Origin of the sequence: Streptococcus suis, from assembly GCA_002831545.1 — a bacterium.
Classification (GTDB): Bacteria; Bacillota; Bacilli; order Lactobacillales; family Streptococcaceae; genus Streptococcus; species Streptococcus suis_P.
Genome location: CP025095.1, coordinates 1,730,142 through 1,787,812, shown reverse-complemented (window position 1 = coordinate 1,787,812; position 57,671 = coordinate 1,730,142). Strand labels below are relative to the sequence as shown.

The 57,671-nt window shown below is 42.0% G+C and carries 46 protein-coding genes and 2 pseudogenes (2 of these 48 cut by a window edge); 40 read left to right on the top strand and 8 right to left on the bottom strand.

Annotation, left to right across the window (positions count from 1 at the left end; translation table 11 throughout):
- The 5 genes from CWM22_08655 to CWM22_08635 form a co-directional block, all read left to right on the top strand.
- Positions 1-1,098, top strand: partial view of a branched-chain amino acid ABC transporter substrate-binding protein gene (locus tag CWM22_08655; protein ID AUC91958.1) — the 3' portion only. The gene continues 72 nt to the left of window position 1, outside the view; 1,098 of the gene's 1,170 nt are visible here — the last part of the coding sequence; its start codon lies beyond the left edge, outside the window; its stop codon occupies positions 1,096-1,098.
- A 200-nt stretch (positions 1,099-1,298) separates the two neighbouring features.
- Positions 1,299-2,186 (top strand): branched-chain amino acid ABC transporter permease, encoded by an 888-nt coding sequence (locus tag CWM22_08650; protein AUC91957.1) that lies wholly within the window; start codon positions 1,299-1,301, stop codon positions 2,184-2,186.
- Between the two features lie 2 nt (positions 2,187-2,188).
- On the top strand, positions 2,189-3,136 hold the full coding sequence (locus CWM22_08645) for a branched-chain amino acid ABC transporter permease (GenBank protein AUC91956.1): 948 nt from the start codon (positions 2,189-2,191) through the stop codon (positions 3,134-3,136).
- Entirely contained in the window at positions 3,136-3,900 is a 765-nt protein-coding gene (locus tag CWM22_08640) for an ABC transporter ATP-binding protein (protein ID AUC91955.1), read from the top strand. Before CWM22_08645 ends, CWM22_08640 begins: the two co-directional genes overlap by 1 nt.
- Positions 3,900-4,610: an ABC transporter ATP-binding protein gene (locus CWM22_08635; GenBank protein AUC91954.1), complete on the top strand. Its 711-nt coding sequence runs from the start codon at positions 3,900-3,902 to the stop codon at positions 4,608-4,610. The genes CWM22_08640 and CWM22_08635 overlap by 1 nt, the downstream gene beginning before the upstream one ends.
- A 280-nt stretch (positions 4,611-4,890) precedes the next feature.
- Here CWM22_08635 and CWM22_08630 read toward each other — a convergent pair whose 3' ends face one another.
- Complete coding sequence (locus CWM22_08630) at positions 4,891-4,998, bottom strand: hypothetical protein (GenBank protein ID AUC91953.1); 108 nt, start codon at positions 4,996-4,998, stop codon at positions 4,891-4,893.
- 290 nt (positions 4,999-5,288) lie between these two features.
- Between CWM22_08630 and CWM22_08625 the strand changes: the two genes are divergently transcribed.
- Positions 5,289-6,044 (top strand): DNA integration/recombination/inversion protein, encoded by a 756-nt coding sequence (locus CWM22_08625; GenBank protein AUC91952.1) that lies wholly within the window; start codon positions 5,289-5,291, stop codon positions 6,042-6,044.
- A gap of 129 nt (positions 6,045-6,173) precedes the next feature.
- Here the strand turns inward: CWM22_08625 and CWM22_08620 are convergent, their stop codons facing one another.
- The gene (locus CWM22_08620; protein AUC91951.1) at positions 6,174-7,895 is read right to left on the bottom strand and encodes an IS1634 family transposase; all 1,722 of its coding nucleotides are present in this window, start codon (positions 7,893-7,895) and stop codon (positions 6,174-6,176) included.
- Positions 7,896-8,117: 222 nt separating this feature from the next.
- Between CWM22_08620 and CWM22_08615 the strand changes: the two genes are divergently transcribed.
- Positions 8,118-8,774 (top strand): CBS domain-containing protein, encoded by a 657-nt coding sequence (locus CWM22_08615; protein AUC91950.1) that lies wholly within the window; start codon positions 8,118-8,120, stop codon positions 8,772-8,774.
- A 295-nt stretch (positions 8,775-9,069) separates the two neighbouring features.
- Here the strand turns inward: CWM22_08615 and CWM22_08610 are convergent.
- A pseudogene (locus CWM22_08610) lies at positions 9,070-9,168 on the bottom strand (hypothetical protein).
- 126 nt (positions 9,169-9,294) lie between these two features.
- On the opposite strand from CWM22_08610, the gene CWM22_08605 reads away from it, so the two are divergent.
- On the top strand, positions 9,295-10,122 hold the full coding sequence (locus CWM22_08605; protein ID AUC91949.1) for a hypothetical protein: 828 nt from the start codon (positions 9,295-9,297) through the stop codon (positions 10,120-10,122).
- A 1-nt stretch (position 10,123) separates the two neighbouring features.
- Positions 10,124-11,395: a toxic anion resistance protein gene (locus CWM22_08600; protein AUC91948.1), complete on the top strand. Its 1,272-nt coding sequence runs from the start codon at positions 10,124-10,126 to the stop codon at positions 11,393-11,395.
- Between the two features lie 36 nt (positions 11,396-11,431).
- Here CWM22_08600 and CWM22_08595 read toward each other — a convergent pair whose 3' ends face one another.
- Complete coding sequence (locus CWM22_08595; protein AUC91947.1) at positions 11,432-12,298, bottom strand: YitT family protein; 867 nt, start codon at positions 12,296-12,298, stop codon at positions 11,432-11,434.
- Between the two features lie 174 nt (positions 12,299-12,472).
- Here CWM22_08595 and CWM22_08590 point away from each other — a divergent pair, with 174 nt between their 5' ends.
- From CWM22_08590 to CWM22_08505, 18 genes are all read left to right on the top strand, one after another.
- Positions 12,473-13,111: a dTMP kinase gene (locus tag CWM22_08590; protein AUC91946.1), complete on the top strand. Its 639-nt coding sequence runs from the start codon at positions 12,473-12,475 to the stop codon at positions 13,109-13,111.
- Positions 13,108-13,992 carry a DNA polymerase III subunit delta' gene (locus tag CWM22_08585; protein AUC91945.1) on the top strand — a complete coding sequence of 295 codons (885 nt, stop codon included), beginning with the start codon at positions 13,108-13,110 and terminating at the stop codon, positions 13,990-13,992. The genes CWM22_08590 and CWM22_08585 overlap by 4 nt, the downstream gene beginning before the upstream one ends.
- 19 nt (positions 13,993-14,011) lie before the next feature.
- Positions 14,012-14,329, top strand: a complete 318-nt coding sequence (locus CWM22_08580) for a DNA replication initiation control protein YabA (protein ID AUC91944.1) — start codon at positions 14,012-14,014, stop codon at positions 14,327-14,329.
- 1 nt (position 14,330) lies between these two features.
- On the top strand, positions 14,331-15,197 hold the full coding sequence (gene rsmI, locus CWM22_08575) for a 16S rRNA (cytidine(1402)-2'-O)-methyltransferase (protein AUC91943.1): 867 nt from the start codon (positions 14,331-14,333) through the stop codon (positions 15,195-15,197).
- A gap of 119 nt (positions 15,198-15,316) precedes the next feature.
- A complete protein-coding gene (locus CWM22_08570; GenBank protein ID AUC91942.1) occupies positions 15,317-16,408 on the top strand; it encodes a 3-phosphoserine/phosphohydroxythreonine aminotransferase in 1,092 nt (363 codons plus the stop codon).
- Entirely contained in the window at positions 16,408-16,965 is a 558-nt protein-coding gene (locus CWM22_08565) for a GNAT family N-acetyltransferase (protein ID AUC91941.1), read from the top strand. The genes CWM22_08570 and CWM22_08565 overlap by 1 nt, the downstream gene beginning before the upstream one ends.
- Positions 16,966-17,017: 52 nt before the next feature.
- A complete protein-coding gene (locus CWM22_08560; GenBank protein ID AUC91940.1) occupies positions 17,018-18,199 on the top strand; it encodes a phosphoglycerate dehydrogenase in 1,182 nt (393 codons plus the stop codon).
- A 2-nt stretch (positions 18,200-18,201) separates the two neighbouring features.
- Entirely contained in the window at positions 18,202-18,696 is a 495-nt protein-coding gene (locus CWM22_08555) for a cysteine methyltransferase (GenBank protein ID AUC91939.1), read from the top strand.
- Complete coding sequence (locus CWM22_08550; protein AUC91938.1) at positions 18,693-19,046, top strand: arsenate reductase family protein; 354 nt, start codon at positions 18,693-18,695, stop codon at positions 19,044-19,046. The genes CWM22_08555 and CWM22_08550 overlap by 4 nt, the downstream gene beginning before the upstream one ends.
- A 54-nt stretch (positions 19,047-19,100) precedes the next feature.
- Positions 19,101-19,220, top strand: coding sequence for a hypothetical protein (locus CWM22_08545; GenBank protein ID AUC91937.1), 120 nt, complete (start codon positions 19,101-19,103; stop codon positions 19,218-19,220).
- Between the two features lie 268 nt (positions 19,221-19,488).
- Positions 19,489-30,516: a hypothetical protein gene (locus CWM22_08540; GenBank protein AUC91936.1), complete on the top strand. Its 11,028-nt coding sequence runs from the start codon at positions 19,489-19,491 to the stop codon at positions 30,514-30,516.
- Positions 30,517-30,693: 177 nt separating this feature from the next.
- Positions 30,694-32,712, top strand: coding sequence for a hypothetical protein (locus CWM22_08535; protein AUC91935.1), 2,019 nt, complete (start codon positions 30,694-30,696; stop codon positions 32,710-32,712).
- 24 nt (positions 32,713-32,736) lie between these two features.
- Positions 32,737-33,600 carry a hypothetical protein gene (locus CWM22_08530; protein AUC91934.1) on the top strand — a complete coding sequence of 288 codons (864 nt, stop codon included), beginning with the start codon at positions 32,737-32,739 and terminating at the stop codon, positions 33,598-33,600.
- A gap of 183 nt (positions 33,601-33,783) precedes the next feature.
- Positions 33,784-34,701 carry a hypothetical protein gene (locus tag CWM22_08525; protein AUC91933.1) on the top strand — a complete coding sequence of 306 codons (918 nt, stop codon included), beginning with the start codon at positions 33,784-33,786 and terminating at the stop codon, positions 34,699-34,701.
- Entirely contained in the window at positions 34,698-34,976 is a 279-nt protein-coding gene (locus tag CWM22_08520) for a hypothetical protein (protein AUC91932.1), read from the top strand. Before CWM22_08525 ends, CWM22_08520 begins: the two co-directional genes overlap by 4 nt.
- Entirely contained in the window at positions 34,973-35,227 is a 255-nt protein-coding gene (locus CWM22_08515; protein ID AUC91931.1) for a hypothetical protein, read from the top strand. The genes CWM22_08520 and CWM22_08515 overlap by 4 nt, the downstream gene beginning before the upstream one ends.
- A complete protein-coding gene (locus CWM22_08510) occupies positions 35,224-35,475 on the top strand; it encodes a hypothetical protein (GenBank protein AUC91930.1) in 252 nt (83 codons plus the stop codon). Before CWM22_08515 ends, CWM22_08510 begins: the two co-directional genes overlap by 4 nt.
- A 43-nt stretch (positions 35,476-35,518) precedes the next feature.
- Complete coding sequence (locus CWM22_08505) at positions 35,519-36,367, top strand: class C sortase (GenBank protein AUC91929.1); 849 nt, start codon at positions 35,519-35,521, stop codon at positions 36,365-36,367.
- Between the two features lie 93 nt (positions 36,368-36,460).
- Here CWM22_08505 and xth read toward each other — a convergent pair whose 3' ends face one another.
- Positions 36,461-37,288, bottom strand: coding sequence for an exodeoxyribonuclease III (gene xth, locus CWM22_08500; protein AUC91928.1), 828 nt, complete (start codon positions 37,286-37,288; stop codon positions 36,461-36,463).
- Positions 37,289-37,443: 155 nt separating this feature from the next.
- Here xth and CWM22_08495 point away from each other — a divergent pair, with 155 nt between their 5' ends.
- The 3 genes from CWM22_08495 to CWM22_08485 all read left to right on the top strand — a co-directional run bounded on the left by CWM22_08495 (position 37,444) and on the right by CWM22_08485 (position 41,646).
- Positions 37,444-39,105, top strand: a complete 1,662-nt coding sequence (locus tag CWM22_08495; protein ID AUC91927.1) for a hypothetical protein — start codon at positions 37,444-37,446, stop codon at positions 39,103-39,105.
- A 159-nt stretch (positions 39,106-39,264) separates the two neighbouring features.
- A complete protein-coding gene (locus CWM22_08490) occupies positions 39,265-40,653 on the top strand; it encodes an amino acid permease (GenBank protein ID AUC91926.1) in 1,389 nt (462 codons plus the stop codon).
- Positions 40,654-40,764: 111 nt separating this feature from the next.
- Positions 40,765-41,646 carry a DUF975 domain-containing protein gene (locus CWM22_08485; GenBank protein AUC91925.1) on the top strand — a complete coding sequence of 294 codons (882 nt, stop codon included), beginning with the start codon at positions 40,765-40,767 and terminating at the stop codon, positions 41,644-41,646.
- Positions 41,647-41,744: 98 nt separating this feature from the next.
- Here CWM22_08485 and CWM22_08480 read toward each other — a convergent pair whose 3' ends face one another.
- Positions 41,745-42,626: a CPBP family intramembrane metalloprotease domain-containing protein gene (locus tag CWM22_08480; GenBank protein ID AUC91924.1), complete on the bottom strand. Its 882-nt coding sequence runs from the start codon at positions 42,624-42,626 to the stop codon at positions 41,745-41,747.
- Between the two features lie 113 nt (positions 42,627-42,739).
- Between CWM22_08480 and CWM22_08475 the strand changes: the two genes are divergently transcribed.
- The gene (locus CWM22_08475; GenBank protein AUC91923.1) at positions 42,740-43,339 is read left to right on the top strand and encodes a hypothetical protein; all 600 of its coding nucleotides are present in this window, start codon (positions 42,740-42,742) and stop codon (positions 43,337-43,339) included.
- 326 nt (positions 43,340-43,665) lie between these two features.
- On the top strand, positions 43,666-43,764 hold the full coding sequence (locus CWM22_08470) for a putative holin-like toxin (protein AUC91922.1): 99 nt from the start codon (positions 43,666-43,668) through the stop codon (positions 43,762-43,764).
- Positions 43,765-44,206: 442 nt separating this feature from the next.
- On the opposite strand, the pseudogene CWM22_08465 reads toward CWM22_08470, so the two are convergent.
- Positions 44,207-44,400, bottom strand: a pseudogene (locus CWM22_08465) (hypothetical protein).
- A gap of 481 nt (positions 44,401-44,881) precedes the next feature.
- Here CWM22_08465 and CWM22_08460 point away from each other — a divergent pair.
- The 5 genes from CWM22_08460 to CWM22_08440 all read left to right on the top strand — a co-directional run bounded on the left by CWM22_08460 (position 44,882) and on the right by CWM22_08440 (position 53,696).
- The gene (locus CWM22_08460) at positions 44,882-46,396 is read left to right on the top strand and encodes a restriction endonuclease subunit M (protein AUC92872.1); all 1,515 of its coding nucleotides are present in this window, start codon (positions 44,882-44,884) and stop codon (positions 46,394-46,396) included.
- A gap of 4 nt (positions 46,397-46,400) precedes the next feature.
- Positions 46,401-47,318, top strand: coding sequence for a hypothetical protein (locus tag CWM22_08455; protein ID AUC91921.1), 918 nt, complete (start codon positions 46,401-46,403; stop codon positions 47,316-47,318).
- Positions 47,302-50,400: a DEAD/DEAH box helicase gene (locus tag CWM22_08450; protein AUC91920.1), complete on the top strand. Its 3,099-nt coding sequence runs from the start codon at positions 47,302-47,304 to the stop codon at positions 50,398-50,400. The genes CWM22_08455 and CWM22_08450 overlap by 17 nt, the downstream gene beginning before the upstream one ends.
- A 335-nt stretch (positions 50,401-50,735) precedes the next feature.
- Positions 50,736-51,485: a hypothetical protein gene (locus tag CWM22_08445; protein AUC91919.1), complete on the top strand. Its 750-nt coding sequence runs from the start codon at positions 50,736-50,738 to the stop codon at positions 51,483-51,485.
- Positions 51,486-51,692: 207 nt separating this feature from the next.
- Positions 51,693-53,696: a methionine--tRNA ligase gene (locus tag CWM22_08440; GenBank protein AUC91918.1), complete on the top strand. Its 2,004-nt coding sequence runs from the start codon at positions 51,693-51,695 to the stop codon at positions 53,694-53,696.
- Positions 53,697-53,726: 30 nt separating this feature from the next.
- Here CWM22_08440 and CWM22_08435 read toward each other — a convergent pair whose 3' ends face one another.
- Positions 53,727-54,293 carry an N-acetyltransferase gene (locus CWM22_08435; protein ID AUC91917.1) on the bottom strand — a complete coding sequence of 189 codons (567 nt, stop codon included), beginning with the start codon at positions 54,291-54,293 and terminating at the stop codon, positions 53,727-53,729.
- Between the two features lie 140 nt (positions 54,294-54,433).
- Here CWM22_08435 and CWM22_08430 point away from each other — a divergent pair, with 140 nt between their 5' ends.
- The 3 genes from CWM22_08430 to CWM22_08420 form a co-directional block, all read left to right on the top strand.
- A complete protein-coding gene (locus CWM22_08430; protein AUC91916.1) occupies positions 54,434-55,378 on the top strand; it encodes a competence protein CoiA in 945 nt (314 codons plus the stop codon).
- 228 nt (positions 55,379-55,606) lie between these two features.
- On the top strand, positions 55,607-57,409 hold the full coding sequence (gene pepF / locus CWM22_08425; protein ID AUC91915.1) for an oligoendopeptidase F: 1,803 nt from the start codon (positions 55,607-55,609) through the stop codon (positions 57,407-57,409).
- Position 57,410: 1 nt separating this feature from the next.
- Positions 57,411-57,671, top strand: partial view of a hypothetical protein gene (locus CWM22_08420; GenBank protein AUC91914.1) — the 5' portion only. The gene runs 183 nt beyond the window's last position; only the first 261 of its 444 coding nucleotides appear in the window; the start codon lies at positions 57,411-57,413; its stop codon lies off the right edge, out of view.

Genomic DNA, 57,671 nt, shown 5'->3' with positions numbered 1-57,671 from the left:
GTTTCGACAACCAATACTTCAGCCGCAGTTTCTTCTGTAGGTGATACATTTAAAATCGGCTACAACTTGGAGTTGTCAGGTGCTGTCTCATCTTATGGTCAAACAGAGGAAAAAGGTGCCAACCTTGCCGTGAAAGAAATCAATGCTGCGGGTGGTATTGACGGCAAAAAAATCGAAGTTATCACAAAAGACAACAAGTCTGAAACAGCAGAGGCAGCTACTGTCGCAACAAGCTTGGCAAGTGAAGGGGCAAACGTTGTGATTGGCCCAGCTACATCAGGAGCTTCAGCAGCCTCTATTCCAGCATTGACATCTGCTGGTGTTCCTATGATTACTCCTTCAGGAACTCAAACAAACTTGGTTGTGAACGATAAAGGTGAGGTCCAAGAATACTTCTTCCGTGCAACCTTTACAGATGGATACCAAGGTCAAATCATGGCTAAATACGCTACTGAAAACTTGTCAGCTAAGAAAGTTGTGCTTTACTTTGACAACTCTTCTGATTATGGTAAGGGTGTAGCAGAGGCGTTCAAGAAAGCATACACAGGAGAAATCGTTTCAGAAATCACATTTGCTTCTGGCGATAAAGATTTCCAAGCTGCTTTGACAAAATTGAAAGATAAGGAATTTGATGCTATCATCATGCCTGGTTACTACAATGAAACAGGTACAATTGTGAAGCAAGCTCGTGGACTTGGCTTGAATCAACCAATTCTTGGTTCAGATGGTTTTGACTCACCACAATTTACTGAATTGGCAACTGCATCAGCAGCATCAAATGTTTACTACCTTTCTGCATTTGTAACATCAGCAAGTGAAAAAGCCAAAGCATTCTATGATGCATATAAGAAAGAATACAATGAAGAGCCATCAATGTTCTCAGCTCTAGCTTACGACTCAGTTTACATGGCAGCAGAAGCAGCAAAAGGTACAGCTGATTCAGCAGCAGTGAAGGCTAATCTTGCAGCTCTGAAAGACTTTGAAGGTGTGACTGGTACAATGTCTGTTGACAAAGAGCACAATGTCGTTAAATCAGTTTATGTTGTTGGTTTAACAAACGGAGAAGAATCATCTGTAGATACTATCTCTATTGACTAATAGTGGATGAAAAGAGGGAATTCCCTCTTTTTCACTTGTCAGAATGTATAGAATAGTATACATGCGGATATAAAATTTGGTTAAAATTTCTGTAATATTAATGATTAGACTCCCTATCTAACTTGCTTATTTTCAGAAAATTTTGTATAATGTAACAATGCTATTGAGCTCGAAAAATATTTAGAAAGATTGGTGAACCTATGCTTCAACAACTTGTCAATGGTTTGATTCTTGGTTCTGTTTATGCCCTTTTGGCCCTTGGTTATACCATGGTGTACGGAATTATCAAACTCATTAACTTCGCCCATGGTGATTTGTATATGATGGGTGCTTTTATGGGGTACTTCCTATTAAACAATTTAACTTTTATTGCAGATGGTGGAACGCGTTTCTTTGTTGCTCTCATTCTAGCGATGGTAGGGACGGCTATTCTCGGTGTCGTTATAGAGTTTTTAGCCTATCGTCCTTTGCGTAATTCAACGCGTATAGCAGCTTTGATTACGGCTATCGGTGTATCCTTCTTCTTGGAATACACTATGGTCAAATTTTTTACAGCAGACGTAAAAGCCTTTCCACAAGCCATCGAGGCTGTGACCTTTAACCTTGGCCCAGTTTCTGTAACCAATATACAGTTGATTATTCTTGGTGTATCGCTTGTGTTGATGGTCGCTCTTCAATTAATTGTCAAACGTACAAAAATGGGGAAAGCCATGCGTGCGGTCTCTGTAGATAGCGATGCAGCTCAGTTGATGGGGATTAACGTAAACCGTACAATCAGCTTTACTTTTGCTCTTGGGTCGGCTCTTGCGGGTGCTGCGGGTGTTCTCCTAGGTCTCTACTACAACCAGATTGAACCTTTGATGGGGATGACCCCAGGTCTGAAAGCCTTTGTAGCGGCAGTATTGGGCGGTATCGGTATTATTCCAGGTGCAGCACTTGGTGGATTTGTTATCGGTATTATTGAAACATTTACATATGTAATCGGTTTGGATACTTTCCGTGATGCGATTGTTTATGCTGTATTAATCATCATACTCCTTGTTCGTCCAAGTGGTATTCTTGGTAAAAATGTGAAAGAGAAGGTGTAACCATGAAGCAAAATTTAAAAGTTAATGCAATTTGGTTGGCTATCTTATTGGCTGGTTTTGGACTTATTCAAGGTCTTGTATCAGCAGGGATTCTGAATTTTTACTACATCCAGATTGTTCAGCAAATCGGAATTCAGATAATCTTGGCAGTTGGTTTAAACTTGATTGTTGGTTTCTCAGGTCAATTTTCACTTGGTCATGCTGGTTTTATGGCTATTGGTGCTTATGCAGTAGGTATTCTTGGGAAAATGATGCCATCTTATGGTGGTTTTGCTATTGCCTTGCTTGTTGGTATGTTAATCTCAGGTGCAGTAGCCCTCTTAGTAGGTCTTCCAACATTGCGTTTGAAAGGTGACTACCTTGCAATTGCGACCCTTGGTGTTGCAGAGATTATTCGTATTTTAATTATCAATGGTGGTAGTGTAACGAATGGTGCAGCAGGTATTATGTCTATTCCACTCTTTACAAGCTGGCCTTTAGTTTATATTTTTGTAATCATCACAACCTTGGTGACAGTTAACTTCCTACGTAGTCCAATGGGACGTGCTACAATTTCTGTTCGTGAGGATGAAATTGCGGCAGAATCTGTAGGTGTCAATCCGACTTTCATGAAAGTTTCAGCTTTCGTATTTGGTGCTATGACAGCGGCCATTGCAGGTGGTCTCCATGCAGGATACGTTGGGACAATTGTTCCGAAAGACTTTGCCTTTATGACTTCCGTTAACGTTTTGATTATCATTGTATTGGGTGGTTTGGGCTCTATCACAGGTACCTTTGTAGCAGCCATTGTACTTGGTATTTTGAACGTATTCCTCAAGAGTTATTCTGATATTTCAATGATTATCTATTCATTAGCTCTTATTCTCTTGATGATTTTCCGTCCTGGAGGTCTTTTGGGAACTAAGGAATTCAGCGTAGCGGCTCTACTCAAGAAGAAGGAGGTTAAGTAATGGCATTACTTGAAGTAAAAGATTTAACCAAGAACTTCGGTGGCCTGACTGCCGTTGGTGACGTGACCATGGAACTTCATGAAGGGGAATTGGTTGGTCTTATCGGTCCAAACGGTGCTGGTAAAACGACTCTTTTCAACCTCTTAACAGGTGTTTATGAGCCAAGCGAGGGGACAATTTCTCTTGCAGGGACTATTTTGAACGGTAAAGCACCATCAAAAATTGCTTCGCTTGGTCTTGGTCGTACTTTCCAGAACATTCGTTTGTTCAAAAATATGACCGTTTTGGAAAATGTCTTGATTGGTCTTGGCAACCATGGTAAATCAGAAGTATTTGCAAGTTTCTTCCGTCTTCCAGCATTCTATAAGAATGAAGAAGCGTTGAAAACAAAAGCGATTGAACTTTTGAAAATCTTCGATTTGAATGGAGATGCAGATACATTAGCTAAAAATCTTCCTTACGGCCAACAACGACGTTTGGAAATCGTTCGTGCCCTTGCGACTGAACCAAAAATTCTTTTCTTGGATGAGCCAGCGGCTGGTATGAACCCACAAGAAACGGCAGAATTGACCCAACTCATCCGTAAAATCAAAGAAGAATTTGGCATTACTATCATCTTGATCGAACACGATATGAGCTTGGTTATGGAAGTAACGGAGCGGATATACGTATTGGAGTACGGTCGTTTGATTGCCCATGGTACACCAGAAGAAATTCGTAATAATAAGCGTGTAATTGAAGCCTACCTTGGAGGTGAAGCTTAATGGCAATGTTAGAAGTAAAAAATCTTTCCGTTAACTACGGTGTTATCGAAGCTGTTAAAGATGTTAGCTTTGAGGTTAATGAAGGTGAAGTTGTAACCCTTATCGGTGCTAATGGTGCTGGTAAAACCTCTATCCTTCGTACTATTTCAGGACTTGTCCGTCCATCAGCTGGAACCATTTCCTTCCTTGGAAATGAGATTCAAAAAGTTCCTGCTCGTAAAATCGTTGCGGACGGTTTGGCGCAAGTTCCAGAAGGTCGACATGTCTTTGCAGGCTTGACTGTTATGGAAAACTTGGAAATGGGTGCCTTCCTTCGTAACAATCGTGAAGAAAACCAAGCAAACTTGAAAAAGATCTTTGCGCGCTTCCCACGTTTGGAGGAGCGTAAGAACCAAGATGCCGCTACCCTTTCAGGTGGTGAGCAACAGATGTTGGCCATGGGACGTGCCCTAATGAGTCAACCAAAGCTCTTGCTCCTTGATGAACCATCAATGGGCTTGGCTCCGATCTTTATCCAAGAAATTTTTGATATCATCCAAGATATTCAAAAACAAGGAACAACTGTCCTCTTGATTGAGCAAAATGCCAACAAAGCCCTTGCTATCGCAGATCGTGGCTACGTCCTAGAAACAGGAAAAGTCGTCCTCTCAGGAACAGGAAAAGAACTCCTCGCCTCAGAAGAAGTCAAAAAAGCATATCTGGGTGGCTAAAAAGGTCCGAGGGACCTTTTTAGGTTGGAAATGAGAACCGCTGGTAAGCGGTTTTCTTTATAAATGGGTTACCCCACGTTTTAAGTTGGAGATGAGAAACGCCGGCAGGCGTTTTTCTTTATATCAAGGTCCGGGGGACCTTTTTAGGTTGGAAATGGGAGCGGGAAAGAACTCGACTGGTCAAAAAAAGAGTTCGTCAACAAGTCTTTATTTCTAGTTGTTGAGCTGAAACAGTCACTACTCTGACTGTTTTACTCCCACCCCCGCATAGCTCCAACAGTCAGAGTAGTGACTGTTGGAGGTTGGAAATGAAGCGAACTCTGTTCGCATCAGTCGTAATGGTCAGATTTGGAGTGTAAAACACGAACTGCTGAGATTTGCTTCGCAAATCTTATCTCCAACCTTTAACAGTCCACTGGACTGTTAAACCCAATCAACCACTGCGCTGAGATGTTGACACGAACCCTGAGAAGCGAGGTTGGTCTTTTTGCCCAGCCTCTTTATAAGTGGGTTACCCCACGTTTTAAGTTGGAGATGAGAAACGCTGGCAGGCGTTTTTCTTTATATCAAGGTCCGGGGTACCTTTTTAGGTGGAAATGGGGAGTGTTCTCTCATGTTATTGCTATCTATGCAGTGGTCTTCAAATATAGTATAATGAATGTATATTTGGAGGTTTGTATGATTAAAGTTGAAGAGATTTTATCGACTCTATCACCGAATCAAAAGGTTAACTATGATAAAGTGTTTCAAAAAATGGCAAGCACGTGGCAGGAAGCTGGGCTTCGACCGAACATTCTCATGCATGTCTGTTGTGCCCCATGCTCGACCTATACATTGGAGTACTTGACTCAATATGCAGATGTAACCATCTATTTTGCGAATTCCAATATTCATCCAAAGGCGGAGTACCAGCGGCGGGCAGCCGTGACGGCCCAGTTTGTCAAAGAATTTAATCAGAAAACTGGACAGTCGGTAGGCTACCTAGAAGCTGACTATAGCCCTCAGGAATTTTTCAAAAAAACTCAGCATCTTGCCAATGAGCCAGAGGGGGGAGATCGGTGTAAGGTTTGCTATGATTATCGGTTGGATAAGACTGCGGAGAAGGCAGTTGAGCTTGGTTTTGACTATTTTGGTTCGGCTTTGACAATCAGTCCACATAAGAATTCGCAGACCATCAATGCTGTTGGGATTGAGGTGCAGAAATTATACGATACCCAGTATCTTCCGAGTGACTTTAAGAAAAATGGAGGCTATCAGCGTTCAGTTCAAATGTGTGAAGAGTATGACATTTATCGCCAGTGCTATTGTGGCTGTGTCTATGGAGCCAATGCCCAAGGTGTCAATCTCGTACAGGTAAAAAAAGAAGCCTTGGAATTTTTAAAAACGCACAGAGATTATTCCCACATTCCTTTCAAGGTATTGGATAAGAATTGATTTTCATTTCTTTTCATTAAATATTGAAATCGTTTTCGGATTTGTGGTATAATCCCAAGTTTATCACTTAAAAAAGCATAAAGAACAGCTAACCCCTTGTCTATCAAGGGATTTCACTGTTCTTTTCTCTTATTTTTTTGTTGTGTATGGACGTTTCCCATACTTCTTAAGCGTTTCAAATTTGACAATTCCATTGGTCCAATCAAACCCCAAAAGCTTATTTAACTCCTGCATATCGGAATTCTCTTGAAGCCTATAGTAATCATCCCTCAATCTTGTGGCCTTTGCACTATTTAGAGCAGAAGTAATCCGTTCTGGACTCATTTTCCAGTCGATCTGATGTTGGAGTAAGCGTAAGTGAACCAAGGCAATAAAGCATGTTAAAAAGTGTGCTTGAATATGTTCTTCTGTCCAAACATAGACTGGACGACTTTCTAACTCCATCTTAGTTACACGGAAGCAATCCTCAATTTTAGACAGTTCCTTGTAGGAAGCAAGCATAGCCTCATCGCTCATCTCAGTCTCACTGGTCACAAGGACATGAACTCCATCAAATTGAGCATCAAATTCGACCTGTTCTTGGTCAATTCGGATAAGTGGCGAAAATGGTTTAACCTCTCCGGTTTCCTTATCCAAATAGCTCAATTCAAGATATTTCTTTCCGCCCTTCTTACTCGTTTGTCGAAACAATTCCGCATCAGTTAGCTTATTGGCATAGTCAAGAGCCCCTTCACGTCGAATCCGTTCTCTATCTTCATATTTCTTTGACCAGGTCATTAGTACTTTTTCTCTAACGGTTGGAGAATCCTTCTTGGTCCCAAGTTTTCTCTCTCGAATGTAAGACTTTTTAGCGAAAGTGATCTCTTGATTAAACTGCCAACCAGATTCTTCCAATATTTTTTCTTGAATATCCTTCGGAGCACCACGTTTCCCACGGTGCTTTTGTGAGAAGATCCAGCCATCTCCTTGCTTCTCCATAGCTGAAACATTATTTTGACTATTCATTGCCTTATCTGCCACAACTACAATTCGTTCAATCCCAAATTGTTTCTTTACTTCTTCAACAGCAGGAAGATAAGTCACAGGGTCTGTCTGATTGCCTCTGAATAATTTATAGCTGATTGGAATACCGTTGGTATCCATAAACAATCCCAGTTGCACTATAGGCTTAGGTCTGTGTTCCTTACTCGGTCCCCTCCTACGCAAGCCCTCTTTGAGAATTGTTCCGCTCTCTGATACCTCTTCACTATCAGGGATATCTGTTTCAAAGTAATAGTTAGTAACATCATAGAAAACCAGACGAGCTTCACGCTTTGTCAGTCGACTTACTTCCTTGTGCAGATGTAGTTGAAGGTCCTCTTTTAGTGAGTTCAAGAGATCCAAAGAACGGTAGATAGCATTGCGACTAACTGACCAATCTCCAAACAAATCACCCTGAGAAGCATATGTCGCAAGTTTACTATTCGGATGTAAGATACGCTGAAAGACAAGTAGCTTTAGCACTTGAACCAAGTCGTAGTCAGCCTTATGAGGTCGGGATTTTAAAAAATGAGATAACTCCAATTCCTCAAACAAACCATCTAGTACCATCCAACCATAAGACTTATCTGGTTCATACATAGGAGCAAGCAAATCATAGTCAACTGTTAGAGTTTTCTTATCTGTTAAAATCCCTTGCTTAGCTTCTTGTTTTAATCGGTCAAGAATAGCGGGATCGTCTTTTTCAAGTTCGTCCAATAAGCCATATTTTTTTAGGATCCGTTGTTTGACCTTGCCATCTTTACGATATCCCTCGACTAGGTAGACATGGGTCCGACCTTCTTTGTTCGTTGTTGTTTTGATAAATGCCATAGTTACATTATAACATACATAACCATATACAACAAGAATAATGATAAAAATTATTCAAAAAATTCAACTATATCAAGCACTTATGGCATTTTTTTGAAAAAATAAGTGAGAAAGTCGGGAGGTATTGGATAAGAATTGATTTTCATTTCTTTTCATTAAATATTGAAATCGTTTTCGGATTTGTGGTATAATAAAGTATGATTTACCAAAGGAGGAAGTCCTATGTCAGTTAAAGATTTTATGACCCGTAAAGTTGTTTACATTTCACCAGATACAACCATTGCACACGCTGCAGATATTATGCGTGAACAGGATTTGCACCGTCTACCTGTTATTGAAAATGATAAGTTGGTTGGTTTGGTCACTGAGGGAACGATCGCAGAAGCTAGTCCATCGAAGGCAACTAGCCTATCTATTTACGAGATGAACTACCTTTTGAATAAGACTAAGGTCAAGGATGTGATGATTAAGAACGTCATTACCGTTTCTGGCTATGCCAGTCTAGAAGATGCAGTCTATCTCATGTACAAAAACAAGGTCGGTATCTTACCAGTCGTGGATAATGGTCAACTCTATGGAGTTATTACTGATCGTGATATTTTTGCAGCTTTTCTTCATGTCTCAGGTTATGGAGAAGAAGGAGTACGCGCTCGGTTCCTTGTTGAAAATAAGGCAGGGGAGTTAGAAAAAATTATTCGATTGGTGGCAGATAAGGATTATAATATTGTATCTACTGTGCAACTTGCTACCAAGTCTGGAAAAGTTGTCATCGAAGTGCAGATTGACGGAAAAGTTGATGTTGAAGAAGTTCGAACTCTTTTCGAGGGTGCAGGTATCCAAGTGGATAGCTTGGTTCCGACTGTTGCTAAAAACATTTAAAAACCGAGATTTCTCGGTTGTTTTCTTTAGCTATCATTCTAGTATTTTAGGGGAATGGGAGTGGGAAAGAACTCAACCATTCATAGAAGAGTTCGTCAACAAGTCTTTATTTCTAGTTGTTGAGCTGAAACAGTCTATTCCCAGACTGTTTCACTCCCACCCCCGCATAGTTCCAACTGTCTGGGGGACAGTTGGAAGTTGGAAATAGAGCGAACAAAGTTCGCTACAAAACTGTCTGGGGGACAGTTGGAAGTTGGAAATAGAGCGAACAAAGTTCGCTACAAAACTGTCTGGGAGACAGTTTGAGGTTGGAGATAAGGCGAACTCTGTTCGCATCAGTCGTAGTGGTTAGATTTGGAGTGTAAAACACGAATTGCTGAGATTTGCTTCGCAAATCCTATCTCCAACCTTTAACAGTCCACTGGACTGTTAAACCCAATCAACCACTGCGCTGAGATGTTGACACTAACTTTGAGAAGCGGTGCTGGGCTTTTTGCCCAGCCTCGTATGAGGAGGCTCTATGGGGTACAAATATAAAAAGTATAAGAAATATGGTAAAAATAATTCAGGACTTGTGGCCCTCCTTGTTTTATTGGCAATCGGTTTTGTCATGAGTTTCTGGTATATCTTATTGCCCATTGGGCTCTTAATTGGCTATTTTTACAAGAGAGAGGCTATCCAGCGTTTTTTGAATGGAGATTCTATAAAACGCTTGCAGGCATTAACGCTATCTATTCGTTCGGGCTATGAAAAGCATCAAGAGCTCTTGGTGGAAAAGAGTGAGGATAAGGTTGTGTTACAGTTGCGAAACAGACTGTTAGGACAATTATTTGAATTAGATCAGCTCTATCAAAAAGTTGGAAAATATCTGAATGGATATGAAAGTAAAGAAGTTGTAGATACCTTGCAACTAAAATATCATTTAAAACTGCCAGAAGCTAAAACAGAAAAAAATACTGACACACAGTTTTCTACTGGTGGTAATGCTGTGATGGATGAACAAGGCATGATAGCGGATATAGCTCCTGAAATTCTAGAAACCTATTGTAATATTCAAAGAGACAATCTTGTTATTCTTGAAAAGCTGGAAAAGGCGACAGATAAGCGGGAAGAATTGACAGCTATCCATGAGGCCAATATGAATCGGTTTAACGATATTTTACAGGGGTATTTGAAAATCAAAAAATCACCGAAAGATTATTTTAACGCAGAAGAACGACTGGTGCAGGCAAAATCAGCCATGGAAATGTTTGATAAGGATTTGGACGATACCATTAAACAATTTAACGAAGCAGGTATGCAGGATTTTGAAATCAGCCTGCGCATGATGAAGAAGAAAGAGGGATAAAATGTCAGGATTTAATTTCGATATTGATCAGATTGCCAACAATAGTTTGTCAACCAAGGACAAGACCACAGAGATCATTCAAGCAACACCAGCTGGGGATACTACCAAGGTATCTTTCTTGGCACAGTTGAAACCAGAACAACAGACAGGTATTCGTGCTAAGGCACCGCAATTGGTAGATAATTTCTTGGCCAACCAGAATGCTCTCTTGGACTTTGGTAAGGAAGCCGTAGAAGAAGTCAATGCGACGGTCAACCACATTCTGTCTGAACAGAAAAAGATAGAAATTCCACAGGTGGATGAGCTGTTGGCCAATACTAACCGTGAATTGAATGGCTTTGTGGCTAAGTATAAGGACATTTCAACAACTGCCGAGTTAGAGAAGAAACCAGGCTTTTTCCAACGTCTCTTCAAGCAGACCAAGAATGATTTGCAGGAATTTTACTTCGATTCGCAGACCATTGAAAAGAAAATGGACAGCATGGCAGCCAGTGTGGTCAAGCAGGAAGAGGTGTTGGCGCGCAATATTGTTTCTGCAGAGCTTTTGATTGAAAATAATACCAAGTCTATCGAGAATTTGGTGGGGGTCATCGCCTTTATTGAAGCGACTGGTCAAGAGGCTGCCCAGCGAGCAAAAGCAGAGCAAGAACGCTTGGCAGGTCTGCAACCAACTACGGTAGATTATCAAGTAGCTTCTGAGAAGTTAGCACGTGTAACAGAGGTTGCTAATATCCTCGAACAACAACATTCTGAGTATATGAGTCGCTTGTATGTCGCGTGGACAACGACACCGCAGATGCGTAATCTGGTCAAGGTTTCTTCGGATATGAAACAGCGCCTTGGGATGTTACGTCGCAATACTATTCCAACAATGAAATTGTCCATTGCACAGTTGGGCATCTTACAACAATCTATCAAGTCTAGCCAGACGGCAGATGCGATTGTCAATGCTAATAATGCTGCCCTTCAAATGCTTGCGGATACATCAAAAGAAGCCATCCCGATGATGGAACGCACAGCTCAGAATCCGACCCTTTCAGTAGCATCTGTTACCAAATTGGCAGAAAGTTTGGTTGCCCAAAATAATGGCATTATTGCAGCTATAGATGAAGGGCGTCAGAAACGTCGGGAGTTGGAAGCAGCTATTGTACGGTCAGCAGAGACTATCAACGATTCTGTTAAGCTACGTGACCAAAAAATCATTGCTGCTTTGCTGGAGCAAGGCAAAGAAGCACAGTCTGAGGCAGAGCAAGCACTTGAAACCAATCAATAATATAAAACCTGCAGTTCAGCGAAACTGCAGGTTTGTTTAATGGCGTTCTATTGGTTTTTTATCTCGATCTAAAGTAAATCCCTCACCGAGCACTTCATGTGCGTCTGTAATGGTGATAAATGCGTGGGGGTCAATGCGGTGAATAAGCTCCTTCATCTCTTGGAGTTGGCTCTTATATATGACCGAGTAAATCATGTTGACATCGGCTTTGCTGTAGAAACCTTGTGCCTTGATAAAGGTGACACCACGCTCGATTTCACAATCAATAGCCTGAGCCAATTGGTCAGATTTTTGAGAAACAATCATAACACCCTTGCTACCATATCCGCCCTCTGTAACAAAATCAATCATTCTAGAAGCAATTGTCAGCATCATTAAGGTATAGAGTACGGTACGAAGGTCTTTAAAAACAATAACAATCAGAGTTAGGATGAGGATGTCAACTGCAAGAATGATTTGTCCAATGGAGTAAGGTAGGAATTTATGACCTATACGAGCAATAATATCGCTTCCCCCAGTCGTTCCGCCAGCACGGAAGATGGTTCCTAATCCTAGTCCCATAAGAATCCCACCCAGGATACTAACGAGTATCAAATCTTGTTGTAGATTGATTGAAAAATGGATTTTTTCAAAAATGGCCAACCAAAAGGTAACACTAAAGGTTCCTAAGATACTGAGATAGAGAGTTTTCTTTCCGAGTATTTTCCACCCGAGGATGAACAATGGAATATTAATTACAATGTTCATTATCCAAGGTTGAATATGAAAAAGGTAGTAAATAATCAGCGTCAATCCAGTTGCGCCACCCTCGAATAGACGATTGGGCATGATTAAATAATTTAGCCCAAAGGCAAATAGCCCTGCACCAAGCAAAATAAGTAAAATATTTTTCAAACGAACCATAAGCACCTCCGAATATGTGTATATATCAATTTTAAAAGATTTTCTCCATAAAAACAAGTCAATTTTCAAGTGATTTTTTGACTAATTTTTGGTAAAATGGAATGAATATCTAAGAACCAGTCTTCACAAGTGAAGTGCTGGACTGTGCATACTGGTACTAAGAGCGAGGGAAAGATGAGAAACGGTTTTTTTATTACATTTGAAGGTCCAGATGGGGCAGGGAAAACAACGGTATTGCAACAGTTATTGCCAGCCTTGCAGGAATTGGGGCCAGAAGTAGTCACAACTAGAGAGCCAGGTGGGGTGGCTATTGCAGAAGAAATTCGCAATATAATTCTCAATCCTGCAAATACAGCGATGGATGATAAGACGGAGCTGTTATTGTTCATTGCAGCACGACGTCAGCATTTGAAAGAGAAGATTCTTCCACCCTTGGCACAGGGGAAATTGCTCTTGATTGATCGTTTTATCGATTCCTCTATTGCCTATCAAGGATTTGGACGGGGTTTGGATATAGACGACATTCATTGGCTTAACCAGTTTGCAACAGATGGTTTAAAGCCAGATTTAACCCTCTATTTTGATATTGATACAGAAGAGGGGCTGGCTCGAATTGCCCGCAATGCTGACCGTGATGTGGATCGCTTGGATATGGAAAAAGCAGATATGCATAGACGGGTGCGTCAAGGCTATCTTAGTATTTTAGAGCAGGAACCAGAGCGGTTTGTAAAGATTGATGCCAGCCAGCCACTAGAGGCTGTTGTTGCAGATGCTCTGGCGGTCATTAGGAAACGGTTTGCAGAAAGAACATGAAGATTGAAGAACTTAGAAACTTACAACCCAATGTATTTCAACGTTTTGTGACAATTTTAGAGCAGAGACGTTTGGCGCATGCCTATCTATTTTCAGGTGACTTTGCTAGTTTTGATATGGCAATTTTTCTCAGTCAATCGTTATTTTGTCAGGAGAAAGAAGGCGCCCTTCCTTGTCAGAAGTGTCGGTCTTGTCGCCTAATTGAAGCAAATGAGTTTTCAGATTTTACTGTTATTGCACCGCAGGGAAATGTTATCAAAACAGATACGATACGTGAATTAGTTAAGAATTTTTCACAATCTGGATTTGAATCCAATAAGCAGGTTTTCATTATTCGTGATGCTGAGAAAATGCATGCTAACGCAGCCAACTCTTTGCTAAAAGTGATTGAAGAACCTCAGTCAGCCATTCACATCTTCTTATTGACCAATCAGGAAGAAGCTGTCCTTCCTACTATCAAGAGTCGGACACAGATTATAGGTTTTCCTAAAAATATTCCGGCCATGGAGCGAATGTTAGAAGAGGAGGGCTTGTTAAAAACACAAGCGAATCTTTTAGCTCAACTGGTTTCAAGTCAAGAAGAAGCGAAAAAGTTAGCAGAAAATAAAAACTTTTTAGATTTGATGGGACAGGCAAAGAAATTTACAGACTTGCTCTTGGTGGAGCCTACACGTGCTTATTTGCAAGTTGGAATCCTAGTGTCTTTAGCTGTGGAAAAAGCTGAGCAGGGACGTTTATTTGACCTTCTGAGTCTGATATTATCTGAGAAAATGATGGAATCGGCAAACGTACGTGAAAAAATGGATGCTGTTCTTAAGGCTAAGAAGATGTGGCAGGCAAACGTAAGTCTACAAAATAGTCTAGAGTATATAACTCTGTAAAATAAAAGAAAGGGAGATAATGGATAAAAAAGAAATTTTTGATGCCCTAGATGATTTTTCGCAGAATCTTCTAACCACGTTGGCAGAAGTGGATGCTATCAAAAAGCATTTACAGGGAGTTATTGATGAAAATACGACCCTCCGTTTGGAAAATTCCAAGTTGCGCGAACGTTTGGAAAAAGATGATAAGACAGGCCATAAATCTTCCAACTTTGGTAAGGAGAATTTGGAGAATATTTACGAAGATGGTTTCCATATTTGTACCTTCTCTTATGGTCAACGTAGGGATAATGATGAACCTTGTATGTTCTGTGTAGAATTATTGAATCGAGATTAGGATGAAAGTACAAAAATCATTTAAGGGACAGACGAGTTTTGGGACTTTATACCTGGTGCCAACGCCTATTGGAAACTTACAGGATATGACATTCCGAGCTGTTCAGATTTTGAAAGAGGTGGATATAATTGCAGCGGAAGATACGAGAAATACAGGCCTCCTACTCAAACATTTTGAAGTAGAAACCAAGCAAATATCCTTTCATGAACACAATGCCCATGAAAAAATTCCAGTTTTGATTGATTGGCTCAAATCTGGTCAGTCCATTGCGCAAGTTTCTGATGCAGGCTTGCCTTCCATTTCGGATCCTGGTCATGATCTGGTAGGGGCAGCGATTGCGGAAGATATTCCTGTTGTAGCACTTCCAGGAGCATCGGCGGGAATTACAGCCTTGATTGCATCTGGTTTGGCACCCCAGCCACATATTTTTTATGGATTTTTACCGAGAAAAGCGGGGCAGCAAAAAGAATTTTTCCAAGAAAAAAAGACCTATCCTGAGACGCAAATTTTCTATGAATCTCCATATCGTGTGGCAGATACCTTAGAAAATATGTTGACAGTTTATGGTGATCGTCAGGTAACGGTTGTTCGAGAATTGACCAAGTTATACGAAGAATACCAGAGAGGAAGCATTTCAGAAATAGTAGCCTATTTAGAAGATCATGCTCTCAAGGGGGAATGTCTGATTATTGTGGCAGGTGCTTCTGAAGAAGACTTGGTTGAGTCAGTGAAAGAAGTGGACCTGATTGCCCAAGTAGAAGAGCGAATTGCAGCAGGCCTCAAGCCTAATCAGGCTATCAAAGAAGTGGCCAAACGCTACCAACTCAAAAAACAAGAAGTATACGATATATATCATGGACTAGGCTAATGCTTGGTCTTTTTGGTTTTTAGGTATTTTCCGTACCTTTTCTGAGAACTCAGCATATTTTATGGAATTGTCTGAATATTTGTGATATAATGAACAGACTAACTTAATGGAGGGATTTTATGACAATCTACAACTTCTCTGCAGGTCCTGCAGTATTGCCAAAACCAGTGCTTGAACGTGCTCAAGCTGAATTCTTGGACTACAATGGTTCGGGAATGAGTGTTTTGGAGATGTCCCATCGCTCCAAGGACTTCGATGATATTATTAAAGGTGCTGAAGCGACGCTTCGTGAATTGATGGCTATTCCTGATAACTACAAGGTGTTGTTCTTACAAGGTGGAGCATCTTTGGAATTTACCATGATTCCTCTCAACTTTGCCCAAGGTAAAAAAGCCTACTATCTTGTCGGTGGCTCATGGGGTAAAAAAGCCTATACTGAGGCTGTGAAGCTGTCTAAAACAATTGACTTTGAACCAATCTTGCTTGGCTCTACAGAAGATATCACCTATGCAGAATTGCCAACCTTCGATAAAAATGATATCGATCCAAACGCTGCCTATGTACATTTGACAACCAACAATACCATTGAAGGTACAGCTGTTTACGATATTCCAGATACCAACGGTGTTCCAGTTATTGGTGATATGTCTTCAAACATCTTGGCGGCTCGCTACAATGTGGAAGACTTTGCCATGATTTATGCAGGTGCTCAGAAGAACATTGGTCCAGCTGGAGTAACAGTTGTCATTGTGCGTGAGGATTTCCTCAACGACCAACCAATGCTTTCAAGCATGTTGGATTACCGCATTCAAGCAGAAAATGACTCTCTTTATAATACACCGCCAGCTTACTCTATCTACATTTCTAAACTTGTCTTTGAATGGGTCAAGGAAATCGGTGGTGTGGACGAAATGGAAAAAATCAACCGTGAAAAATCTGGTTTGCTTTACGATTACATTGACGCGTCAGCTTTTTACAGCAACCCTGTTCGTAAAAAAGAAGAGCGTTCAGTAGCGAACATTCCTTTTGTCTCACCAAGTGAAGAATTAGATGCCAAATTTGTCAAAGAAGCAACAGCAGCTGGTTTTAAAAACATCAAAGGTCACCGTTCAGTAGGTGGGATGCGGGCATCCCTCTACAATGCCTTCCCATGTCAAGGTGTGGTTGAATTGATTGAATTCATGAAAAAATTTGCAGCGGAGAATGCTTAATGGAAATTAGATTAGCACATCCCAATGAGCTGGAGGCTATTGTCAATATTCTTGAAGATGCTCGTGCATTTCTAGCAACCTCCGGTATCAATCAATGGCAGGGAGAGTATCCTAATAAAGAGGATATCTTTGATGACATTCTTTCTGGCAGAGGTTACGTTGGTCTAGTTGACGGTAAGGTGGCAGCTTATGCCGCCGTTCATCGTGGTCAAGAAGCAGAATATGAGGCCATATATGAAGGAAAATGGCAGCACAATCATCCTGTATATACAACATTTCATAGAATTGCAGCAGCTGACGAATTTCGTGGTCAAGGAATCATACAAACTTTTTTGCAAGGTTTAATTGAAGGTCAAAAAGGACCGGATTTCCGCTGTGATACCCACGAGCAGAATAAGACAATGCAGCACATTCTAAAAAAATTAGGCTATGTCTATTGTGGTAAAGTCCCAATAGATGGAGAACGTCTAGCCTATCAAAAAATCAAGCACAAGAGCGAGCGGAGTCTTTACCAGGAAATCAGTGAAGACGACCGTTGGTTACTCGGAAATAATTAAAAATATGAAAGAAAGTTAGGCGGAGGCTCTTCCGCCTTTTTGGGTAAGAATAATGGTATTTAGCGTACGTACTTTTAACAATATTAACCAGGTTGGTTTGAAGGAATTGGGCAATAAATTCCAGATTGATGGGGACCATGCGGCCAATCCAGATGCCTTTATCATCCGTTCTGAAAACTTGCATGGCTTTGATTTTCCCGAAAATCTGAAAGCCATTGCACGTGCGGGTGCAGGGACAAACAATATTCCTATTGATGAAGCGACTGAGAAAGGGATTGTGGTTTTTAATACCCCAGGTGCCAATGCCAACGCCGTAAAAGAAGCTGTGCTTGCTTCTATTCTCTTGTCTGCCCGTGACTATATCGGAGCGACGGCATGGGCAAATACATTGTCAGGAGATGATGTACCTAAGCAGGTTGAAGCAGGTAAGAAGCAGTTTGCTGGGACAGAGATTTCAGGCAAAACTTTGGGCGTTATCGGGTTGGGTGCTATCGGTGCGCGTATTGCCAACGATGCTCGTCGTCTGGGGATGAATGTGCTTGGTTACGATCCATATGTGTCGATTGAAACAGCATGGAGCATTTCCAGCCATGTCAAACGTGTGGATGATTTGAAAGAAATCTTTAACAACGCTGACTATATCACAGTCCATGTTCCTTTGACAGACAAGACCCGTGATTTGTTCAATGCAGACAGTTTTGGCCAAATGAAGAAAGGAACGACTTTGATTAACTTCGCCCGTGGTGAGTTGGTCAATAACGCTGACCTGTTTGAAGCTATCGAAGCAGGAGTTATCAAGAACTACATCACTGACTTTGGAACAGAAGAAGTGCTCAACAAAGACAACATTATCGTCTTCCCGCACGTTGGTGGGTCAACAGAAGAAGCGGAGCTTAACTGTGCCATTGCGGCTGGTCAGACCATTCGTCGTTTTATGGAGACGGGTGAAATTATCAACTCAGTTAACTTCCCAAATGTCAAACAATTCCTAGATGCACCGTATCGGATTACTCTCATCAACAAAAATATTCCAAACATGGTGGCAAAAATCACCACAGCCGTGTCTGAATTGGGCATCAACATTGACAACATTATCAACAAGTCAAAAGGTGACTATGCTTATACCTTGTTAGACTTGGATGAAGCAGATAAGGAAAAGATTGATCAGTTAGTTGCTAACTTTGAAGCGACTGATGCAATTGTCAAAGTGCGTGTCATTCAGAATAAAAACTAATCATGCTGTATAAACAAATCTATCAAAGTCCACTTGGGCCTATGTCCTTGGTTACAAGTGATAAAGGCTTGCGAGGAGCTTGGTTTGAGGACCAAAAGTATTTTGAACGAGGACTAACTGAAGAACCAGTTCTAGGCTCGCACCCTATTTTAGACCAGACCAGTCTCTTGCTGGATGCTTATTTTTCAGGTGAGGAGGTGGATTTTACTGCCCTTCAACTTGATGCTATTGGGACTGAATTTCAGGAAAAAGTCTGGGCTTTATTGAAAGAAATCCCTCATGGTCAGACGACTAGCTATGGGCAACTTGCCCAGCAACTGGGCCTTTGTTCTGGTCAGGCAGTAGGAGGAGCAGTTGGGCGAAATCCCTATTCTGTCATCGTTCCCTGTCATCGTGTTCTCAATCAAAAAGGGCAGTTGACAGGCTATGCTGGAGGACTGGATAAAAAAATCTGGCTCTTGCAACACGAAAATCCATACTTTGAGGTGAAGATATGATTTTATTTTATGAATATCCCAAGTGTTCGACCTGTCGAGCAGCAAAAGCAGAGCTGAAGAGTTTGGGCTTGGAATTTGAAGCTATTGATATCAAGTCAACTCCTCCTAGTGCTGACCAGCTCAAATCCTGGATGGAGGCAACAGGTTTAGACTTGAAAAAATATTTCAATACTTCAGGAAACAGTTACCGTCAACTTGGTCTGAAGGATAAATTTGATAGTTTGACGGTGGATCAAGCATTAGACTTATTAGCTAATGATGGCATGTTGATCAAACGTCCTCTCTTGATTCAAGATGGGAAAATCTTACAGATTGGCTATCGCACAAAATATGAAAATCTCGGCTTATAAGGTCGGGATTTTTTTATTGACTATAAAAGTCTATAAAGGCAATAGTTATACTCAATGAAAATCAAAATCAAACTAGGCGACGAAGATGAAGATAGAACTGAAGTTCATCAAATCAAGTCAACAACGTTTGAGTTTGATTTTCGAAGAGTATTACCAATCATGAAACGAGTATAAATAAACATAATAAACATATATGAAAACTATATATATTTGTATGATTGAAACCAAGAAAATTTCAAAAATTTTTTCATAATTCCCTAAAAACTGCTGAAAAAATCGCATTTGCATATATATATATATATATCGGTGGAATTTGTTTGTTTTTTTGCTGTAAACTACTTTTATTTTTTTGAAAAATTTAGTATAATCAACTGAAACGCCAAATTAGGTGAAATGACAACGTAATGACAACGTGATAAAGAATAATGATGAATATAAGTATATGAAATGGAGAAAAGTTATGAAAAAGGTAAGATACTTTTTTAGTTCTTTCTTATTACTTGTTCTATGTCTGGATATTATTCGGTTACCGATAACAATTTTTTCGGAAACAGTTAGTGCTACAACGCCACTAACCATTCGGACTAAGTATATAGAACATCTGAAGGAAGATGGTCAAAAGCTGGCCATTAAGCTAGATACCAGTCAAAAGCAGCTCGATAGGCTAGATGTGATTGTCCAGATTGAAGAGGGAGTAGACATCAGCAAGGGGCTTAGCTTGGTAGTCCAGAATGAGCTGGAACTGGAAAGTCAGCTGGATGAGCAAGGGGTTCCAAAGGAAAAACTTCCACCAGGTTTTGTCAAGGATGAAGACTATCGTGAAGAAGATGTGCCCAAGGAATTTCCTGAGCAGGAAGTTGCCCCAACTGTTGCAACACAGGATTCTCTAGAATCTTCCTTGCCTGTATATGGTCTAGGCTATTACTCCATCAAAATCAAGCCAGAGCCTGAACGCCATATAGAGTGGAAGGTAGATGAAGAGAAGCCTGAGCGGAGATACGAGGAAATTCTGCTACGCTTGAAGATAAAGAAGCCGCTACAAACTGGTCAATTTATGGCCGTTCTGTCATCAGATTATAAGACCATCTTAACAGAAGACTGGAAAACATTTGAAGAATTGGTCAAAAGGAATAGTATAGAGATGGTGACTGATTCCGTAGCCTCCGATACCGAGCAGCCAATTCCAGAAACTTCTGAATCTACTTCTGACAACACGCAGCCTAATCCAGTACCTGAAGGCGAAGAGGTGATACAAGAAGAACAAGCTTTAGCCATTCAAACAGCTAATCTACGCTTGGTATTACGAGAACATGAAGAAGGTGTCTTGCAACCTAGCAAGCCCATCGCAGGTGCGGAGTTTATCATTACATCGGTAGAAAATCCAGAAATAAGTTATAACGGTCGCACTGATGAGCAGGGGATTTTAGACTGGAAAGACTTACCTTTGGGTGAGTACCAAATCAGTCAATTGTCAACAGCTCAAGGTTACGAAGTAGAGAAACAGCTGACAGTCATTCAGTTGCAAGAAAGTGGAGCCGAAAAAATAATCCATGTCACCAATGCTAAAAAGAATGGGTTGGAAGGACGGATTGGTAGTATGTTGCGCTCTGCTCGGACTAGGAGGGCTATTACAGAAACGAATACGGATAGAACAACGACCATTATCAATAATCCGAATGGAACAACCACTACTGTTACGAAAGAAGAGGAAATCACCAAGGATATTTTTGACCCGATTCGGATTGAGATTCCGGGGGTAACACGTCATTTTAGACAGGGAGGAGATTTACGCAAGAAAGAAATTCAGGTTACCTCTACTGGTGAAAAGAAGATTATTTGGGAATATATTACAACTGTTACTGGAGCAAATGATAGATATATCAAACAAATTGCAAATACTTTTATGGTACCAGTTGACTCAGGACTTGGAGCACCTAAGATTACATCTATTATCCACAACCAAGGACAAACGATTGGAAATCCTGAGACGAGTCGGTATAGTGATTCTGGTAGATTTGATTCTGTTACAAATCAGTTGCCGATTCAAGATGGCACATATGTGTACACCATTGAAACACCGATTCTTCTTCCAAGTGAGAACTACACACTGGATTATTATTCGGATGTTAAGGTGCAAGCGCCGGAACGTTCCCGTTTGACACAAAATGGACAAACGATTGTATTAACTAGGGAGGAGGAGCGAAACATTAAAAGTGCAGGTAGTTTGACCTTGCCAAGTGATCAAACCACCTCACCTTATGATACACCAAAATTATCAGATACTATTCGAGTGAATGGTCGCTATCGCGAGTCTAATAATAAGGTGATTGAGTGGTATACCTCTCGTCTCAATACGACAGATAGTGTACAAACGTATACATTTGACGTTGCTGAAGATAAGAATACACAAACAGTTCATTCAAAGATTGTCTATGTCTATGAACCTACTGAGGGAGGGAATTATAGGCGAAAGAGTACGCAAACAGTTGATAAAACGCAAAGTCAAATTACCGTAAATGATGTTCCAGCAGGAGGTATTGCAGTAGTCGAGACAATTACCAATGTGACAAATGAAAAAGCAAATCATACGATTACGGGTGCATCACTAGAAGCTCTAAAAGGTGATATTACAATACAGAAAAAATGGGCAACTGGTACGGAGAAGACCGCTGTCACTTTTTCTGTCAATGGTGGAAGTTATAGAAACCATAAAGTAACCTTGCAAGCGAATCAGACACAGGTAACCGTTCCAAATGTCGAAAAGTTTTCTGGAACAGGCAGTACTGCCACAAAAACACGAATATACTATGAAGTGACCGAAGATGTTCCAGGTGGCTATGCGCTTTCTACTGCACAGATGGATTGGAAAAATTTGCAGTATGTCTTTACGAATAAAAAGGATACTAGCAATCCTGTAACACCTACGCCACCAGGTTCTTGTGAATCGTATGGAGTGACTAGTGTTGAACCAGTCAATATCAACTGGTTAACTTGGCAACGTAATGGGCAGAGATGGGGAGGATTTCATGGTTCACTAAAATTCTATTTCAAATTGCCAGCTTTTGCTAGAGAAGGTGATAGCTTTACGATTGAGTTGCCAAAAGAGTTAAAATTAGACCATTTGGCCAATCCATCTGTTGAATGGACACCGGTTTATAAAAGCGGTACAAATGAAATCCTTGCTCGTACCTATCATGTAGAAGACAGAAAAATCAAGTTTGTTTTGACATCGGCAGCCTATTCAGTAAGTGAGTATAGTGGATGGTTTCAGATTGGTAGTGACGGCAGTCAAAATTTAGTACAAATCAATAACGATACAAATATCAGAGGACCATATTTAACTGGAGTTCGTCCAGTTGTACCAGAGTGGTATTCGTTTGATTTAGAAAATCCAATCGATACCCAGTCCAATATAGTCAATAAAAAATTGAAATATAAGACTAGCTACAAGGGAGGAAACTTTGATTGTAGCCATACGGTGACTGCTAACGGAACTCTTAATGCGACTGAAAACGGTAGCCATGGTCTTCAAGGAAGTCTGCGTCAGTTTAGTACTGTACATAAAGAAGTTTTTCATCAAACAGCTGATTCTGTTACTTGGGAACTAGTCTACAATGGAGGGAGAAAGGATATTACTGGCGGTAGCGGTCCTAATGCCCGTAAGATTTGGGATCGCCTTCATGTGGACTCGCCCTTGTATGATGGAAATACTCATACAAGTATTCCAAAAAATATAGAGATTTTTGTTGCGGATGGAAATCCGGCAGCTTCCTATACTAGATCAGAGATGGTACCACTAACATTTAAAGGAACTTCAAGAAGTGGTGAGGAGACAACATATCACTACGAGGTTAAAGGTACGGATATGGGGGTTGCGGTTCTACTGAAACGCGAGACTTGGAACAATAACGAATTTAATTACCAATCAAACTACACTCTTGAAATTTATCACGAGGGAAGCGGTTTTAGAAATAAGACAATCGTTGTTCGTCTCAAGCAACGAAAATCTTCTGGTAAGACAAGTTTTAGGAATGCTACAAGCGTTAACTGGAATAGTGTGGTGCTTGGTGGTGGTCTGAAACCTGATAATTTTTTCGTTGGAGGAGATACGATTGCCAATGGTGGAGCTTATCCGACAGACTGGTATGCCTTCCAAGTCAAGAAAGTAGATCAGCAAAATCGTCCGTTAGAAGGCGCGGTCTTTACTCTCTACGACTCGAAACAGCGCCCTTATCAAACCATTCGTTCAAATGAACAAGGTATTCTTGAATTTACAAATATCTTAGGAGGAGAGTACACTTTCAAGGAAGTTGAAGCACCAGCGGGTTATACGCTAGATACGACAGTCCATAGATTGATTATTAGAAATTCAGACAATATAACGATTGATGGACAATCCTATACTGCCCAAGCACCGTTTGAAATTATAAACAAGAAGGATGCGAAACTCAGCCTCAAACTCAAGAAAAAAGATCTGGCAAATACTCCATTGAAAGGTGCTGTTTTCCGCCTGAGAAAAACAGATGGTGGTCAGCCATATGATGAGACGCTCGGAAATACATTTGAATCAGACGAGTTCCTCTTTAATGAGTTGACAGTAGGGAACTACACGCTGGAGGAAGTAAGAGCACCCACAGGCTATCGTGGAATGGGGCAGATCAACTTAACGGTTTATGAAGAAAATGGAACGCTTAAACTGCGTAAACAGGCAGACACGGCTAACAGCCAGACCAGTACTCCTCAACTGACCAATGGTGTGGTGACTCTGGATATCTATAATCAACCGCTTGAACTAACGTTTACGAAGCAAAATGCTCAGGGAGAACCATTGGAAAATGCAATCTTTGAATTGCGTCAGATACACTCAACTGGCTTTACAGTTGTACGAACAAACCTCTTCTCTAAAGCCAATGGACAATTTGTCCTGAAAGGTCTCTTGCCAAATACCACCTATGAACTGTGGGAAACTCGTGCACCAGATGGCTATGCAAAACCAACTCAAGCAGTGGCTCAGTTTACTGTAAACGAAGATGGAACAGCCCGCTTTACTCGTGGCAGTTCGACTATCGTTAACTCTCCACCGAAATTTAAGGTTAAGATTGTAAAAATCGATGCGGAGACAGGACAAACGATTACGGAAGGCGTCAACGATACCGCTCCACGTTTCACGGTGACAAATGCTACAGGAGACACGCTTAATGGTCAAATTGCCAATCTGCAAAATGGTATGTTTACATTCACAAATGGAAGCGGTGCTAATTCTGGATTTGAAGCAGGAACCTACTATCTTAAAGAAATCCGAGCACCGCAAGGGTATACACGACTGACAAACTTAATACCATTTACAATCCACTCAGATGGACGTGTAACAGTGAGTGAAGAGTTTGCGGACGGAATAGCCACCAGTGCAACATCTCCAGATACAGTACAAATCAAAGTCAAAAACGACCGATTAAAAACCTTGCGTATTTCCAAACGTATCAAGGGCTTGGAAACGATACCAGCATTGATTCAAGGACAGATGACATTTACATTGACCAAGGATAATGATGCGGCCGCAGTACCAGCCGTCCAGACCCATGCTGCGACAGAAGACTTCGTCTTTAATAACCTGACCTACGGTTCTTATACCCTAGTCGAGACAGCGCCACCAGCAGGCTACATGGTGGAACCGATTGTTTATAAAGTTGCGGTCAGTCGAGCAGGAGTATCCCTTTATCGAACAAGTGACCAAGTGACACCGAGTCGAGTTGAAAGGGCGAGCCTAATCACATCTCCTGATTTGAGCAATATTCAGAGTGGTCCTGAGAGCAATGCCATTGATGGAAGTGAAACAACTTCTGTGACCTATTATAATTTCAATGGTCAGGGAAATACCATCCCAGTCGGTGCCTATCTAGGCGTTGACCTCCAAAGCGTCAAACGAGTTCGAAATGTTTTCTACTTACAAGGAAACCAGAGTAATGTAACGGATAGGATGAATCGCTATACAGTAGAATATTCTATTGATGGTGAGACCTACTACCCAATCACTTCATCAGCAACGGCTGAACGCTTTGAACAGTCTACCGACCTTCTTGCTCGTTACATCCGTGTGAGAAATGAAGAACAAGTCGTCAACAAATGGTATGCGGTTCGTGAGCTACGTATCACAGCACAAGAAGCGGAGTCCGTAAGTCTTCAAGGTGGGCAGGCATTTCCAATCGGAAATATCCAACATCCATTTATCCGAATGGAAAAACGAGATAGTGAGACAGGTGCCATTATCCAAGGAACAGCGACCTTCAAGCTCTATAAGGTTCCGGAAGATACTACAGAAACTACCCTGTCCACTGCCATTAATGATAACAATCTCATTCAAACCTTCCAACTAGCCAATGGACAGACTGGTAATGAAACCTTGCTCATCAAGGAACTTGGCAAGTATGCCTTGGTCGAAACCCAAGCCCCAGATGGCTATATTGGATTGAGCCAGCCAGTCCTACTTGAGGCAACCGAGGCACGTCAGGCACATTCAGATACAAAAAACAAACATGTGACACGGTTTGCGGTCCTATCCTCTAGAGATAAGGTGACTGTCGATACCAGCAGCACAGCAAATGACAATGTTTTGAAATTGCAGGTGAAAAACAGACAGAAAGTCTATAACCTTAAGATTTTGAAACGGGATGCCCAGAATGCTCAACAAGGTTTGACTGCGACATTTGGTCTCTTTAATGCAGATGGGACAAACAAGATTGCAGAAGGTCAGACCAACGAAAGCGATCATTCCTATACCTTTAGTCAGCTAAGACCGGGTACCTATATTCTCAAAGAGTTGCAAACGCCAATCAATTATAATCCATTAAGAGACTTCAAGATTGTCATTGCGAACAATGGTCAGGTCAGTGTACTGGATACCCCAACCAGAATGGTAGAAGTGGGTAACACAGTTGATACTACCATTAGCCTCACTATCAAAAACCGCACCTATACGCCAATCAGTATTCAGAAGGTGGACAAACGTAGCAACGAGACAACCTTGACAGGTGTGCGGTTGCGGATTCAGGCTAAGAATGGCAATCAGATGCCGCAATTTAGTAATCGAAGCTGGCATGAAACAAACTATCAGGGTCGTGTGATTGACACTGAAAAGGCCCTTGAATGGAATACTTCCGCAGCAGGAAATGCTGTCTTCCAGCTACCACAAGGAACCTATACCATCAGCGAACTCTCTGCACCAGCAGGTTACGAGCAGCTACAGCCTTTCGATATCACTGTGGCAGAAGATGGTAGTGTCCAGCTTGCTCAGGGAACAAATACTGAGCAGGTCAGTCAAGGTACAAAAGATGGACGGATCAATATCAAACTCACCAACGTCTTTAAGCCTAAGATAAAGATTACCAAAGTCGACAGCCGTGATGTCAACCGTAAGCTAGCAGGTGCTCGCTTCAAGCTATTTGGACCGGATGAAAATACGCAGATAGGTCAGGAAGTGACGACAGACACCAACGGTGAAATCACGCTTCCAGGCGTGGAACCAGGTACCTACTATTTGCAAGAAAGTCAGCCTCCGACAGATTATCAGGCCAATAGTCTGAAATACCGAATTGTCATTGCTGACAATGGTTCGGCTCAGATTACTAATGCTGATGGTAAGATTGAGGTTGGAGCTAGTCAAGATCAGGGTGCGGATAAGATTATCCCAATCACCGTTAAAAATGAGAGAGAAACCTATGACCTCAAGATTTTGAAACGGGATGCCCAGAATGCTCAACAAGGATTGATAGCGACATTTGGACTGTATAATGCAGATGGGATAAGTAAGATTACGGAAGGTCAGACCAACGAAAGTGACCATTCACATACCTTTAGCCAGTTGCTCCCTGGCACTTATGTCCTCAAAGAAGTAACACCGCCGTCAGGTTATATTCAAGTAGATCCAGTTCGACTTGAAATCACGCAGGCAGGTCAATTACGAATCCTGTCAGGAGATACGGAGCTTCTACAAGTTGGTGCATCAAGTGGCAATACGCTTCAACTGACGGTGAAAAACGACAGTAAGAAAACCCTGCGCATTTCCAAACGCATCAAGGGATTGGAAGACTTGCCGAGTCTTATCACGGGTCAGATGACCTTTACATTGACCAAGGACAATGACGCAACCGCAGTATCAGCCGTTCAGACACATGCTGCGACAGAAGACTTCGTGTTTACTAACCTGACCTACGGTTCTTATACCCTAGTCGAGACAGCACCACCAGCGGGCTATATGGTCGAGCCGATTACCTATAAGGTATCCGTGAGTCGCTCAGGAGTTTCTCTCTATAAAGTAGCGAACGCAGCTCAGATCGAACGTGTCGCAGGTGCAACCCTCTTCAAGTCCCCTGACTTATCCAATATCCAGTCAGGACAAGATGGAGACGCAATTGATGGAAGTGATACAACTTCTGTGACCTACCAGAATTTCAATGGTCAAGGAGATAATATTCCTGCTGGAGCTTATCTAGGGGTTGACTTACAAGGCGTCAAACGTGTTCGACACATTCACTACTTGCAAGGCACTCTGCACAATCCGCTAGATAGATTCAACCGCTTCACACTTGAGTACTCAATAGATGGACGCACCTATTTCCCACTGTCTACTTATACAGAGCATGGATTGGTCGATTTGAACACGGACATAGTGGCTCGCTACATTCGTGTGAGAAATGAAGAGCAAGTCGTAAACAAATGGTATGGGGTTCGTGAGCTACGTATCTCAGCCCAAGAAGCGGAGTCCGTAAGTCTTCAAGGTGGGCAGACATTCCCAATTGGGAATATTCAACATCCTGAGATTCAAATCGAGAAGCAGGATATGAATAACCGTACTATCCAACAAGAAGTGACATTTAAGCTCTATAAAGTTCCAGATGATGCAACGTCACAAACGGTGACAGGCGCTCTGACAGATCAAAATCTCGTCCAAACCTTTACATTGACAAACGGTCAAGTAAGTCAGGCTTTACAAGCCAAGGTACTGGGACGCTATGCCCTTGTCGAAGTCGCACCGCCAACTGGTTATCGTGCTTTAGCTGGTCCAGTCTTACTAGACTTGCAGACACTACAGCGACCCCATAGCGGAAGGCAGATGAAGACAGTGAGCCGCTTCACCCTCGTTGGAACAAATGATAAGGTTAGGATTGACACCGCTACTGAAAATGTATTGAAAATCTTCGTGAAAAACGAATTACTCACCTACAATTTGCTTATCAAGAAACGAGACCTTGCGAATCCAAATACAGGACTTGATGCCCGTTTTGAACTCTACGATGAGAACGAGACGAGGCCGCCACTGGGCCAAGGCAATACTACACAGGCAGAAAATAGCCTCACCTTCCGCAATTTGCGCCCGGGCACTTACGTCCTCAAAGAGGTCACAGCCCCAACAGGCTACAATCCGATCCAGAAAATCAAATTGACCATCAGTCTAGATGGACAAATTACGATTGTGGAAGGACCACAAGACTTGTTGGAAGGTCAAGCTGTGAATGCCAATAACGAGATAGAACTTGTCGTCAAGAACAGACCATTTACAGATTTCAGTATCGAAAAGGTTAGCAACCTAACGCCGACGATCAATTTGGCAGGTGTTCAGCTGCAAATCAAGGCAAAAAATAATGGACCAGCTCCGCTATTTAGCGATAATGATTTGCATAGACAACAGTATCGTGCAACGATTGATACCGCAAACAAATCCTTGACCTGGTGGACCCAATCCAATGACGTTGGCAACGCTGTCTTTAAACTTCCTCAGGGAACGTATACGATTAGTGAGTTAGTTGCACCAGCTGGTTACGAATTGCTTCAACCGTTTGATATTATCGTTGGAGCAGATGGTCAAGTTCGGTTGGCAAACGGCGCACCGACCAATGCGGAAATCAATACAAAAGATGGACGGATAAATCTCAAACTCACCAACATCTTCAAACCGAAACTGAAGATTATCAAGGTTGATAGCAGGGATGAGAACCGCAAGCTTGAAAATGCAACCTTCAAACTCTTTGGTGAGGATGGACGCACGCAGGTTGGAAGTGACTTGGTGACAGGCGCTACTGGAGAGATAGAAACTCCAGCCTTGACACCGGGTACCTACTATTTACAAGAAACCCAGTCCCCAGCAGGCTTCCAGACAAATGGAACCAAGTACAAATTGATCATTGCTGCGGATGGCACAACAACTGTAGAGAATGGCAACGACCTTATTGCTGTCGCGCCACTTTCGGATGACAAAGTCATTCAAATCACGGTGAAAAACAAGGTGAAGACCTATCGCTTGAAGATTAAGAAGCGCGACTATGATAATCCAACTAACGGAGTATCTGATGCTCGATTTGCTCTCTATCCATCTGAAGGTCCAAACGCAGATGGTAGCAATAAGGTGCAAGTGCTCATCAATGGTCAGATGAAAGCCCTTGAGGGTAACAGCTATTCTCATTTTGATAATACGATTGATTTTCCAAATATCCCACCTGGAGAATACGTCCTTAGAGAGATACAAGCTCCATCAGGCTACACAAAAATCAGAGATACGCGCCTCCAGATTGGGGAGGACGGACGCTTGACGCTCCTTGATGCAGATCAGGCTTTTGTATCCGTTGAGACAGGGCAGGGGGATACGCTTGTCATGGTTGCTAAAAACATTCGTACTTTTAACTTCCAAGTCAAAAAGATAGATAGTGCAAACGAGACAACTCTTCTAGACAATGCTCGCTTCTCTATCTACAAGACAGATGTTAACTGGACAAAAGGGGATACGGCATTGGCTCAAGGTGTGACAAGTGCTGGTATCTATCAGATTAATCTTGAACACGGATACTATATTCTGAAGGAAGAACAGGCTCCATCTGGCTATCTCCTCAATCAGAAGGAGTACCGTTTCCAGATTAACCATGATGGCTCCATCCTTCTTCATGATCCTGACGAGACGGTATCATTGTCTCGAGCAGACACGAATCGTCTTGTCGTCTTTACTATGAAAAATACCCGAACAACCTCTCAGTTCAAGTTGGCAAAACGCTCGTATCGTGATTCAGCTCAACGTCTAGAAGCGACATTTGAATTGAAAGAAAGTGGGAATGCACAAGCGACAGCAGTTGTTAAGAGAACAACGACAACAGGAGATGAAGTTCTCTTTGACAATTTGCCAGTAGGGAAATCGTACATTTTGAAAGAGACGGTAGCACCAGACGGCTATCAAAAGATTGAAAAAGAAATCCATATTGATATAGGCGCAGATGGAGCCATCACTATCCAAGATGGAGGCGACCTCGTCAGTCTAGACAATACGGATAGTCACCTGATTATCGTGAAAAACCTCCGCAAAGGAGAATATCCGAAAACGGGTGGTATAGGAATTATTCCTTATATTGCATTAGGGGGGGTGATGATGTTACTGGCTCTTGCCGTCGAGCTAGGAAAAGAAAAACGTTGGAAACATATACGTAAATAGGCTACATATCATTTTATCTTTTATTACTTGGTTAACTGGTTTTGACGTACTTTAGTACAGTCTGCAGATTTTGACAAGAACTGCGTTCGTTCGATTTCCACCCACCAACTATCTCCCAGATAGTTGGTGCTAGTAATAAAAGCAAACTGAAAGATTAAAAAAGAAAAGGAGAAAATAGTGAAAAAGTTAACAAAAGTATTCTCCCTTTTGACCGTTCTTCTAACGATTTTCGGTCCATTGGGAAATCTTCGACATTTAGTACATGCAGATGATACGCATCAAACTAAGGTTGTGGTGCATAAGGTCTTGATGAGTAAACAGGATTTAGAATCATTTGACCATGCTGCTAAGCAACAAACTCACAAGTATGATGGAACACAAATTCAACAAGGTACGTTCACAAACTATTTCGGTACAAGTGCGAAAGAAATTGAGGGTGTCAACTTTAAGGTTTGGAAGAAAGTTGATCAAGCTCAAGGTAATGTAACAAAAACTGGTACTGAACTAGGGATTACTGGTGAAGGTATTGATGAAAACTATCAACTAATGGATGGTGAGTACGGAACTACAGGTGTAAATACTAAGGCAGGTGATACTGGTGCAGAATTTACACTTCCGAATGGCACTTATATCTTTGTAGAAGATAAGGTAGCATCACCTTACTACAACAAGCAAGAAGGTAATGATAAAGGTAGTGAATTGACAGAGGCTAAAGCCGTTCCATTCCGTCTCGTTTTACCAGTTACTCGTCCAGATGGAACAGGATATTTTGATAGCACAAATAACCCTCTCCACGTTTATCCAAAGAACACAGAGGATAAGCCGACAGTGACGAAAGAGTTTGCTGAAGGTGGCACTCAAACTAAAAATGTCGCAATTGGCGAAGAAATAGACTATAAAATCACTACAAAAATTCCAAAAGGCTCTTCTTACAAGACAATTGTCTGGGAAGACTTGATGGTTGAAGGTTTGGACTTTGTCCAAGGTTCATTAACTGTGGCTTCTAAAGAAGTTGCGGGTTTAGAGAAAGGTACTCATTATACAGTAACTGACGATAAGCGTGGCTTCATGGTGAAAGTGAATGAGGCGGGTCTAGCTGCTATTGAGACAGCGGCTAAAGATCGGGATGTTAACATTACGTTGACCTATAAGGGTGTTCTCAACGACTCAGCGAAGGTTGATACTGAAATCCCTAACAAAGTGACCTTCCACTATGGTAACCGCCCACGTGAAGATAAAAATGATGAGCCAGATCCGGTTACACCAAAAGAAGATGGTGGTCAGCTGAAAATTAAAATCAATAAAACTTGGAAAGATGGCAGTCGAGATAAATCAGCGACTTTTGTTGTTTACGAAAAAGAAACTGGTAAAAAGATTGGTGAAGAAATTACAATTCAACCAGGTCAAACAGAAATTGAGTTTACTCATGCTGATTTAAAATCAACAAAAGAATACATAGTTGTCGAAAAGGATATTAACGGTTACATTCCAACTTATACTGTTGAACCTGGAGCTGATAAAGGTCATATCCTCACCGTAACCAACAACCCTTCGGACAACCCACCACCAATCGTTCCAGAACAGCCAAAAGTTATCACTTATGGTAAACGCTTCATCAAGACAGATGATAAGGAAGCAGATGTACAGGGAATTGAGAAACTCCTTGGTGCAGAGTTTGTGGTGAAAAACCAAGAAAACAAATACCTTGCACTGAAGGATAGTCAAACTCAACAAGAACAATTGACCAGATATAAGCAATCAGAGGAAGCGTATCGAGCAGCCTTGAAAAATGGAAACGCTGAAACTGAAAAATCAGCACGTGATGCAGCTTATGAAGCCTTGAATATGCAGTGGACATGGGTTAATGATAAATCTCAAGCCTTTACGTTTATCTCCTCTACGGATGGTAAATTTGAAGTCAAGGGTTTAAAACAAGGTACCTATACCTTGGAAGAAACCAAGGCGCCAGAAGGTTATGCATTATTGAGTACAGGTATTGAATTCCAAGTTCAACAAGGTAGCTGGAATGATAATAGAGCTAAATTATCAATTGATCAGCATACTCAAATTCGTAACAAGAAAGTAACCATTCCACAAACCGGTGGTATTGGTACCCTTGTCTTCACAGTGGTTGGTTTGAGTACAATGGTATTTGCATTCATCGCTATGAAAAAACGTCAGGCAGAAGAAGCCTAGGATAGAGTAGAAAAGGAGGGTCTGATGAGGATTATTAAACAGCTAGTCTGTTGCATAATTGCACTGGTCTGTTCGTTGTCTCTGCCCTCTCTTTTGGTTCAAGCAGAGGATACCTATTCTATTCAGGTCGGCATTTCCTTGCCAGAGCATATGGATGCGGGCAAGCTAGATTTGAGTCTTGAAGCCTGGTATCTGCCGGAGGGGGATCGAGAGACTCCCGAGCAACTGGCAGAGAAACTCTATGCCTTGAGTCGAGCGGAGCTAAGTCAGCTGTATGGACAAGCCCAGCTTTCTGACCCCATGACTCCTCAAGGATTTGTAGGTTTTTCTGGTCTGAAAAAGGGCTGGTACTACATTCGACAGCAGGGGTCAGCAACTACCATTGAGGTCATTCCCTTTGTCCTCCAGGTAGACGGACGCCTACAGACCATACAGGCTAAGGTTGGACTACCGGGGGAAAAAGTGGGTTATAGGAATTTTCTCAAGGTTTCTACAAGTACTGCCCCCTTGGCAGGAGCGACTTTCCAAGTCTTGGAAGAGGTGGACGGTCAACTGAGGCAAGTGATGATTGACGGCAAACCCTATCATCTGACCTCGGAAAATGGAGGTCACCTCAAAGTAGGACCGCTTCCCTATGGTAGTTACTATCTCCAGGAAATCAAGGCTCCCAAGGGCTATCTTCTCAGTCAGGATACCATTCCCTTTGAGATTAGTCTGGATTCGCATGTTTCGGATGTCATCCGCATAAAGAACAAACCCGTTACACCTCCCGGTATTGAAATCCCATATACCGGAAATGCGGTGGTCATAGCGGTTTTATCGCTAGGCATTATTCTCTTCTTGCTAGGCTACCGCTTGGTCACATACAAGAAAGGGGAAAAGACTTAGTCTACCTTTGGTCATATTGTTGACAGAATACACCTGCTGGAATCAAGTATCAGCAGGTGTATTTTTTCTTGAAAACACCGAGTGTCTCTGGAAAAAAATTCTCTCAAGTGCTATAATATTACTAGGAACTTCGAATTAATAGATAGAGAGTCATGCTCAATTCTATTTATCGGAGGAACACAATTGACAAAATTTCGACATAGCATCAATCCCATGATTGATATCGTGGCAAAAAAGATATTTAATGACCACGAAATTACCATTGATTTCATTGAGACCTTTCTGGGCTTTCGTCCCAAGTCTGTTCAGATTTTAAATGGAACGATTGCTGATTTGAAGAAAGAACGGGAGGGTTATTTTAGCACCACCGTGGACATTCTAGCCAGACTGGATGATGGCACTCAGGTTATCATTGAAATTCAGGTGGTTCACCAACACAGCTTTATCAAACGTCTCTGGACTTACTCTTGTCAGCACTTGGTCAAGGATTTGCCCAATGTTCGGGACAAGGTCAAACGAACCCATGACATGTACGACAAGATTTCACCAGTTTATTCCATAGCCTTGGTCGCCACCCAGTATTTCGACGATAAGCAGCCCATCCATTCCTTTGTCTTGACAGCTGAGGAAAATGGACAGGTGTTGGAAATTCCGTTTGGAGAGCAAGGGGAGATGAAGAAACCATTTGAAATGGTTATTATTGAATTGAACAAGCTGAGTGAGGGAAAATTGGCTAAGAACCAACGCTTGTGGATGGAATTTTTTGCCAATCGTGAATTTAGCCAGCAACAAACAGACGCTATCAGCAGGGCCGAACACCTGCTGGATAGAAATACATGGACAGAGGAGGAAAGGAAGATGATTGATCAATTAGCCTATAGTGCCGCCAATCATTTTGGTGAATTGGAAACATCGTTCATACTAGGAAGAAGACGTGGTCAGGAAGAAGGTCGGTTAGAAGGCCGGGCAGAAGGCAGATTAGAAGGTCAGCTCAAGATTGCTCGGCAGATGTTAGTAGAAGGTTTCGCTGATGAAATGATAGCGAGACTGACAGGACTAAGTCAGGAAGATTTGGATGGCTTGAAAGGTGAGCGAAGATGATTGATCAATTAGCCTATAGTGCCGCCAATCATTTTGGTGAATTGGAAACATCGTTCATACTAGGAAGAAGACGTGGTCAGGAAGAAGGCCGGTTAGAAGGTCGGTTAGAAGGCCGGGCAGAAGGTCGGTTAGAAGGCCGGGCAGAAGGTCGATTAGAAGGTCAGCTCAAGATTGCTCGGCAGATGTTGGTGAAGAATTTCACGGATGAGATGATAAAGGAACTGACAGGACTAAGTCAGGAAGACTTGGATGGTTTGAAAGGTGAACATAAATGATTGATCAATTAGCCTATAGTGCCGCCAATCATTTTGGTGAATTGGAGACTTCTTTCATACTAGGAAGAAGACGTGGTCAGGAAGAAGGTATGGCTCAAGGACTTCAAAAAGGTCGAGCAGAAGGTATGCTGGATGGTCAGCTCAAGGTTGCTCGTCAAATGTTGGTGAAGCATTTCACGGATGAGCTGATAAAGGAACTGACAGGACTAAGCCAGGAAGATTTGGATGGTTTGAAAGGTGAACATAAATGATTGATCAACTAGCCTATAGTGCCGCCAATCATTTTGGTGAATTGGAAACATCGTTCATACTAGGAAGAAGACGTGGTCAGGAAGAAGGCCGGTTAGAAGGACGGGCAGAAGGTCAGCTCAAGATTGCTCGTCAGATGTTGGTGAAGAATTTCACGGATGAGCTGATAAAGGAACTGACAGGACTAAGCCAGGAAGACTTGGATGGTTTGAAGACTGGAGGATTGGATGCGACAAAAGCTGATTTCTAGAATTGAATGTTGAGCATCCAAAGAGCAACTGAGTGAGACGGTCATGAGGTTGAAAATTGTTGGCTATCTATTGATGATAGTGGGATTATTGTTGCCCTTATTATTGTTCAGCAATATGACAGTTCATGAGGTGCGGGAATTTTTTGCTTACCAGAGTTATAAAAAGTCGGAGTCAGGATTTTCCCAGAAAGAGGAAGAGATCATCGAACACTATCAGGAAGTAGTGCGGAGTGGTCAACTGGCAACAGTTGATCCCTTTGCTGAGACTAGGAAAGATGAGCAGTCCGTATCTGATTTTGGAGATACCATCATCGGCTATGTAAGTATTCCTAGTCTTGAAATCCGCCAACCTATTCGGGTGGGAGCCAGTGATTCCCATCTTGATCAGGGTGTAGCGGTGGTGTCAGGAACGGACTTGCCTTTCGGAGGTCGGGATCGTCGTAGTGTGCTGGCTGGCCACAGAAGTTGGTATAGTGATTTGCGTTTTTTCCGATTGAATGAAATGCGTGAGGGCGATGAGATTTTTGTTGAAATTGGTGAAAAAGTAGTCACCTATCGGGTCAAAAATACAGAAATCATCAAGGCAACCGATTGGCAAAAATTGCTTCCGATAGAAAAACAGGATGTCTTGACCCTTTTGACCTGCGATCCTCTGGTTCCGCCCTTTGATTATCGTCTTTTGGTCAATGCCTATCGTCATCATGATAGTAGCGAGCAGGTAGCAGCTTCAGAAGAAAAAACACAGTCTAGTCAAGCAGTGCTGGAATCTTATCGCAAGAAAGGTGTAAGTTTCATCGCCTATCTGACCCTTTTTGGCTGGTTCTTGTTTGTCTATCTTGCCTACAAGTTGGGCAAGCTTGTGAGAGTATGTCGAGTTACTAAAGTACGATAGGTAGAGTGTAACAGGAATAAAAGAAAAAAGACTTAGAGAACCACCGTTTCTGATGGCTGTTCTAAGTCTTTTTTGGGTGAACTGTATTATTATTTATAGCTCAATTTCCATAACAATCGGTGTATGGTCTTGACGAGCACCTGAGTCAATCATATCTGACTTACTTACTTTGTCGGCGATGCGGTCGCTGACAAGCCAGTAATCAATCCTCCAGCCTGTGTTGTTGATTTTGCTAGTACGGCTGCGTTGAGCCCACCAAGTATAGGCGTTGAGGACATCCCCATGCAAGTGGCGGAATGTATCAGTGAAACCTTTAGCAAGTAGATTTGTAAAACCTTGACGTTCTTCGTCTGTAAATCCTGGTGACTGGCGGTTGCTGGATGGGTTAGCCAGGTCGATCTCCTTGTGGGCAACGTTGTAGTCACCTGTGGCTAGGACTGGTTTTTGGCTGTCAAGCTGTGATAGGTATTTGGCATACTGTACATCCCAGATTTGACGGTCAGCAAGCCGTTTCAAGCCATCACCAGCATTTGGCGTATAAACTTGTGTGACATAGAAGTCATCAAATTCTAGCGTGATGATGCGCCCTTCAGAATCCATGGTTGTTGGAGCACCAATCTCAGGGAAGGTAATGGTTGGAGTTAGATGGTTTTTGTAGAGGAAGAGTGTACCAGCATAGCCTTTGCGAGCTGGTTCTACAGAGGAACGCCAGGTATTGGCATATCCAGGGAAGTAGCTTTCCAAAATTTCTAGATGCTTTTTAGTCGGTCCCTTATCTGACAATTTTGTTTCCTGAATGGCGATAATATCAGCGTCTTCTGTCACAAGTGTATCGATGACTGCGCGTGATAATAGGGCGCGAGGAGACTCTGCAGTTAATGCAGCGTTAAGAGAATCAATGTTCCAAGAAATGAGTTTCATAATTTTCCTTTTCTAGTCTGTTACTGTTTTACATTATACCAAAAATCAAACTTGTAGGCGAACAAGGGAACTTGAAAAAAATTTTATAATTCTTGTATTATAACATTAAAATTGTGATACAATAGAACTAATAAATCTGTGTCAAGGAGGTTATTATGAAAAGAAAATTATTTGTTTTTGCCTGGTTAGCCCTAGTTTTGGAAATGCTAATCTACTACTGGTACCAGTTGCCTGCTTTAAATATTTTGAGTGTGGACTTCTGGATATTTTTCCTTCAATCTGTCGGATTGGTCTGGCTCATACTTTCCATGTTCAGCTCCAAAGGTGCTTTTCAAAAGGTGACTAAGATTTCCGGTCGCCAGAGACAAGTAGATACCTATCAGATTAAAACCTCGCAACTGCCAGCTTACTTAAAATGGTTGGGACGAATTTGGATATTGGTTGTCCTGGGTTTGTTGGGGCTGGGGCTTATCAACTCACGTGTATTTCGTGCTAAGGATTACGCTGCTGTCATAAGCGTCAAGGATGCGGATTTTAAAGCAGATTTTCCTGAAACAGACATATCCAAATTGGCCCTCCTAGATCGTGCCTCAGCCGAAAAAATCGGTGATACTTATCTAGGTACCATTGACAAGGTCTCTCAGTTTGGCATTTCGGATGATTATCGCCAGATTACTATCGGTCAGCAGCCGTTTCGCGTATCGCCTTTGGAATATAAGAATTTTTGGAAATGGCTGAGCAACCATCAAGATGGGATTGGTTACTACGTGAAGGTTAATCAGACCACAGGGAAGGCAGAACTTGCCAAGCTGAGCAAAGCCATGCACTATTCAGATTCCGAATTTTTGCTGAATGATACCCTACGTCATCTTCGCCTGCAATACCCGACAACTATTTTTGGGAAACCATCCTTCGAAGTGGATGACCAAGGAAATCCATATTATATTGCAACGATTTACGAGCCAAAATTTGGACTTTCATCAAATGATCCGATTGGTGCTATTGTATTGGATGCAGTAACAGGCGAAAGTAAGAAGTATAGTCTGGAAGATATTCCAGAGTGGGTAGACCGTGTTTATTCGGCAAACAATGTTATCAGCCGTGTAGATGACCACTATACTTATCAAAATGGTTTCTGGAATACTATTTTCAGTCAAACTGGTGTGAAAAATACAACAGACAGCTATAATTATATTTCTATCAGCTCAGATATTTATCTCTACACAGGTATCACCTCAGCAACTGCTGATTCATCCAACCTTGGATTCATTCTTGTCAATATGCGAACTCGTGAAATTACCAACTACAAATTGGCTTCGGCGACTGAAACAGCAGCGCAAGAGTCCGCAGAAGGTGAAGTACAGGAAAAAGGCTATAAAGCCACTGCTCCAAGCCTAGTTAAGTTGGCTGATACAGCCTACTATTTAGTATCCTTGAAAGATGATGCCGGCTTGGTTAAATCATACGCTCTTGTTGATGCCGAAGATTATCAACAGGTTACTGTTAACAACGATATTGCGCTCTTAATTTCTCAAGTCACAGGAACGGATGCTTCTAGCCTTTCAGGATTGACGGTGACTGAAAATGGAGAAGTTGGTGAACAGACTGAGGTTATCAGTGGAAAAGTAGAAGCTTTAGCGAGTCAAATAATTGGCGGCGCGACAATCTACTATATTGAGTCTGAGGGCAAGATTTACAAAGTCAAAGCAACGGAAGATAGTACAGATCGATTACCGTTTATCAAAGTAGGAGATCACTTTAGCGGTCAGTTAGATAAGAAAAATTATCTTAAAAACTTTAAGGTTAATCCAGAATAATAAGAAGAAAGAGTGAGGTAGAAAAGCCTTGCTCTTTTGCTTGTCATCACCCATGCGAAATATTTCAACTTATGGTATAATGGGGTGTTATGGTTCTTTGACAGGAATCCGTAGATTATTCTGTCGAGTATCCATATTCTTATTCTGAAGGAGTATTTTGTGAGTTTATTTAGAAAAAAACAAGCAGTGGCTCGCAGCAGTCAGATGCGGCGGCATTTGGGGCTTGTTGATCTGATATTTTTAGGTATCGGTTCGATGGTTGGAACAGGTATCTTTACGGTAACTGGTTTGGCAGCAGCCCAGTATGCAGGGCCAGCTCTGATCATCTCAATTGTTATTGCAGCAATTTCAGTCGGACTAACAGCCTTGTTTTACGCAGAATTTGCCTCGCGTATACCGACTAACGGTGGTGCCTATGGTTATCTCTACTCGGTTTTTGGTGAATTTCCTGCCTGGATTGCTGGCTGGCTGACAATCATGGAATTCTTGACTGCTGTATCGAGTGTTGCATCTGGTTGGGGAGCTTATTTGAAAGGACTGCTGGCTAATTTTGGTATCGCTATGCCGACAGCTCTGAATGGAACTTTTAACCCCGCTGCAGGTACCTATGTAGACCTCTTACCAGTTCTCGTCTTGATTTTTGTGGTAGGAGTGGTCTTGCTTAATTCTAAGGCAGCTCTTCGTTTCAATTCAGCCTTGGTAGTTTTGAAATTTTCAGCGTTGGCTTTATTTATTTTAGTAGGGTTATTCTTTATCAAACCAGAAAACTGGTCGAACTTCTCTCCTTTTGGTTTTGGTGCCATTTATGGTGGACAGGCGGGAATTATGGCAGGAGCGTCCCTTATGTTCTTTGCCTTCCTGGGATTTGAGTCTATTTCATTAGCGATTGATGAGGTGAAAAAACCTGAGAAGAATGTACCAAAGGGAATCGTGTTGTCTCTATCCATTGTAACAATTCTTTATATTGTAGTGACATTAGTATTGACTGGTATGGTTCACTATACTAAGTTGAATGTGGCAGATGCGGTTGCCTTTGCACTTCGAGAAGTTGGATTGGATTGGGCAGCGAGTTATATTTCTATTGTTGCAATCCTAACATTGATTACAGTATGTATTTCCATGACCTACGCCTTGTCGAGAATGGTCTATTCCATCAGTCGTGATGGTTTGCTACCGAAATCATTGAGCCGATTGACACAAACAAGCAAGGTTCCTAAAAATGCGACCATTCTTGTGGGGATTTTTGCAGCCATTTGTGCAGGTATTTTCCCACTAGCAAGTATTGCTTCCTTCCTCAATATCTGTACCTTAGCTTATTTGATTATGCTGGCGTTGGGTATTATTCGTCTGCGTCAGGTTGAGGGCTTGCCAAAAGCAGGACAATTTAAAACGCCATTTGTACCGGTTTTGCCAATCCTTTCCATCATTATCTGTCTGTCCTTTATGTTTCAATACAGCTTTGATACTTGGCTAGCCTTTGGAGTGGCACTCATCGTAGGAAGTTTGATTTATCTATTCTATGGCTATCGTCATTCGGAAGTGAAATAGGTTGCCTCCCTTCGTAATTTGAAGGGATTTTTTCTACAATTTTATATATTTGTGGTGCATTTTTAAATAAAGTAGTATAATATATGTAACAAAAGAGAAAGGAGTTTTCTTATGACTAATAGTGATATTCGTGCAAGGGCTACTCTTATTCGGGAGAATACAGAGGGAATGTTAGCCTTATTTATGGCTCCCGTCTTGATTTCATTTCTGTCAGGCATGCTTAACTATGGCTTGAAACAAATCTGGGGACGAACGGGTATCGTCTTTTGGGGAAGTACCATTGTAAAAGATGGGGTAACATGGAGTCACAATTATATATCGCTTGGCCCGTCAATCATATTTGATTTTATTGCACAATGTTTAATTGTGACAGCTTGTTTTCAACTCATAAGAGTCGTAAGAAAGCAGCGAGACAAGGTCAGCTTTTCAGAGTGTTTTAGTCTACTGGATGGGAAGAATTTTTTACCTATTCTGGTCACGACCTTTTTGAAAATGCTCGTTATTTATATAGCTGGTTTCCCAGCTGTCATTGGGATGGCTTTACTTAGTATTTCATTTTTCAGTACAGTTTTCATTGTTGGGGCTCCGGTTGGCTATCAACCTGATTTTTCAGGATTTTTTAGTTCCTCCTATTTTCAAATAGGAGTAATCTTAGTCGTGATTGGCTTGGTTTGTGGTCTATTAGTAGATTATGGTCTCAGTCAGGTTCAATTTCTTCTTTATGATCATTTGGAAAATAATATTTATTCTTCTCCGTTTAAATTATTCAAACAAAGTTGGCAATTGATGAAAGGTAATAAGTGGCGTCGATTCATGCTTGACTTGTCATTTATTGGTTGGTTCATCGGTATTTTACTGACTTTTGGTTTGTTGGCCTTGTATGTTTATCCTTATTATTGGACCTGCCAAGCCCTGTTTTATGAGGATTTAATTGCCAAAAATCCTTTGTTACTTTCGAGGGTAGATTCCATTTGGTCTTCGGAACTAGGATAAGCATAGATTTTATACAGCTACATTGAAATAAAAATACAGACAGTTTCTGCTGGATTTAGTAATCAGCAAGATTTTGTCTGTATTTTTTATCATCATTGCTAAAGTTCATGTTGGTTTGATGGTGATGTGAAATAGAGCTCATATACCAACCAAGTGATCATACCAGCTTGGATAAGGAGGCTGATAACTGAGCCTTCCACACCAAATGCACCACCTGACAACCAGTCTGGGCCGGTTGTAATTACGGAGATAAAGGCTTGGCCAGCCTGTGTTCCGCTCACTGGAAAGGCAAAGACATTTCCTTGGAAACAATTCCAGGCAGCATGGATACCACCTATTACCCAAAGATTACCGGTTTTTAACATGACTAAGCAGGCTAAAATGGCAAAGAGTGTTAGGTCGAGAAGGGGAATGAGGGAAATCCCGTCGTTACCAAGATGGAGAAAGGTAAAAAAGAGGGAGGAAACAAGGATACCGACAGGGATATTGTGCTTGGCAGCTAGGGATGAAAACATCCAGCCTCTAGTCAATAATTCCTCTGCTGTGCCTTGAATGGACCAAGCAAGTACGAGGATAAGAAATTCTCCTACTAAATTCGCTGAGAATTGAAAACTAGTCACTTGAATAGCACCAAATCCCCACATAAGCAAGACACAGGTTATCAACATGGCTGCACCAATTCCCCATCCAAGTATGAAGTCTTTGAAGGCTCCTTTTTTTGTCATCCCAAGCCCAAGCCAAGGACTTTTTTCTACAAATCTTGCCCAGAGTATGATGGCAAGACTGATGAAGGAAAAGGCCAATAATTCAAGACTGAGTGTCACAAAGGCATTATCTATGAAAATGAAAAATAAGGGCATAAAGGCAAAGTAACCAACTGTTTCAGCTACTGCCATCAAGACCAGTGCTGTGATAGGCGATAGGATAAAATTGAGGTTAAAGCGTGATTTGGCTTTTTCTGAAATGAATGCTGTTTTCATATTTTTCTCTTAGTTTGTGTTTAGTACCAGTCTATCATATTTTCCTATGGAAAACTAGACAGAATTTTGATAAGCGTGATATAATGATACAAAAGTATAGAAGGAGATACATCATGCAATTACAGGATTGGCTATCAGATTTTCAATTTGGAGAACACCAATTGGTAGGTCCATTTTTCTATGCAACCCCGCTCGCTTTGAAATTTGAAATTGGGCCTGCAGAGGAGGCTGAAACCCTTCCTAAGAAAGTTTATCTGGACCGAGCTTACGCGCGTGCGGTTGAACTTTTGGAGCAGGCTAGTTCAGAATACGACTATGTGCTCCTTTCGCTCCTTCGACAGGAAGATAGGGATATAGACACCTACCTCTGGCATTTTTCATCGAAATTTAACTTCGACAAAGTCCCTGAGCCTGAGTTGATAGAAGTGGAGGATTGGACGGGAGATGTGCTAGTCTTTGAGCGCTATCTCTTTTCGGTCGCTGACCAAGATTTGAATGCTCTCTTGCGGGAGATTATCAAGGCTGATCATGGTGGCTTTAACTACCTTTCATCTTCTGTATTCTTCCTATCCAGTAAGGAAAAAGTCATTTATCATTGCTATGACGATAGGGGAGTGGATATCGCGGTGGTGGATGATGACAAGCGTCGTCAGCTCTTTACGGATTGCCAGGACCTGCTTTTTGACTATGATATGGAGGAGATGGAGAGCTAGAAATCCTTGACTAAAGATGGTATACAATCTCTTATAGAAAATTACTTTATAAGTATAAGTGAATACAGGTTCAAAAAAATCCACAGTAAATTCTGTGGACGATATGATATAATAGAACAGTAGAAAAGCGCTCCTGTATCCATGAATGGATGTAGGAGAAAGACGGTGGTTACTTTCTAAGTGAGAGGCTAACCTAAACTTGATGACAAGTAAACTTGCTCATCAAGTAACGACAAATCCTAAGCGATTTGTCTAAGGTTCGCACTAGTTCAATTTTTGAAGAATATCGTTTCAAAAATTGAACGTCGGACGCGGGGTTATCATCAATTGAAGTGGTACAAACTTTATTGAGTTTTGGTGGTTTTACCATCGCCTTGATAGGATTGTGCTATAAAATCTTCAAAGATGATGACCAAAAGAAATAGCCGTCAAAACTTTGGGGAGTGACGGCTATTTCTGAATAGTTAAAAATGAGCCACCGTTTTAAAATGCTCAAACAGTCTGGGAGACTGTTTAGGTCGTTTCCCAAAAAACGGAAGGAAACGAATACGGCGGATTGAGTTGGCGTTTCACCCTTATTATATCACAAACTAAAATCGTTTGACAAATGCTACATGAAATTTTAGTAAGCATTAAAATCCATGTGAATTCTGTAAAAAAACATGGTATAATAGAACAGTAGAAAAGTTCCAAAAGCGGGGTGGAAATCTATTTTAGGAGGTGGTGCCTATGCAGTACCGAACTAGAAAGGTTTGCCGCAATGTCTGTCGCAGAGGCCCTCGGGCTGATGTTTCAGTTTGGCACGTTACTAATCGTGCTACTGACATTTATTTTTAACAATCGTAAAAAATAAAAGACAGTCAACCGCTATGAAACTTTGACAGAGTGAACTAGCAGGTTGACTGTAATCTTCATTCGTCCCGTCTTTAAAATGCTCAAACAGTCTGGGAGACTGTTTGAGGTCGTTTCTCGAAAACGGAAGGAAACGAATACGGCGGATTGAGTTGCCGCTCAATCCCTTTTTCAAAACCATTATACCACAAACTAAAATCGTTTGACAATTTTTTATCTACATCATCAAAAAAGGCTTGACAGCCTAAGAAAAGGAGATTACCATGAGCACAGCACAGCACAGCACAGCACAGCACAGCACAGCAAAAGCTTGGAGACTACACTCAAGTTGAAAAGTTAGACCTGACTTCAAAAGATATTTTATCAGACAATATTGCAAAGATTGGTCAGCTTTTTCCTGAGGTTCTGACAGAAAGTAGTGATGAAAATGGCAGGTTGCGTCCAGCCATTGACTTTGACAAGCTACGCCAATTCCTTTCAAGAGAGATTGTTGAGGGGCGGGAGTCCTATGAGTTTACCTGGGTCGGCAAACGCGGAGCGATTGCGGAGGCAGGTAAACCGACCAGCCAGACCCTCCGCCCAGATCTTGAGGAAAGTGTTGACTTTGATAAGTCTGAAAATGTCTTTATAACAGGGGACAACCTTGAAGTCCTCAAGGTCTTGCAGGAGTCTTATCTGGGCAAGATTGATATGATTTACATCGACCCACCTTACAATACAGGCAAGGATTTTGTCTACTCGGATAAATTCCAGATGAGCGAGGAAGAGCTGGCAGATCAGATGGACCTGCGAGATGAGGACGGTTTGCAACGAGTGGGCTTGACCAAGAATGAAAAATCCTCCGCCCGCTATCACTCCGACTGGCTCAATATGATGTACCCCCGCCTAGTCCTTGCCCGAAACCTCCTCAAAGACAGTGGCGTTATCTTTATCTCCATTGACGATAACGAACAAGCCAACCTCAAAGCTATCTGTGATGAGATATTTGGGGAGGAGAATTTTGTTGCTGATGTCATCTGGGAGAGAGCATTTGCGCCTGTAAATTTGAAAAAGCATTTTTCAGAAAGTCATGATTATATTTTAGTATATGCAAAAAATGTAGAATTTGCTGTTAATCGTGGAATACCTAGAAGCGAAGACTCAAATAGTAGATACCAAAATCCTGATAATGATGTTAGAGGACCTTGGACAAGTGGTGATTTATCAGTAGGACCAGCAGTTCCTTCAAATATTTATGAGATAATTTCTCCTAGCGGAAGATCTATTTTTCCTCCAAGCGGGAGAAGTTGGTTGCTGAGTAAAGAAAGATTTGAAGAATTTATTGCTGATAATCGTATTTGGTTCGGGGCTAATGGAGATAATGTGCCTAGGATAAAAAGATTTTTATCAGAGGTAAAAAATACAGTAACACCAATGACGATTTGGAAGTATGCTGATGTCGGTCATTCTCAGTCTGCAAGCCAAGACTTGAAAAAAATATTTGATGGTAAGGCTTATTTCACCTATCCAAAACCAGTTCCTTTGATGAAGCAAATTGTTCAATTGTATTCAGAAAAAGACGGCCTGGTCCTCGACTTCTTCGCTGGCTCTGCAACCACAGCTGATGCAGTTATGCAGTTGAACGCTGAAGACGGTGGCAACCGTAAGTACATTCTCTGTACGCTGGATGAGCAGGTGGCAGACAAATCGGCTGCCAAGGAGGCTGGCTATGAAACCATTGATCAGATTTCTCGCGAACGTATCCGTCTGGCAGCTAAAAAGATTCAGGATGAACATCCAGAAACCGTCGGCAAGCAAGACTTTGGTTTTAGAGCTTATAAGCTAGACAGTTCAAACTTCAAGGAAGTCAGCCAAATACCAGACAGCTTTAGCCAAGAAAGCCTATTTGATAGTGTTTCCAACATCAAAGATGGTCGGACAGACCTTGACCTACTCTTCCAGATTATGCTGACATGGGGCATGGAGCTTTCTCTTCCGATTGCGAAAAGCCAGATTGACGGCACAGACATTTACAATGTGGCAGACGGTACCTTGATTGCCTGCTTTGCAGATGAAATTTCTGAAAGCGTCATCCGTCAAATTGCCAAAGAAGAGCCACTCCGTGCTGTCTTTAAGGACGAATCTTTCGCCAACTCCGCAGCCAAAATCAACCTAGGCCAAATCTTCAAAGAAGTAGCACCAAATACCAAAGTGAAGGTGGTGTAGGGTGATGGTATATCAATTTTATCCAGATACTGAATATTCTGATGAGGTGAATGGAACAGTACTGTCACAAGTCTTAAATAGTTTTGTGACAAAATACTCTAGAGAACTTTCTAAAATTTATCATGAAAAATCAGAAGATTACAATAGACCTGAAACTAAGATTGGACTTGATAGAGACAACTTCTATACAGAGTTATGTGCATTTATTCCGGATATTCAACCTATGAGACGAGGCACAAAAATTGAATTTGACCTATTTATACAGTACCCTATCTCTATGCTTGCTGATAGTGTTATGTTTCTGTTTCAGAATCTATCCGATATTGAAGAAATTGGGACAGATTTTTATTCTAAAGAATGTTATAAATTTGTTGGTGGGACAGTAAAGAGAAACGAGTTTGTGGCGGAAGTAAATCAACTGTTAGAGCGAAATCATTTAAACTACTATTTAGATAATAATGGGACTTTTTCAAGGAAAGTATCAGATGATTTTAACGAACTGCTTGATTTACCTGTACCTGCTGTTGAAGCAGGTATTGACAATCTCATTCAAGACTCAAAGAAACTGATCTGTTCTTATGAAGAGGGCAATAGAAAACTTGGTTTAGAAAAAATTATTGATGCTTTTCAACGTACAAAATCGTTATATGCCCAGAACCAAGATGAAATCCGTGCATCTGTTACAAAATTACAAGAGAATGTGTCAGAGGGACATGTGAAGTTTCAATCATTTGTGGATTCAATCATGACCTCAATTACCTCCATAGCAAATAATGCAGAAATTAGGCATACAGAAGTGTATCAAGATGCGTTACAAAGTGAGAAACAACGAGATTATTTATTTCAAGTTACGCTTTTAACAATAAATTTATTACTAACAGGCTATAATGAAACGGAGGTAGCCAATGAAACTTCAATTTAAGCAGCAGCAATTTCAGTTAGATGCGGTGGCCTCTGTTGTGGATGTTTTTGCTGGTCAGGGCAAACATAGCGGTTTTGATTACCACATGGATAAAGGACAAGGTACAGGTGCGGAACTGGATATGAATTTTATCGGTTTCCGCAATGCTCGCATCCAGCTTTCACAGGATACTATCAGCCAGCAGGTACGAAGTCAGCAGCTCCGCTATGGACTTAAACCTTCAGAAAACCTATCCATCCAAAAAGTGGATGGTCGTCCGTCTTACAATTTGACCATTGAGATGGAGACAGGGACAGGGAAGACCTATACCTATATCCGCACCTTGATGGAGCTCAATAAGCAGTATGGCTGGCTCAAGTTTATCATCGTGGTGCCGAGCATCGCCATTCGTGAGGGGGTGCTCAAGTCCTTTGAGATTATGGCAGACCATTTCCAGATGGAGTACGGCAAGAAACCACGTTACTTTGTCTATGACTCTAGCCGTTTGGGAGAGCTGGACAAGTTTGCCAATTCCTCGGACATTCAGGTCATGATTATCAACTCCCAGGCCTTTAATGCCACTGGAGCAGATGCCCGTCGCATTCACACCGAGCAGGAAAGTTTTCGCTGGAGAAAGCCCATCGATGTTATCGCAGCGACCAATCCCATTTTGATCATTGATGAGCCTCAGTCGGTTGAGGGGAAAAAGACTAAAGAACGCTTGGAGGACTTCAAGCCCCTATTTACCCTCCGCTATTCAGCGACTCATAAGGACAAGCACGATATGATTTATCGTCTGGATGCCTTGGACGCTTATAATAAAAAGTTGGTTAAAAAGATTGCCGTTAAGACCGTGGAGCAGACTTCTACCACAGGTACACAAGGCTACCTTTATCTGCAAGAACTGGTTCCGCAAAAATCAGGTTACCCTAAAGCTCGGATTGAGTTTGAGGTGCGGACCAAGTCAGGCGATGTCAAACGAGTGACCAAGCTGGTTGAAGAACCGTTTGCCCTCTATGAAGAGTCTGGGAATCTTCCAGCCTATCAAGATGGTTGGACCTTGAGTCATTTTGATGCGCGTGAGGGTGAAAATTCCATTCAAATCGGTGCCAATCGCAAACTCCATGTGGGCGAAGTGATTGGGGAAACCAACGAAGATGACATTCGTCGTATCCAGATTCGGGAAACCATTGCCAGTCACCTGCAAAAAGAAGAAGGCCTATATAAACGAGGCATCAAGGTACTTTCTCTCTTCTTCATCGATGAAGTTGCCAAGTATAAGTGCTACGACGAGCAAAATGATGCCTACAATGGCACCTATGCCCAGATGTTTGAAGAGGAGTATGAAGCCCAGGTCAAGGCCTTGTTGGCAGATCCCAACCTTCATGGCAGCAACTTTTGGCACTATCTAAATAATCATCAGGAAGGCAATCCCGTTCACGCAGGTTATTTCTCCGTTGATAAGGTGAAAAAATCGGACAAGGTCAAGTTTGTGGATTACAAATCGGCAACTGAGAAGAGAAATAATCAATCTAACGACAAGGATGCCTTTGATTTGATTATGAAGGACAAGGAGCGTCTGCTGTCCTTTGATGAGCCAGTACGCTTTATCTTCTCCCACTCAGCCCTTAAAGAAGGCTGGGACAATCCTAATGTCTTCCAGATTTGTACTCTGAAAAATACGGGTACGGAGACAGAAAAACGGCAAAAGATTGGTCGTGGGATGCGTCTTGCTGTTGACCAAAAAGGTGTCCGTCAGGATGAGGAACTTTTAGGTGCTGATGTTCATAACATTAACAAATTGACCGTCATTGCCAATGAAAGCTACGAGGACTTTGCCAAGAACTTGCAAAGAGAACTAAAGGAAATCTTGGCTGATCGACCAAGCAAGGTGGAAGTGGATCTCTTTGTCAACGAGGTCTTGGAAAATGAAGCTGGTCAAAAACTGACTGTCACCAAGGAAGTGGCTAAAGAGATTGAACACCAGTTAATTAAGCAAGATTATATTGACAGCAAGGGAAATCTGACCACCACTTACTTTGAACAAAAAGAAACAAGTCATTTTACCTTATCTGAACATCTAGCTGGCTATGAAGTGGCTGTAAAAGATATTCTAGAAACGATTTACGATGCCAATCGTTACCAGATTGAGCGTGAAAATGATTCGGAAGTTGTCTTTGCTAGAGAAATCAATCCTGACAACTACAACCGTCAAGAGTTTAAACGTCTGTGGGAAAGCATTCATCACAAGTCCACCTATTATGTGGAGTTTGACGATGAGGAGTTGATTGAAAAATCGGTCAAGGTTATCAATGAGGCTCTATTTGTCAAAAAGCCAAGCTATATGATTACAGAGGCTGAGGCTAGGGAAATGAAGGCTGAACAAGGTTTGGATTTCAAGGTCAATAAAGACGGCAAGCGTCAGGCTGAATTGGACAAGTCTTCTATTCAACTCCGCTATGATTTGTTGGGTGAAATCGCCAGTCGCACGGAGTTGAAACGAAAAACAGTTGCAAATATCCTGAAACAGATCTCACCAAGCAAGTTTGACATGTTCGCCTATAACCCTGAGGCATTTATCCAACGAACAAGCCGCCTAATCAATGAACAAAAGGCAAGTCAGGTGATTGAGCATATCCGCTACAATATCTTGGAAGAAACCTTTGACGCTTCTGTTTTTACGGATAATCCAGAAAGCGGAAAATTGTCGGACAAACGGATACTGGAATCGCAAAAAGGCGTCTATAATTATGTGAAGGTTGATTCGGATACGGAGCGGAAGTTCAAAGAAGAGTTGGATCAATTTGAAGATGTCATGGTCTACACCAAATTACCTAGCAATTTTAAGATTTCTACCCCTCTGGGTGCTTACAACCCTGACTGGGCAATTGCCTTTCGAGATGGTTCGGTTAAGCATGTTTATTTTGTAGCCGAAACCAAGGGTTCCATGTCTAGTTTGCAACTGAAAGGGGCAGAGTTGGCAAAAATTGAGTGTGCCAAGGCCCACTTCAAAGCCTTGAAAGAAAAAGGTTTGATTGCGGACGACCACATGTACGATGTGGTGGATTCCTATGAAAAATTATTAGAAATCGTGAGGGGATAGGTTACCAAGCAATCCTTCTCACAAGAGAAGGAGAAATATATGGGTGCATTTCTATTTTTTACATTTGCGATTTGTTATCTGGTGGGCATTATCGCCATAACGATTGCTTTCACATTCTTTCGTAGGAAGTAGGAGAAAAGACAAATGGAAAAACTCTTGATTTGGTTTTTGATTTTGCTCTGGGCCTCACCTGTAATCATTGTCGCATTGGCAGGTGGTTTTGTCATTTTAAACCTATTGTTTGGCAGAAGGAAATAATGATATTGAAACATTGCAAAAGAATGTGACCTATCGTAAAATGGTAGTATATTTCAGATATACAGGAAGGGGTTGCTATGCCTTACCGTAAATTAACATCACGAGATCGGACTTTTATCAAAGGGCAGACGGATCGCTTGCTGAATCAGATGAATAGCAATGCGGAATACTTAGCGACTGTCCAGACTTATGAGGTGGCCAAGGCCCGCATGAACCAAGCCTATCTGGCAATGGAACTGGAAGACGACCCAGAGAAAAAGGTACGACTGGCAAAATTGGTTGAAACCTATACTGCACAAGCCCAAGCTATATTGGATGAGTGGGAGGAGAAGAACAGACATGCAGAGAAAGCGGCAAGAGATTTCAAGTTGATTTTGTGGCTGACCGTACTGTTCACCCTTAGCTTTGTTTTTCCATTCAATATCATTCTCGTCATTCTTTTTGCCGTCTGGTTTTATCGGAATTACCTTCGTCCTAGTAAATCCGACCGAGTGACTAAGACCGCCGCTAATAGCCAGTCTTTGACAGAAGAGGAAAGTTATGAAGACTGGCTGACAGAAAAGATTGTCACACTTAACAAAGACAAGCGTGAGTGGACCGAGGATGTACTTGCAAAATATGACAGTTTGGATGAAATAGCAGCAGGTATTGGTAATATTGACGAGATAGATAAAGAAGCTGGTAAGAAAATTCTCCATCGTTATCAAGCAATCTTAGCTGATATTGAAAAACTGCCAGATTCTGACCAGAAAACCTATTATTTAGATTTTCATCGAGAAATGATAGCTGATTTGGAAAATGTATTTGAACAGCTCCATATTGTATAAGAACACCGGAAACAGTTCCAAACTGGTTCCGGTTTTTCGCTATTCGTCAATTGACAAGAACAGAACTATAATTTTATAGAGAAGATAGACATTAACTTTCTACTCGGCTTGTATTTAGAACCGCTTTGTGATTTAGCTGAAAATATGATAAAATAGGATGTTGTCAATAACAGGGTTTCATTTGCCCTGAATTTGAAAGGAAAAAATATGACAAAAACACCGTTTTATATCACCACACCGATTTATTATCCGTCTGGCAAGCTCCATATTGGCTCGGCCTACACAACTATTGCCTGCGATGTCTTGGCTCGCTACAAGCGTCTCATGGGGCACGAGGTTTTCTACCTGACAGGGCTTGATGAGCACGGCCAGAAGATTGAAGAGAAGGCTAAAGAAGCAGGTCTGACACCTCAGGCCTACGTTGACGGCATGGCGGTTGGCGTTAAAGAGCTCTGGAACTTGCTAGACATCTCTTACGACAAGTTCATCCGCACGACCGACGATTACCACGAGGAAGTAGTGGCGGCTGTTTTTGAAAAATTGCTGGCGCAGGACGACATTTACTTGGGAGAGTATTCTGGATGGTACTCCGTATCAGACGAGGAATTTTTCACCGAGAGCCAATTAGAAGAGGTCTTCCGAGATAAAAACGGCAAGGTAACAGGCGGTATCGCTCCCAGCGGTCACGAGGTTGCCTGGGTTTCAGAAGAATCCTACTTCCTTCGCCTCAGCAAGTATCAGGATAAATTGGTCGAGTTTTTCAATGCTCATCCAGACTTTATCCAGCCGGACGGTCGTCTCAATGAAATCATGAAAAACTTCATCGAGCCAGGATTGGAAGATTTGGCAGTATCTCGGACATCATTTACTTGGGGCGTGCCTGTACCGTCCAATCCTAAACACGTTGTCTATGTTTGGATTGATGCTCTACTCAACTATGCGACGGCCTTGGGTTATGGTCAGGAAGAAACAGCCAACTACGACAAGTTCTGGAATGGAACAGTTTACCACATGGTTGGTAAGGACATTCTTCGTTTTCACTCTATTTATTGGCCAATCATGCTCATGATGTTGGACATGAAGTTGCCAGACCGCTTGGTTGCTCATGGTTGGTTTGTCATGAAAGATGGCAAGATGTCCAAGTCTAAGGGCAATGTAGTCTATCCAGAAATGTTGGTCGAGCGTTTCGGCTTGGATCCACTGCGTTATTACCTCATGCGTAGTCTGCCAGTCGGCTCTGACGGCACCTTTACACCAGAAGATTATGTTGGTCGTATCAACTACGAACTGGCCAACGACCTTGGAAACTTGCTCAACCGAACTGTTGCTATGCTTAACAAGTATTTCGGTGGTCAGGTGCCAACTTTTGTTGCCAACGTGACAGATTTTGATGCGGACTTGGCAGCAGTAGTGGCTGAAAACTTAGCAAGCTACCACAAGTATATGGAAGCTGTTGACTATCCACGCGCTCTGGAAGCTGTTTGGAATATCATTTCCCGTACCAACAAGTACATCGATGAAACAGCTCCGTGGGTCTTGGCAAAAGACGAAGCTGACCGTGACAAGTTGGCAGCAGTTATGGCCCACTTGACAGCAGGTCTTCGTGTGGTGGCTCACCTCATTCAGCCATTCATGATGACGACGTCTAATGCTATTATGGAACAGCTTGGTTTGGGAACAGCATTTGACCTTGAAAACCTTGATTTTGCAGGCCTTCCAGCTGGTTTGACTGTGGTTGCAAAAGGCACGCCTATCTTCCCACGTCTGGATATGGAAGAGGAAATCGCCTATATCCAAGCCCAAATGGGTGGTAGCTCTGCTATTTCCCAAGAGGAAGAAAAAGAGTGGAACCCAGCTGACGTGGAACTCAAAAACGAAAAAGCTGCGATCAAGTTCGAGGACTTTGATAAGGTGGAAATCCGCGTGGCCGAAGTCAAGGAAGTAGCCAAGGTGGAGGGCTCTGACAAGCTGCTCAAATTCCGTCTGGACGCAGGTGATGGCCAGGACCGTCAAATCCTATCTGGTATCGCCAAGTACTATCCAAATGAGCAAGAGTTGGTCGGCAAGAAAGTCCAAATCGTTGCTAATCTCAAGCCACGTAAGATGATGGGCTTGCTCAGCCAGGGCATGATCCTCTCAGCCGAACATGGTGACAATTTAACACTCTTAACAGTCGATCCATCTGTGCCAAACGGCAGTCAGATTGGGTAGGATTGCTTAGAAAAGATACAAAAACCAGTCCTAGTCGGCTGGTTTTTTGAGTGCTTTCCATTCGTCTTCTAAGATAGACATGATGAGGGTGTCGGCGTAGCCGTCTGCTGTTTTTTGGCTGTCACGCTTGACGCCTTCCAAACGAAAGCCGGCTTTTTCATAGGCACGCTTGGCACGCGGATTGAAGGAAAAAACTTCTAGTTCCAAGCGGTGCAGGCCGACTTGTTCAAAAGCGAAATCCCTGGTTTTCTCAACTGCCCAAGAGCCCAGACCTTGTCCCAGATAGTCCTCGTCAAAGATAACAATACGGAAGTTAGCAGAGCTGTTTTCCCTATCCAGTTCATTGATAACCGACTCGCCGATAAAGGTCCCGTCGGGTGCAATCAGCATAAAATCAAACCGATTAGGGTCAGTGACAATCCGGTTGTAGTAACTGACAACATCCTCTTTCTTATAAGTTCCCGAACTCCCCGTCAGGCGATCAATTTCAGCGGAAGGCTTGGTAAAACAGTCCTCATAATACTTCTCCGCAAAGCCCGCTTGAAAGGACTGCAGAATGAAGCCGTCCTTTTCCCATTTATCAAATTTTTTTGTCATTTTCTATCTCCTTTCCACCATTCTACCACAAATTCCGAACTAATGCCGTCCTTTTCCCATTTATCAAATTTTTTTGTCATTTTCTATCTCCTTTCCACCATTCTACCACAAATTCCGAACTAATAAGGAAAGGAGAGTCTATGTTAGTAGCCGTCGATCAAAAAGGAAAAACTGTCAATCTTTTGGAAAAACCAGAGGTGAAAAAGGAAGAGTATTTCTGCCCAGCCTGTGCGGGCAAGGTCCGCTATCGGTCTGGAAAAATTCTGCGTTCGCACTTTGCCCACCAAACCCTGCGGGATTGTGATTTCTGGTCCGAGAATGAGTCCGCCCAGCACCTGTCCCTCAAGTCCAGTTTGTATAAGTGGTTACAGGGTCAGGAAGAAGTAGAGTTAGAGGCCTATCTTCCTGCAACCAAGCAGGTGGCAGATATCTTGGTTAATCAGCAACTTGCCTTGGAAGTCCAGTGTTCTAGCCTGTCTATTTCACGCTTGCAGGAACGGACTATGGCCTACCAACAAGCAGGTATAGCCGTTCTGTGGCTTCTGGGAAAGGATCTCTGGCTTGGAGAACGGCTGACCAATCTCCACAAACAATTTCTGTATTTTAGTATGAATATGGGGTTTCATCTCTGGGAGTTGGATGACGAGAAAAAAGAATTGCGTCTTCGTCACCTTATTCACGAAGACTTACGAGGTAAGGTCCACTGTCTGACAAAGGTTTTTCCATTTGGCGAGGGAAATTTATTGGAAATCTTGCGTCTGCCTTTTGCCAAGCAAGCTTTATCGCATCTTACTTGCCCGTTAGATAGGGATTTGCCTCGCTACATTGCTCAACAGCTTTATTACAAATCCCCCAATTGGTTAGCCCTGCAGGCAGAGTCTTATAGCCGAGGGGAGAATTTGCTGACAAAGACGGCAGAAGAATGGTATCCCCACATCCGTCTACCCCGCTCTGCCATTGGCTTTGCCCAAATCAAGCAAGACCTGACACCGATTTACCAAGCATTTGATCGGTTTTACGACAAAGCAAAAGATAAGAGAAAACAAATCTTGTATCCACCTATCATTTATAGAAAACCAATGTAAATAGAGATAGCTGATGGAGGTATATATATTACTTTTGAAAATATGCTCAATATTTTATGTTAGTCATGCTACTGTTGGTGAAGGTTGTAGACTTTGTTAGCCTAGTGGCGACTTGCGATGGCGAATGGCAAAAATTGTTTTCCAGTTGAATAGTAACCAATAAGCCCTCACTTTCCGTTGGAAAGAGGGGATTTTTTATGTTAGAATAAAGGATACGGAGGATTAATTATGTCTAAACAACGTCATGAAATTGAAGAAAAATACCAGTGGGACTTGACCACTGTTTTCCCAACCGATGATGCCTGGGAGGCAGAACTTGTAGATTTACAAGCTGAAACTGAAAAAACAAAAGAATTTGCAGGTCATTTGCTGGACTCAGCTAAAAGTCTCTTAGAAATTAGCGAAACGCAACTCGGTCTCATGCGTCGCATTGAAAAACTCTATGTCTATGCGTCTATGAAGAACGACCAAGATACTCGTGAAGGCAAATATCAGGAATTTCAAGCTAAGGCCATGGGCTTGTATGCTGCCTTTTCACAGGCTTTTGCCTTCTATGAGCCTGAATTTATGGCCATTACTGAAGAGCAGCTGGAGGCCTTTAAGGCAGAAGAGCCTACTCTTGTTCAGTACAGCCACCAATTTGAAAAACTTTTAGCGGCTAAGGACCATGTCCTGTCACAAGAGGTGGAAGAAGTATTGGCAGCAACCAGCGAGATTTTTGAATCACCTGCTGAAACCTTCTCAGTCTTGGACAATGCCAGTCTGCGTTTCCCAGAAATCGCAGATGAAGACGGTCACTTGGTGCCACTTTCACACGGAAACTACATCCACTTTATGGAGTCTAAAAACCGTGATGTCCGCCAAGAAGCATACGAAGCTATGTACGGTACCTACGAGCAGTTCCAGCATACATACGCTAAGACCCTTCAGTCTAATGTCAAAGTCAATAACCTGAAAGCTCGTTTACGGAAGTACGACTCAGCTCGTCACGCATCACTTGCAGCTAATTTCATTCCAGAATCCGTTTACGATACATTAGTGGCGGCAGTCAACAAGCACCTTCCGCTCTTGCACCGTTATATCAATTTGCGTAAGAAACTCCTGGGGATTGAGGACTTGAAGATGTACGATATGTACACACCATTGTCAGATTTTAGTACTAAGATTTCTTACGAAGATGCTCTTAAAAAATGTCAAGAAACCTTGGAAATCTTCGGCGAAGATTACTCTGCTATCGTAAAAGAAGCCTTCGAAAACCGCTGGATTGATGTCCATGTTAATGAAGGAAAACGCTCAGGAGCCTATTCAGGTGGGGCCTACGATACCAACGCCTTCATGCTTCTCAATTGGCAGGATAACTTGGATAACATGTACACCCTTATCCATGAAACAGGGCATTCTCTTCACTCTATGTTGACTCGTAAGACTCAACCCTATGTCTATGGTCATTATTCCCTCTTCTTGGCAGAAATTGCTTCAACAACCAATGAAAATCTTTTGACTGAAAAACTCTTGGCAGAAGTAGAAGATGACAAGGAACGCTTTGCTATTCTCAACCATTACCTAGATGGTTTCCGTGGTACAGTCTTCCGCCAGACCCAATTTGCCGAGTTTGAACAAGCTATCTATAAGGCAGACCAGGAAGGTCAGGTCTTGACGGCTGATTTTCTAAATGAATTGTACGGTCAGACAAACGAGAAATATTACGGACTTTCTGCAGAAGAAAATCCAGAAATCCAGTTTGAGTGGGCTCGTATTCCACACTTCTATTACAATTTCTATGTCTATCAATATGCGACAGGTTTCGCAGCAGCATCAGCTCTAGCAAACAAGATTGTCAACGGCAGTCCAGAAGACAAAGAAAACTATCTCAACTACTTAAAGGCTGGTAGCTCAGATTACTCCCTCAATGTCATCGCTAAGGCTGGCGTAGACATGACCAAGGAAGATTACCTCAACGATGCCTTCAAGGTATTTGAAGCTCGTTTGGAAGAATTAGAAGCTCTCGTTGAGAAAGGTGTGCACCTCTAATATGATTTCCTATAAACGTTCGATTGTCATTCCCGGTGTGATTAGCCTTGTTTTAATCTTGCTCGGTCTTGGTGGTTTGACCAGACCTGAGCCATCTATGGGAAGTGTCGTCTATTTGATATTTTTACAACCTTTGCTGGTTTATTTATATATATTGAGAAAACAAAAGGCTGTTTTTATCTTGACAAAACAGTACCTAGAATTTCAAGAACACTTTTGGAGTGAACGCCAGCGCCATTCGTTAGAAGAGATTGCGGAGATT

Bases quoted from the DNA above. Each gene is read 5' to 3' on its own strand.
- CWM22_08595 (AUC91947.1), bottom strand. From the start codon at position 12,298: ATGGTTCGTTTGAAAAATATTTTACTTATTTTGCTTGGTGCAGGGCTA.
- rsmI (AUC91943.1), top strand. From the start codon at position 14,331: ATGAAAGTACAAAAATCATTTAAGGGACAGACGAGTTTTGGGACTTTA.
- CWM22_08650 (AUC91957.1), top strand. From the start codon at position 1,299: ATGCTTCAACAACTTGTCAATGGTTTGATTCTTGGTTCTGTTTATGCC.
- CWM22_08515 (AUC91931.1), top strand. From the start codon at position 34,973: ATGATTGATCAATTAGCCTATAGTGCCGCCAATCATTTTGGTGAATTG.
- CWM22_08475 (AUC91923.1), top strand. From the start codon at position 42,740: ATGCAATTACAGGATTGGCTATCAGATTTTCAATTTGGAGAACACCAA.
- CWM22_08495 (AUC91927.1), top strand. From the start codon at position 37,444: ATGAAAAGAAAATTATTTGTTTTTGCCTGGTTAGCCCTAGTTTTGGAA.
- CWM22_08555 (AUC91939.1), top strand. From the start codon at position 18,202: ATGCTGTATAAACAAATCTATCAAAGTCCACTTGGGCCTATGTCCTTG.
- pepF (AUC91915.1), top strand. From the start codon at position 55,607: ATGTCTAAACAACGTCATGAAATTGAAGAAAAATACCAGTGGGACTTG.
- CWM22_08545 (AUC91937.1), top strand. From the start codon at position 19,101: ATGAAAATCAAAATCAAACTAGGCGACGAAGATGAAGATAGAACTGAA.
- CWM22_08640 (AUC91955.1), top strand. From the start codon at position 3,136: ATGGCATTACTTGAAGTAAAAGATTTAACCAAGAACTTCGGTGGCCTG.
- CWM22_08590 (AUC91946.1), top strand. From the start codon at position 12,473: ATGAGAAACGGTTTTTTTATTACATTTGAAGGTCCAGATGGGGCAGGG.
- CWM22_08455 (AUC91921.1), top strand. From the start codon at position 46,401: ATGGTATATCAATTTTATCCAGATACTGAATATTCTGATGAGGTGAAT.
- CWM22_08440 (AUC91918.1), top strand. From the start codon at position 51,693: ATGACAAAAACACCGTTTTATATCACCACACCGATTTATTATCCGTCT.
- CWM22_08585 (AUC91945.1), top strand. From the start codon at position 13,108: ATGAAGATTGAAGAACTTAGAAACTTACAACCCAATGTATTTCAACGT.
- CWM22_08485 (AUC91925.1), top strand. From the start codon at position 40,765: ATGACTAATAGTGATATTCGTGCAAGGGCTACTCTTATTCGGGAGAAT.
- CWM22_08615 (AUC91950.1), top strand. From the start codon at position 8,118: ATGTCAGTTAAAGATTTTATGACCCGTAAAGTTGTTTACATTTCACCA.
- CWM22_08450 (AUC91920.1), top strand. From the start codon at position 47,302: ATGAAACTTCAATTTAAGCAGCAGCAATTTCAGTTAGATGCGGTGGCC.
- CWM22_08560 (AUC91940.1), top strand. From the start codon at position 17,018: ATGGTATTTAGCGTACGTACTTTTAACAATATTAACCAGGTTGGTTTG.
- CWM22_08460 (AUC92872.1), top strand. From the start codon at position 44,882: ATGATTTACATCGACCCACCTTACAATACAGGCAAGGATTTTGTCTAC.
- CWM22_08570 (AUC91942.1), top strand. From the start codon at position 15,317: ATGACAATCTACAACTTCTCTGCAGGTCCTGCAGTATTGCCAAAACCA.
- CWM22_08620 (AUC91951.1), bottom strand. From the start codon at position 7,895: ATGGCATTTATCAAAACAACAACGAACAAAGAAGGTCGGACCCATGTC.
- xth (AUC91928.1), bottom strand. From the start codon at position 37,288: ATGAAACTCATTTCTTGGAACATTGATTCTCTTAACGCTGCATTAACT.
- CWM22_08530 (AUC91934.1), top strand. From the start codon at position 32,737: ATGAGGATTATTAAACAGCTAGTCTGTTGCATAATTGCACTGGTCTGT.
- CWM22_08505 (AUC91929.1), top strand. From the start codon at position 35,519: ATGAGGTTGAAAATTGTTGGCTATCTATTGATGATAGTGGGATTATTG.
- CWM22_08625 (AUC91952.1), top strand. From the start codon at position 5,289: ATGATTAAAGTTGAAGAGATTTTATCGACTCTATCACCGAATCAAAAG.
- CWM22_08550 (AUC91938.1), top strand. From the start codon at position 18,693: ATGATTTTATTTTATGAATATCCCAAGTGTTCGACCTGTCGAGCAGCA.
- CWM22_08645 (AUC91956.1), top strand. From the start codon at position 2,189: ATGAAGCAAAATTTAAAAGTTAATGCAATTTGGTTGGCTATCTTATTG.
- CWM22_08510 (AUC91930.1), top strand. From the start codon at position 35,224: ATGATTGATCAACTAGCCTATAGTGCCGCCAATCATTTTGGTGAATTG.
- CWM22_08430 (AUC91916.1), top strand. From the start codon at position 54,434: ATGTTAGTAGCCGTCGATCAAAAAGGAAAAACTGTCAATCTTTTGGAA.
- CWM22_08445 (AUC91919.1), top strand. From the start codon at position 50,736: ATGCCTTACCGTAAATTAACATCACGAGATCGGACTTTTATCAAAGGG.
- CWM22_08600 (AUC91948.1), top strand. From the start codon at position 10,124: ATGTCAGGATTTAATTTCGATATTGATCAGATTGCCAACAATAGTTTG.
- CWM22_08635 (AUC91954.1), top strand. From the start codon at position 3,900: ATGGCAATGTTAGAAGTAAAAAATCTTTCCGTTAACTACGGTGTTATC.
- CWM22_08540 (AUC91936.1), top strand. From the start codon at position 19,489: ATGAAATGGAGAAAAGTTATGAAAAAGGTAAGATACTTTTTTAGTTCT.
- CWM22_08520 (AUC91932.1), top strand. From the start codon at position 34,698: ATGATTGATCAATTAGCCTATAGTGCCGCCAATCATTTTGGTGAATTG.
- CWM22_08580 (AUC91944.1), top strand. From the start codon at position 14,012: ATGGATAAAAAAGAAATTTTTGATGCCCTAGATGATTTTTCGCAGAAT.
- CWM22_08435 (AUC91917.1), bottom strand. From the start codon at position 54,293: ATGACAAAAAAATTTGATAAATGGGAAAAGGACGGCTTCATTCTGCAG.
- CWM22_08605 (AUC91949.1), top strand. From the start codon at position 9,295: ATGGGGTACAAATATAAAAAGTATAAGAAATATGGTAAAAATAATTCA.
- CWM22_08480 (AUC91924.1), bottom strand. From the start codon at position 42,626: ATGAAAACAGCATTCATTTCAGAAAAAGCCAAATCACGCTTTAACCTC.
- CWM22_08565 (AUC91941.1), top strand. From the start codon at position 16,408: ATGGAAATTAGATTAGCACATCCCAATGAGCTGGAGGCTATTGTCAAT.